Origin of the sequence: Kitasatospora aureofaciens, assembly GCF_001188955.3 — a bacterium.
Taxonomy (GTDB): Bacteria; Actinomycetota; Actinomycetes; order Streptomycetales; family Streptomycetaceae; genus Kitasatospora; species Kitasatospora aureofaciens.
The window spans coordinates 1-56201 of sequence record NZ_JPRF03000039.1 but is presented as its reverse complement, the minus strand read 5'-3'; the positions used below and the strand labels follow the sequence as shown (position 1 = coordinate 56201).

Genomic DNA, 56201 nt, shown 5'->3' with positions numbered 1-56201 from the left:
GCTCGGCCTCATCGGCAAGGAGATGCGCGACTGCGCCGACGCCATGACGCTGGCCCAGGACAGGCTCACCAACGCGCTGTCCGAGGCGCAGAGCAAGGGCTTCAGGGTCAGCGACACCGGCGCCGTGAGCTGGCCCGCGTCGACCAACCCGTACCAGGCTCCCGACTGGGAGACCAAGCAGAAGGCGGCCGCCGACGAGATCAGCAAGCAGATCGCCAAGGCACTGTCCGACGCGGCCGAGGCCGACGGCGCCCTGACCGACACGCTCAACAAGTTCGCGGGGCATGCCAAGGACAAGTCGGGCCTGGACGAGAAGACGGCCGGTGCCGACGCGTACATGGACCAGTTCGGCAATGCGTCCAACCCGGCGTGGCGGTGGAGCATGCCCCTCAAGGACGCGCCCCCCACCGAAGTCAACTCCTGGTGGAAGGGGCTCGGCCCGCAGGGCCAGCAGTGGTACATCAGTCACCACCCGGAGGCGATCGGCAACCTCGACGGCATCCCGGCGGAGGTCCGGGACCAGGTGAACCGCAAGCACCTGGAGGACGTGATGGGGCCCATCAGGGCCAAGCAGAAGCTGGGCCAGCCGCTGGACTCCAGCGACAAGGCGAACCTCGTCCTCTACGGGCCGATCGACGCCCGCCTCGCCGACAGCAAGGGCGACCCGCCGGTCTACCTGTTGGGCCTCGGCGACGAGGGCCAGGGCCGGGCGGTCCTCTCGTTCGGGAACCCGGACACCGCGACCGACATCTCCGCCTACGTGCCGGGGATCACCACCACCATGGACAGCCTCGGGCCGGGGGCGAACGACGGTACCAACGAGGCGGAGAACGCGCTGAACCTCTACCGTGCCGCGAGCGGCAAGGCCCCGGCCGGCCACTCCGTCGCCTCGGTCGTGTGGCTCGGGTACGACTCGCCGGGGGCGGACCTCGGGGCCGCGTCGACGAAGGCGGGCAAGGACGGCGCCCCGGCGTACGCCCAGTTCCTGAGCGGGGTACGGGCGAGCCACGAGGGCACTCAGCCGCCGCACGTCACCTCGGTCGGGCACAGCTACGGTTCGTACCTGGTCGGCCAGGCCACCAAGCTCGCCACCCAGCCGGGCTCGCACTACGTGGCCCCGGACGACGTGGTCTTCATCGGCAGCCCGGGCGTCGGCGTGGACAAGGCCTCCGACCTCAGGATGCCCCCCGGTCACGTCTGGGTCGGTGCCGCCGACAACGATGTCGTGACGCACGCCCCGTCGAAGCTCAGCCTCGATCCGGACGAACGCTGGTACGGACGGGATCCGTCGAGCAAGCACTTCGGAGCGAACCGCTTCACCGTCGACGACTGGAGCCGCGGCAACCCCATCGACGCGCACACCAAGTACCTGAACGGGCGGGGCGGCCCCTCGCTGGACAACATCGCGGCCGTCGTCACGGGCAGCGGGGACGTCAAGCTGCAGGGGCGACGCGGGTGAAGCGGCCACGACGTGCGCTGGGCTGTTCCGTGGCGGCGGCGGCCGTGCTGGCCGCCGGGTGCGGGCTGTTCTACAACGGGTACGGCCCGATGGCACTGATGGACCGGGGCTCCATCCGGAGTGCGGGTGAGGCGAAGGGACAGCTCGACGACACCCTTCAGACCGCCATGGGCGCGGTCAGCCCCTCGCTGAGCTACTTCGGGGGTGTTTACGTCGTCGAACGCGCTCCGGAGCACGCCGACGGCGAGCCGAGCCTGCGGTCCAGCGTTACGGCCTCGGTCTCCGTCCGGACGAAGGTGGCTCCGGCGAAGGTGCCGGTGCTGCTGGACCGGATGAAGCAGGTCTGGGGCGGAGAGTGCCGACCCGAAGTCACCACGGAGGCCGGGGCGAAGCGCTACACGGACCTGAACTGTTCCGGACGCGGAGACACCCTGTTCACGTTGTCGGTGGTCAGTTCCCCGACCGTCCCGACCGAGCAGGTGCTCATGAGTGCAGAGGCGTTCGTGGTGCGCTACCAGCCCGCAGGGGACTACGGGGCCTCCCCCGTCGGCCCACAGCTGACCGGGCACGAGCCCGGCCCTGACCTCGACGACCCCTACTGGTCGCACTGACAGCCCCCTCACTCCCAGTCCCAGCGGATCCCCAGGATGCAGGGCCGTACCGCCGTTGCCACCAGGTGGACGCAGCGGTGGCCGTCGAGGGTCAGCTCCTCTGTCTCGTAGGGGGCTCCGCCGGGGGAGTGGAGGGCGAAGCGGTGGCAGCGGACGGGGAGGGCGGTGGGGTGGAAGGTGATCTGGAGGACGTACTGGCCGGCGCCGGAGTTGAAGCCGCGGACGTATTCGCAGCTCGGGTCGGGGGAGGGGGCGTCGTCGAAGCCGTAGCCGAGGAGGTGGGTGTCGCCGGCGCGGAGGCGGCGGTCGAGGAGGAGTTCGGCGGCGAGCAGGTGGTGGGCGTGGTCGCGGCGGATGCGACCGGGGCGGCAGTTCTCCTCGGCGCGGACGCCGACCAGGGAGATGTCGCTGCCCGGGTCGCCCTGGTAGAGGGCGAGGTATCGGTCGATGCCGTCGCGGTGGGCGCGCAGGGCGTGTTGGGAGTCGCGGCGGGTGACTTGGCGGTCGGGGCCGATCCGGACGCGTTCGATGTGGGTGATGGTGTGCAGGCCGGTGTCGCGGGGGCTGGCCAGGGTGGCGAGCAGGTGGTCGACGGCGGTGGCCGGGGAGATCAGGTCGCGGTACGGGCGTACGGGCGGCCCGACGGTGGTGGTGGCGCGGCGGGGGCCGAGGAGCCGGGTGAGGGAGTGTTCGGGCAGGTCGAGGACGTCTTCGAGGGCGGCGACGGCGCGCAGTGACTCGGGGCGTTCCGGGCGGCGTCGACCCTGCTGCCAGTAACTGAGGCTGGTGAGACCGATGTTGACGCCGCGCAGCGCGAGGTGGCGGCGGATGCGGTGCAGGGCGAGGCCGCGGGCGGTGATGGCGGTGCGCAGGGCGAGGTGGAAGGGGCCGGTGCGCAGGGCGGCGGCGAGGTCGGGGGGTTCGCTTCGGTGGATGGCGGCCTCCTGGCTGGTTCCGAGCGTGCGCGGACCTGCGCGGACCTGCGCGGGCCGGCGCAGACCGGGTTTTGACCGTGAATATTCACATCCGCGCGGCGGTTTGTCACCGGTCCGGGCGTCTCGCGCTGCGGTTTCCCGGGCGCCGTTCACATCCGGGCCGCTCCGTTCACACCGTGATCGGGCCCCGCCCAGGGCCGTTGACCAGCCACCGACAACGGCGCGATGCTCAGGGCGCGATCCGGACCGCGCCCCCACGCAGCACCTCGCTCCATTCGCGCAAGGAGGCATCCCCACATGCCAGTTCCACGGATACGGCTGCGCCGCGCGGTCGCCCTGCTCGCCCTGGGCGTGCTGGGTCCGGCGCTCACCGCCGCGGCGACCACCCCCGCGGTCGCAGCCACCGCCGCCCCCACCACCGCTCACGACCGGGCCGGCCAGCACCAGGTCCGTCCGGCGGCAGCGCCCGGCAGTACGGCCGATCTGGCCGGCACGTACAAGAAGCTCAACATCACCATGCAGCAGCAACAGCAGACCAACTGGTGCTGGGCGGCGAGCGGCAACACCATCGCCACCTGGTTCGGCTACAGCTACAGCCAGAACCAGTTCTGCAACGCCGCGTTCGGCCGCTCGATCGACTCCAGCTGCCCCAACAGCCAGGCCTCGCTGGCGGACGTGCAGAACGGGCTGGACTGGATCGGCATCAACCCGGGCTCGTACGTCACCGGGTACCTGCGCTACAGCACCGTGCAGTCCGAGGTGGACGCAAACCGGCCGGTCGAGACGCGCATCCAGTGGAGCTCGGGCGGCGGGCACATGCACGTCCTGTACGGCTACGACACCGGCAACAACTGGGTCTACTGGGGCGACCCGTGGCCGTCCAACTACCGCTACAACTGGGCGGACTACTGGTACTACGTGAACAACGACACGTTCTCGTGGACCCACTCCCTGTACCGGATCGGCGCGTGAGGACGACCATGACCGAGCTCAGCAAGGCCCGTCGGGCCGCCGTCACCGCCCTGCTCGCCGCCGGCCTCGCGCTGGTGACCGCCCAGGCCGCGCACGCCGACCTCGCCGCCCACGCCGACACCTCCGGCCATGCCGACACCTCCGCCCAGGGCGCCGCCCCCGCCCAGGGTGACCCCGAACCGGTGCCCGCCGCCGACCTGGCCCGCGCCCACAGCGCGGTCCAGGACCCGACGGTGCTCGACAAGGTGGGCCACTTCTTCGCCCGCAAGGGCGTGCCACCGACCCGGCAGCTGACGATCGGCGCCGCCGAGGAGGCGAAGGCCGCGCAGGACGAGGCTCCCCGCCTGGCCGGGGACACCGTGCCGGTCTACACCCTGGACGCCGGGTTCGTGGCCGGCACCCCGGGTGCCCCGGTGGCGAAGGTCGAGTTCACGGCGAGCAAGGTGGTCGCGGCGGACGGACAGACCGCCTCGGTCTGGACGGTCCGCCAGGGCGATGCCTGGCGGGTCGTCAACATCGCCTCCGGCGGCGACGAGAGCGACTACGCGGCGAAGGCGGCGGACGGCGGCGGTACGGCCTTCCGGGAACCGCAGGTCAACGCCTGGTACGTGCTGCGCGACGGCCGGGTGCTGCCACTGGACGACGAGGCCCGGCGCTCGGTGGGCGCGGGCGGGGTGTCGCTGGCCGCGTACCAGAAGCTGGTGCACCAGCGGTACGGGGACAAGCTGCCCGGCTCGACGTACGACCGGGAGGGCAGGGGCGGCGGCTACCGGCTGGACGCCGCGGCGGAAGCCGGACCCGGAGCCGCCGCGCAGGCCGCCCCGCAGGCCGCCGCGGACCACGACTCGGCGATCCCGGCCGTGACGGCGGCCGCGGCGCTGGGCGCCACCGCGCTGGCGGCCGCCGGCGTGGGTGCGGGCGCGGTGCTGCGGCGGAAGCGGGCGATCCGCTGATCCGGCGGACACCCACCGGGGCCCGGCTCGCTGAGCCGGGCCCCGGACCGCGATCGCTCCGCGCAGAGCGAGCAGTCCGACCAGAACCCGCTCACACCCCGGCGAACCCGCTCTCCAGCAGCGCGAAGGTGCGGTCGACCAGGTCGGCGATGTCCTCCCGGCCGTCGCCCGCGGCCCACTGGAGCACGGCCTCGGTGGTGGCGGCGCCGATGGCGGCGGCGGTGACCCGCATGTCGTACGTGGGTTCGTCGAGGCCGGCCCGTCGGGTGAGGACGTCGAGATAGAGCTCGTGCGGGCTGTTGCCGATGCGGAACAGTCCGGCGCGCAGCGCGGGGACCTGGGTGACCAGCCGCATCCGGGTCAGCAGTTCCTGGCGTTCGTGCTGGAGCAGGGTGCGGATCAGGCCGATGAGGGTCTCCCGGCAGGACCGCAGAAAGGGTTCGCCGGCCGGGCGGGCCATCAGGGAGGCGATCATCGCCGGGTCGTACTCGTCGGTGAGGACGAGGTCCTCCTTGGTGGCGAAGTACCGGAAGAACGTGGAGGGGGAGACCTCCGCGGCGGCCGCGATCTGCTCCACCGTGGTGTTCTCGTAGCCCTGTTCCACGAACAGCCGGTACGCCTCGCGGCGCACGGTCTGCCGGGTCTTGAGCTTCTTGCGCTCGCGCAGTGACAGCGGCGCCTCCAGCAGCGCCTGGACCGGGTTGGTCGGGGCATCCGGGAGGATCGCGTTCGGCTGCTCGGGCGTCATGTCCCCGATTATCGGGGATCTCCGGCGTCGGCTGCCCGGGCGGCGGGTCCGGCCTCGGCCGCGCCCGCGGGCTCGGCGGCGGGCATCCGGGCCGCGACCAGTACCGCCGAGCCGACCGCGACCAGCCCGGCGACCAGCAGCACGACCGTCATGCCGTGCACGTACGCCGTGTGCGCTGCCGCGCCGAGCGCCGGCCGTCCGGTCTCCCGGGCGATGGCGTCGGCGGCGACCACCGACTTCCCGGCCCGGTGGGCGGCCCCGGCCGACAGTCCGCCGGTGTCGAGCGCGCCCCGGTAGGCCCCGGCGAGCAGGCTGCCGAAGGCGGCGATCCCGACGGCGCCGCCGACCTGCCGCAGGGTCTGGAGCAGTCCGGAGCCGACCCCGGCCCGGGCGGGCGGCAGGGTGATCAGGGCGGAGGACTGGGCGGTGATCAGCGACAGGCCCATGCCGACGCCGAGGACGGTGAGCCAGACCGCGGCCCGCCCGTACCCGTCGGAGCCGTCGGTGCGGCTGCCGAACAGCAGCGCGGCGCCGAGCAGGGCCAGACCGAGCGTGATCACCGCGCGGGCGCCGATCCGGGTGACCAGCGGTTCGGTGAACCTGGCGGCGGCCAGCAGTCCGAGCATCATCGGCATCAGCCGCAGCCCGGAGCCGAGGGCGTCGGTGCCCAGGACGCTCTGGAAGTAGAGCGGTAGGACGAAGAAGGCGCCGAACAGGACGAGTGAGATCAGCGTGGCGGCGACCGAGGACCAGCGGAAGGTCGGGTCGGCGAGCAGGGTGAGGTCGAGCATCGGGTCGCTCTGGCGGCGGCTGCGCAGCACCAGTGCGGTGAGCAGGAGCACCGAGCCGATCAGGGTGGCGAGCACCAGCGGGTCGTTCCAGCCGCGGTCGGCGCCCTCGATGATGCCGTAGGTGAGCGCGCCGAGCCCGGTGGCGGCGAGGACGGTGCCGGGCAGGTCCATCCGGGGCGCGGCGGGGTTGCGGCTCTCGGGCAGCAGCAGGACGCAGGCGACGATGCCGATCGCGGTCAGCGGGACGTTGACCGCGAAGACCGAGCCCCACCAGAAGTGCTGGAGCAACAGGCCTCCGATCAGCGGTCCGAGCGGGGCGCCGCCGGCGATGGCGGCGGTGAGGATCGCGGTGGCCCGGCGCTGTTCGGCGGCCGGGAAGATCGCGGGTATCACCGCGAGCGACATGGGCATCACGAGCGCCCCGGCCAGACCCATCGCGGCGCGGGCGGCGATCAGGGTGCCGGGGGAGTCGGTGAGCATCCCGACGGCGGAGGCGAGTCCGAACAGGGCGAGGCCGGCGGTGAGGGTGCGGCGGCGGCCGTAGCGGTCGCCGAGCAGGCCGGCCGGGAGCATCGCGGCGGCGAAGACCAGCGTGTAGGCGTCGACGATCCACTGCTGCTGCCCGGTGCCGGCCTGCAGCTGTGCGGCCAGGGTGGGCAGGGCGACGTTGAGGATCGTCATGTCGAAGCTGATCACCAGGACGCTCAGGGCGACGGCGACCAGGGCGAGCCACCGGCGCGGGTCGGCGGCCGTGCCGGGGGCGGCGGGAGCGGTGGTGGTGGGTGTGGGCGGAGCGGTGGACATGCGGCCTCCAACGGGCTTGTGTGATAGTTGCTGTCAAATGACAGTAACTATCAAAAGGAGGTGGCCGTCAACGCGGATCATCGTGACCATCTGATGACTCTTCGTGACGTGTCCTGGAAGTGCTGCTTCCGCACGAGGAATTGACGCAACGTTGATCTGTCGTTCGCCGCCTCGGGGCGGCGCCGGGTGACTGTCGGTAGATACCATGTGGCAATCGGTCAGTGCTGACCGGACGCGTGCCGAGAGCGGAGAAGGGGTGGGGCGGCAGGAGCCGACCACGAGCCCGGCGCCGGGAAAGGGGAGCCGAAGTGGCCGACAGTGACGACAGGCAGGCGAGTACCCAGGTGTGGGGTGCGGCCGTGGTGGTGGGTTCCGCGCTGGCCGTGGTCGCGGCCTATCTGATCAACGGCGCCCCGCTGGTGCTGGTGGTCGCCGGGATCGAGACGGTGTTGGTCATGGTTTACGTCGGCCGCCGTTGGCGCGCGCTGCACCGGGAGGCGGTCCCGGCCGGGCACCGGCTGCGGCGCGGCATCCCCGACGCCGCCCACTGCGATCGCTGCCGCCGGGCCCGGGAGGCGCTGGACGCCCGCCAGGAGCACGGGGCTGCGGGGAGTGCCGGGTCGGCCGTCCGCGCGGTGCGCGCCGTGCGCCCGGAGGCCGCCCCGGAACTGACGGAGCTGCCGTCCGCGCCGGAGTCCGGCACCGCCGACCACCCGTCCTCCCCGCGCCGCCCGCAGGGCCGGGCCCCGTACGAGCGGCCCTGGACGGCCGAACGGGCGGCCACCCGGTCCGTGGACCGGTCGACCGCCCGTCGAAGTGCGCCGGGTTCAGCCGGCCGCGCTGTACGCCACCAGTGAGACGCCGACGTACTGGACGATGAAGGCGCCGAGGGTGAAGGCATGGAACACCTCGTGGAAGCCGAACCAGCGCGGTGACGGGTTGGGCCGCTTGAGCCCGTACACCACGCCGCCGATGCTGTAGAGCACGCCGCCGACGATCATCAGCACCAGGACGGCGACCCCGCCGGTGCGCAGGAAGTCCGGCAGGAAGAACGCGGCGGCCCAGCCCAGCGCGATGTACACGGGTGTGTACAGCCAGCGCGGCGCGCCGACCCAGAACACCCGGAACGCTATTCCGGCGAGCGCCCCGCCCCAGGCGACCCAGAGCAGCAGCTGCTGGGCGGCGCCCTTGAGCAGCAGGATCGTGAACGGCGTGTAGGTGCCCGCGATGATCAGGAAGATGTTCGCGTGGTCCAGCCGCCGCAGCACGGCGTCCCCGCGCGGGCCCCAGTCGAAGCGGTGGTACACCGCGCTGACCCCGAACAGCAGCCAGGCGCTGACCGAGTAGATCGCGCAGGCGATCTTGGCCGGAGTGGAGTCGGCCAGGCAGATCAGCACGATCCCGGCGGCGACGGTGGCGGGGAACATCCCGGCGTGCAGCCAGCCGCGCCACTTCGGCTTGCTCTCCCGGTGCTCGACCGGGTCCTCCCCAATGCTCTCCGCGAGCACAGCAGCAGTCATGGGCAGCATGCTACCGGCGACCTACGGAACCGTAGGTTACTGGCGCGTATGGAAGTGGCGATCATCACTCTTGGACGTTTTGGAGTATTTGAAGTGTGGCCCCGCGCACTCCGGCCCGGACGTGAGCGAGCTTCTACTGGCCGGTAATCGTACTTTCCGTAGTAAAAGATGCGTCAATTTCGCCTCGACGCCGCATTCCGGCCTCGGGTCCGGAGCTACGCTGCAAGCACCCTCAGACCCCCGCAACGCCGTCTCCTCGACGAGACGGCGTGAAACGGAGCGATCGTGTCGTACGAGATCTCTGCTCTCAGCGCATCCGCGCCCACCCGCCACAAGCAGCTGCTCGCTTGGGTGAGCGAGATCGCCGAGCTCACCCAGCCGGACCGCATCGAGTGGTGCGACGGTTCCGACGAGGAGTACCAGCGCCTCGCGGACCTGCTGGTGGCTCAGGGCACCTTCAAGAAGCTGAACGAGGAGAAGCGCCCCAACTCCTACTACGCCGCCTCGGACCCTTCGGACGTGGCGCGCGTCGAGGACCGCACGTTCATCTGTTCCGAGCAGGAGAAGGACGCCGGCCCGACCAACAACTGGAAGGCGCCCGCCGAGATGCGGGAGCTCTTCCAGGGCGAGCAGGGCCTGTTCCGCGGCGCGATGAAGGGCCGCACGATGTACGTCGTGCCCTTCTCGATGGGCCCCGTGGGCTCCCCGCTGGCCGCGTACGGCGTCGAGATCACCGACTCCGCCTACGTCGCCGTGTCGATGCGCGTGATGACCCGCATGGGCCAGGCCGTGCTCGACCAGCTCGGCGAGGACGGGGAGTTCGTCAAGGCCGTGCACACCGTCGGCGCCCCGCTGGCCGAGGGCCAGGCGGACGTGCCGTGGCCGTGCAACAGCACCAAGTACATCTCGCACTTCCCGGAGACCAAGGAGATCTGGTCCTTCGGCTCCGGCTACGGCGGCAACGCCCTGCTCGGCAAGAAGTGCTACGCGCTGCGCATCGCCTCGACCATGGCCCGCGACGAGGGCTGGCTGGCCGAGCACATGCTGATCCTGAAGCTCACCCCGCCGTCCGGCGAGGTCAAGTACGTCGCGGCCGCCTTCCCGTCGGCCTGCGGCAAGACCAACCTGGCCATGCTCCAGCCGACCATCCCGGGCTGGAAGGTCGAGACCATCGGCGACGACATCGCCTGGATGCGCTTCGGCGAGGACGGCCGCCTGTACGCCATCAACCCCGAGGCCGGCTTCTTCGGCGTCGCTCCCGGTACCGGCGTGGACACCAACGCCAACGCCATCGACACCCTCTGGGGCAACACCGTCTTCACCAACGTCGCCCTCACCGACGACGGCGACGTGTGGTGGGAGGGTCTCACCGAGGAGCCCCCGGCGCACCTCACCGACTGGCGCGGCAACGACTGGACCCCGGAGTCCGGCACCCCGGCCGCCCACCCGAACGCCCGCTTCGCCGTCCCGGCCGCGCAGTGCCCGACCATCGCCCCGGAGTGGGAGGACCCGGCGGGCGTGCCGATCTCGGCGATCCTGTTCGGCGGCCGCCGCGCCACCGCCGTCCCGCTGGTGACCGAGTCCTTCGACTGGCAGCACGGCGTCTTCCTGGGCGCCAACATCGCCTCGGAGAAGACCGCCGCCGCCGAGGGCACCGTCGGCGAGCTGCGCCGCGACCCGTTCGCGATGCTGCCGTTCTGCGGCTACAACATGGGCGACTACTTCGCCCACTGGCTGAAGGTCGGCGCCCAGGCGGACGCCGCCAAGCTGCCGAAGATCTACTACGTCAACTGGTTCCGCAAGAACGCCGAGGGCAAGTTCGTCTGGCCCGGCTACGGCGAGAACAGCCGCGTGCTCAAGTGGATCGTCGAGCGCCTGGAGGGCACCGCCGAGGGCGTCGAGACCCCGATCGGAGTGCTGCCGAAGGTCGACGGCTTCGACCTGGGTGACCTGAAGCTGTCCGAGGAGGACCTCGCCCTGCTCTTCACCGTGGACGCCGACATCTGGCGCCAGGAGGCCGCGCTCGTGCCGGCCCACCTGGAGCTGTTCGGCGACCACACCCCGAAGGAGCTGTGGGACGAGTACCGGAGCCTGGTCGCGCGACTCGGCTGAGCCTGAGCCTCAGTCGAGCGAGAGGTCGGCGCGCGGCACGAACCGCGCGCCGACCGAGTGACGGGACGGCCGGAGTTCCGCCGGGTGGTCTTTCCCCGACCAAGGAGACCACCCGGGCCGGGACTCCGGCCGTAGTGTTCTCCCCGCCGTGGAGCGGGATCAGGGCTGGGTGTAGCCGCTGAGGAAGTCGCCGATCCGGGTCACCGCTTCGGTGATCTCCTCCGGCCGGGGCAGCGTGACCAGCCGGAAGTGGTCCGGTTCGGGCCAGTTGAAGCCGGTGCCCTGGACCAGCAGGATGCGCTGGGAGCGCAGCAGGTCCAGCACCATCTGGGCGTCGTCCCTGATCTTGTAGACCTTCGGGTCCAGCCGGGGGAAGGCGTACAGCGCGCCCTTCGGCTTGACGCAGCTCACCCCCGGGATCTGGTTCAGCAGCTCGTGCGCGGCGTCGCGCGAGGCGAGCAGCCGGCCGCCGGGCAGCACCAGGTCCTTGATCGACTGCCGTCCGCCGAGCGCGGCGGCCACCGCGTGCTGGGCGGGCATGTTGGCGCACAGCCGCATCGAGGCGAGCACGGTCAGGCCCTCGATGTAGCTGCGGGCGGGCTGGCGGTCGCCCGAGAGCACCATCCAGCCGGAGCGGAAGCCCGCGACCCGGTACGACTTGGACAATCCGTTGAAGGTGACGCAGAAGAGGTCCGGGGCCAGGGTGGCCAGCGGGACGTGCTCGGCGTCGTCGTAGAGGATCTTGTCGTAGATCTCGTCCGCGTAGACCACCAGCTTGTGCCGGCGGGCGATCTCGACGATGCCCTCCAGCACCTCACGCGGGTATACCGCGCCGGTCGGGTTGTTCGGGTTGATCACCACGATGGCCCTGGTCCGGTCGGTGATCCTGGCCTCGATGTCGGCGAGGTCCGGGTACCACTCGGCCTGCTCGTCGCAGCGGTAGTGCACCGCCGTGCCGCCGGCCAGCGAGACCGAGGCCGTCCACAGCGGGTAGTCCGGCGCCGGGACGAGCACCTCGTCGCCGTCGTCCAGCAGTGCGGTCATGGCCAGCTGGATCAGCTCGGAGACGCCGTTGCCGAGGAAGACGTCGTCGACGGAGAGCCCGTGCAGCCCGCGGTCCTCGTAGTGCATGACGACCGCGCGGCGGGCCGAGAGCAGCCCCTTGGAGTCGCCGTACCCGTGCGCGTTCGCCAGGTTGCGCAGGATGTCCTGGAGGATCTCCGGGGGCGCCTCGAAGCCGAAGGTGGCCGGGTTGCCGGTGTTGAGCTTGAGGATGCGGTGGCCCTGTTCCTCCAGCCGCATCGCCTCGTCGAGAACCGGACCGCGGATGTCGTAGCAGACATTGGCGAGCTTGCTGGACTGGATGACCTGCATGCCTGCCTACTTTAGGGGCAGGCCGGGGCCCGCGTCGGCCATCCGGGGACCCGGCTCGCGGGCCCCGGGAGCGGCCCTTGGATCCGCAGGCGCCGACTTCGAACGGCCTTCCGAACCAGTGGCCCGATGTTCGGAATGCTCGCGTACGCGAGGAACGCGGCCGGTTTCCCGGACGGAAGGAGACGGACAGCACACCGCCCGGCCGCCGCGGACGGGAAGATGGGCCCCGGTGCGTCGACGACGAGGGGGTGGACCGGTGGTGGCGGTCGTGTCCGGGGCGGTACTGGTCGGTCTCCTGCTGGCTCCGCTGCTGCGCGGACTGATCGCCCGCTTCGCCGTGCCCGAGGGCGAACCCTGGTGCGAGGCCTGCCCGTTGTGCGGCCGCACGATCGGGCGGCTGCTGCCGCCGACCGGGCGCTGCCCGGGCTGCCGGGGGCGCCTCGGAGCCGGGGCCGGGACGGTGGAGGCGGTGGCGGCGGCGGTCGCGGTCGCGGTGGCGTACGCGGCGGAGGGGCCGCAGACGGCGGCGCTCGTCTGGGCGGGCGCGCTCGGCGTGGCGCTCGGCTTCACGGACGGGCGGGTGCGCCGGCTGCCCTACCGGCTGACCGTGCCGCTGCTGGCCGGGGTGGCCGCGCTGCTGGCGGTGGCGGCGCTGGCCGAGGGGCGCCCGGGGGTGCTGCTGCGCTGTCTGCTGGTCGCGCTGGCCGTCGGGGCGCTGCTCGAAGTCGCCGTCCAGATCGGCGCGTTGGGCCCCGGCGACTCCCCCCTCGGGCTCGCCCTGGGCGGGCTGCTCGGCTGGTACGGCTGGTGGGTCGCGATCGGCGGGCTGTTCGCCGCGGTGGTGCTCGCCGGTCTCTGGGGCACCCTGCGGGCCGCGGCCCTGCTGGTCCGCCGGCGTTCCTGGCGCGGACTCGAGGTCCCGGTGGGCCCGTTCCTGCTGCTCGGCGCGCTCACCGCGCTGCTCACCCGGTGAGCCGGTGACGGAACGGGGCCCGCCGTACCGGAACCGGTACGGCGGGCCCCGCCGTCGGCGCGCGGGCCCCACCCTCGAGGAGCGGCGCGCCGAAGGGAGGCCGTTTACGGCATCTTGTGGACGAACGGGCCGACCGCGTTCGAGAACGCGTTGCCGTTGTTGGCGTCCCAGTTGGTGGACCAGGTCATCGCGCCCCGGATGGTGGGCCACTTGGCCGGCGGCACGAAGCTGCCGCAGTTGTTGCCGGTGGCCAGGCAGTTGAGCGCGTTGGTCACCACCGACGGGTCGACGTAGCCGCCGCCGGCCGCCCGGCTGGAGGCGGGGACGCCGATGCCGACCTGGTCGGGCCGCAGGCCGCCCTGGATGTGGGTGCAGACCTGCGAGGTGATGAAGTCGATCGTGCCCTGGTTGTAGACCTTGCCGTCGCAGCCGTTCATGCCGCCCGAGTTGTAGAACTGGGTGTTGACGACGGTCAGGATGTCCTTGGTGTTCAGCGCCAGCTGGAAGTAGGCGCCGGAGGTGTTGTACATCCCGATGGTCTCGGGCGCCATGGTCAGCACGAAGCCGGGGCCGGCCTTGGCCTGCAGGGCGTGCAGCGCGTTGCCGAGCGGCCCGGGCTGGACGCCGTTCTCCAGGTCGACGTCGATGCCGTCGAAGCCGTAGTCCTTGATGATCGCGTAGGCGCTGTTGGCGAAGTTCGCCCCGGCGGTGGCGTCGCCGACGCTGATCGCGCCGTTCTGGCCGCCGATGGAGAGGACGACCTTCTTGCCGGCCGCCTGCTTGGCCTTGATGTCGGCGCGGAACTGGGCGTCGGTGTAGCCGCCGAGCGCCTTGGACAGGCCCGGGTCCAGGGTGAAGCTGATCGCGCCGGTCTGGGTCGCCACGGCGTCGGCGAAGGAGACCGCGATGATGTCGTACGCGTTCTGCACGTCGCTCAGGCGCTGCGGGGTCGAGCCGTTGTCGAAGTTCTGCCAGTAGCCGGTGACCACGTGGGCGGGCAGGCCGGTGGCCGGCGGGGTGGTCGGGGTCGTGGTCGGTGTGGCGGTGGCCGTCGGCGTCTGGGTGGGCGTCGCGGTGGCGGTGGCGGTGGCGGTGGCTGTCGGCGTCGGGGTGGGGGTCGGCGTCTGGGTGGGCGTGGCCGTCGGCGACGGGGTGGAGGTGCCGCCCGGGCCGATCAGCGCGACGTCGTCGGCGAGGTAGGCGCCCTGCCCGTACCAGCCGTGCAGGTAGACGGTGACGCTGGTGGCGTTCGCCCCGGTGGTGAAGCCGGTGGACAGCTGGTTCCAGCCGGTCTGGTTCGACCAGGTGGACGGGTCGGTGCCGCCGGTGCCGCGTGCGCCGAGGTAGACGTACGGGCCCTGCACCCAGGCGTTGAGCGTGTAGCTGGTGTTGGGCAGCACGCTGATCGTCTGGGAGCACTCGGCGGTGTCGCCCGCACCCGGGGTGGCCTGCAGCGCGCCGTTGCCGGAGTGGACCGGTGAGGACACCGCGGTCGCGCCGCCGGTGCAGGACCAGCCGCCCAGTCCGCTCTCGAAGCCGCCGTTGGCGACCAGGTTGCCGACCGCCGCGCCGGCGCCGCCGGCGAAGAGGGCGAGGCCGCCGCCGGCCAGGGCGAGGGCGGTGGCGCCGGCCGCGAGGGCCGGGAGGGGGCTGCGCCGGCGCTTGTGCGCGGGCTCGTTCAGCGTACGGGCCATGGGTGACGCTCCTGGGGAAGGAGCGGCCGCCGCGGTGGGGGGCGCGGCGGCCGCGTGTGGGGGAGGGGTCCGCAGGTGACTCGAAGGGGACGGACCGGTTTCGTGCCGCCCCGGGTCAAAAGCTGGACTAGACCATTACCGGCCGTCAAGCGTCGGGCGACCGGCTTACGGCTCCCTTAAGGATTCGGAGACCGTTCCGTGTCCACGCCGGGCCCGCCGCCCGGCAGGCCGCGACACGCCCGTCGCGACAGACTTCGTACAGGACCGTGACCAGACCGCTACCTGGGGCTTTACCGTGCGCCTGCGCGCCGGAGTAGGCTGCGCCGGGGCGGTGACGCACCAGCCTGAACGAGCACGGAGGGGCCGGGAAAACCATGGGTCTGCGCGATGTCGCCGAACGGACGCCCGGGCTGCGCACCCTGTTGGGCGGGATGTACGGACTCTACGGCCGCCGGGTCGAGGTCCACCTCGCGCGCACCCCGCACCACATCGGCGTGATCCTGGACGGCAACCGCCGCTGGGCCAAGGCCACCGGCGGCTCCACCGCGTACGGCCACCAGCGCGGCGCCGACAAGATCAGCGAGTTCCTCGGCTGGTGCGACGAGACCCACGTCAAGGTCGTCACCCTGTGGATGCTCTCCACCGACAACCTGGACCGCCCGGCCGACGAGCTGGTCCCGCTGCTCGGCATCATCGAGGACGCCGTCACCGGCCTGGCCGCCGCCCGTCGCTGGAAGGTCAACCCGGTCGGCGCGCTGGACCTGCTCCCGCAGCACACCGCCGACGTGCTCAAGCGCGCCGCCGAGGAGACCGCCGGGATCGACGGGATCACCGTCAACGTCGCGGTCGGCTACGGCGGCCGGCACGAGATCGCCGACGCCGTCCGCTCGCTGCTCCAGGAGCACGCCGGGCGCGGCACCCCGATCGAGGAACTCGCCGAGATCCTGACCGTCGAGCACATCTCCGAGCACCTCTACACCGCCAACCAGCCCGACCCGGACCTGATCATCCGCACCTCGGGCGAGCAGCGGCTGTCCGGATTCCTGCTCTGGCAGAGCGCCCACAGCGAGTTCTACTTCTGCGAGGCGTACTGGCCGGCCTTCCGCAAGGTCGACTTCCTGCGCGCGCTGCGCGCCTTCGAGCAGCGGCACCGGCGGATGGGCCTCTGACCCCTTGTCGGGCGCTCCTCCCGGGCGGCCCGGTGCGGCTCCGGTGCGGCTCCGGGGGTGCATCCGGTGGAATGACCGCCGTAGGCCTGGCCTACCCGGGCCGCGCGCGAGGCCAAACGTTCACCGGCAATGATCCGTCAGTTCGCCGGGGGTGCGAATGCACCGCTCCCCGCCTGGGAATACTCCAGTCAGTCCGGCCCCGAGGCCACCGGGGCAGCGGGGGCCGGCTTGCCGCGGATGACGCAGGGTCATCCGCTCTGGAGGCCTAGTGGTCAGTTCCAAGAGCCGCCGGACACCAGACCGGCGCACGTACGTTCTCGACACCAGCGTGCTCCTGGCGGACCCGCTCGCCATGACCCGCTTCGAGGAGCACGAGGTCGTCCTTCCGGTGGTGGTCGTCACCGAGTTGGAGGCCAAGCGGCACCACCCGGAGCTGGGCTACTTCGCCCGCCAGGCGCTGCGCCTGCTCGACGACTACCGCATCCGCCACGGCCGGCTCGACGAGCCGATCCCGGTCGGCGAGCTGGGCGGGACGATCCGGGTCGAGCTCAACCACTCGGACGTCTCGATACTGCCGGTCGGTTACCGGGCCGGTGGGGGCGAGGCGGACACCCGGATCCTGGCGGTCGCCCGCAACCTCCAGGCCGAGGGATACGACGTCACCGTCGTCTCCAAGGACCTCCCGCTGCGGATCAAGGCCAGCTCGGTGGGCCTGCTCGCCGAGGAGTACCGGGCCGAGCTGGCGATCACCTCCGGCTGGACGGGCATGTCCGAGCTGCACGTCGCGGCCGACCAGGTGGACGCGCTGTTCGCGGCCGGCCACGACGCCGCGGTGGACGTCGACGGGACGGACGAGCTGCCGGTGCACACCGGACTGGTGCTCACCTCGGAGCGGGGCAGGGCGCTCGGCCGGGTGACCGGTGACGGGCGGGTCCGGCTGGTGCGCGGCGAGCGCGAGGCGTTCGGGCTGCGCGGGCGCAGCGCCGAACAGCGGGTGGCGCTGGACCTGCTGCTCGACCCGGACATCGGCATCGTGTCGATGGGCGGCCGGGCGGGCACCGGGAAGTCGGCGCTGGCGCTGTGTGCGGGGCTGGAGGCGGTGCTGGAGCGGAGGCAGCACCGCAAGGTGATGGTCTTCCGGCCGCTGTACGCGGTCGGCGGCCAGGAACTCGGCTACCTGCCGGGCTCCGAGGCGGAGAAGATGGGCCCCTGGGCGCAGGCGGTCTTCGACACCCTCTCGGCGGTCACCACCCCGGACGTGATCGAGGAGGTCATCTCCCGCGGGATGCTGGAGGTGCTGCCGCTGACCCACATCCGGGGGCGCTCGCTGCACGACGCCTTCGTGATCGTGGACGAGGCCCAGTCCCTGGAGCGCAACGTCCTGCTGACGGTGCTGTCCCGGATCGGCCAGGGCTCGCGGGTGGTGCTCACCCACGACGTGGCGCAGCGGGACAACCTCCGGGTCGGCCGGTACGACGGCGTGGTGGCGGTGGTGGAGAAGCTGAAGGGGCATCCACTCTTCGCCCACATCACGCTCACCCGGTCGGAGCGGTCGCCGATCGCGGCGCTGGTCACGGAGATGCTGGAGGACATCCACCCGTGAACAGCCCCTGATCGGGTCATAGTAGGACAATAGGGTCAACTTGTGGCGCGGGGCCCGTTCCTGGCGGAGCGGGCCCCGTCCCTTTCATCACATCGAGTGCTTTCTGTCCGGAGAACTCCCGCGCGGTGAATGTGACATGCGCCACGCGGGCGGGAATTGCGTCGACAGTGCCCGGTGCGGCATGGTGAGGGTTCTGTCAGGCCCCGCGTACGGCGCGGCAGGGCTTCCGGACCCCGGAAGTCAGGCCCCGGAAGGTCCGCCAACTCCCGTCGGTGGACGCACAATTGAAGACCGATGAGCCGTACGCCGCCCGATTCCAACGCCCGGTCGCCTCACCTCGGCCGGACGCCGGGCCAGCACCTCCCGTGACCAGAGCACCGTGCGGAGGTCCGTGCCAAGGGGCATGTTGCGTCCGCACGGTCACGCGTGGGCGATGCTGGAAGGAATGCATGTGACTCGGATCTCGGTCCGGGGAGTTGCTGTGGCCTCCGCCACCGCCGTCACCGCTGTCGGTGCCGTCGTGGGTATGGCCTCGGGCAGCGAGGGCAAGACGACGCAGACGGTCGACGTCGCCGGCGCGACCCTGCTTGCCGAAGTCCCCTCTGGCGCCCAGGCGCAGACCGTCAGTGACAACATCGGCCAGCAGGCGTCCGCCCAGCAGGCCTCCGCCGACGCCGCCGCCAAGGCCGCCGCCGAGCAGAAGGCCGCCGAGGAGGCCGCGCGCCAGAAGGCCGCCGCGGACGCCCAGGCGAAGGCCGACGCCCAGGCCAAGGCCGACGCGGACAAGGCCGCCAAGGCCGCCGCCGACCAGCGCGCCGCCGATGCCGCCGCCGCCAACCGCTCCAAGTCGCGTTCGGCGATGGCCGCGGTGGACGACAGCGCTCCGGCCGTCTCGGTCAGCCCGGGTTCCGTCCAGGACATGGCCCGGCAGATCGTCGGCAACGACACCCAGTTCCAGTGCTTCAGCCAGATCGTGAAGCGTGAGAGCGGCTGGGACTACACCGCGACCAACAGCGGCTCCGGCGCCTACGGCCTGGTCCAGGCGCTGCCCGGCTCCAAGATGGCCTCGGCCGGTGCCGACTGGCGCACCAACCCGGCCACCCAGATCAAGTGGGGCCTCAGCTACATGAACAGCCGCTACGGAAGCCCCTGCGGTGCCTGGTCGTTCTGGCAGGCCCACAGCTGGTACTAAGGAACGTCCGAGGGTGCGGCGCCCCCGTGGGGCGCCGCACTCCGTACGGCCCCCGGCCACTCGTCCCGTTCGGCGAGCGGCCGGGGGCCGCGGCGTTTCCGGCCCGTCGCTCGGCCTGCCGGCAAAGGGCGGGCCGCGCCGCCCGGGCTGCGCTGACCAATGCGCCCACGGGCGGTGCGGTCCTGGGTGCGGACGCGGGGCGCGGGAAGGGGTCCTGGTTGCTTCCCGCACCGGCCGGTCCGCCGGCGGTTGGCTTGTTCGTCGCCGGATCGGCGTGAGTGGGACGACCGGGACGGCTGGGACGACCCGGTGGTCACGTTCGGACTCCTCCCCAGCAGTGCTTGGACGAAACCACCTGAAACCTGCCGTTTTGTCCCGGTTGGCGGAGGAAGTGATCGCGTCGAACCTCCCCGGCGGGCGGCCCGGCCCGACTGACGCCGGGTAGCGTCATCCCTGACGGCCGTGGCGGGACCCACGGCGTTACCGCCGGACCCGGCGGGTCCGGCGGGGAAGCGGTGGTAGCGAGGATGGCGCGGGGCGGAAAGGCCTTCAAGGCCGTGGCCAAGGGCATGGCCGTGGTGGCGAGCGCGGCCGCCGTGATCGAACGGCGCCGGCGTGCCGCGATGGCGGCCGACCCGCACGAGCTCCCCACCGAGGCACCCGGGCCGGTCCCGGTCCCGCGCACCGATCCCGCGCCCGCCCCCGCGCCGGTTGTCGCGTCGGTCGCCGCGTCGGCGGGCGAGGCGATGGCCGCCGGGGCGGTGGCCGAGCCCTCGGCACCCGTGCCCGCGGCGACGGCCCCGACGGCCCCGGCCGCCGCGCCGCCCGCCCCCGCCGCACACACCGCACACGCCGGACTCGGCCGGGAGTACCACCCCGGCCGGCCCGCCACCCCGGCCGAGGCGGTGCCGTGGGGCCTGCGGGTGGCCGCCGAGTCGACCTGGCGGCTGCTGCTGCTCGGTGCCGCCCTCTACGTCATCTTCTACGTCGTCGACATGCTGCGGCTGGTCGCCTTCTCGGTGCTGGCCTCACTGCTGATCAGCGCGCTGCTGGAGCCCTCGGTCTCCTGGCTGCGCCGGCGCGGGGTGCCGCGCTCGCTCGCGGCGGGCGGGGTGTTCCTCAGCGGTCTGGCCGGGATCGGGCTGGTCGGCTGGTTCGTGGTCTGGCAGGTGTCCACCAATCTGCCGGACGTCACCGCCCAGGTGAAGGACGGTGTCAACCAGCTGCGGGACTGGCTGATCACCGGGCCGCTGCACCTGACCCAGCAGCAGATCAAGGACTTCGCCGACCAGATCACCAAGGCGATCACCACCAACACCGATCAGCTCACCTCGGCCTCGATCACCGGCGCGCAGATCGCCGTCGAGATCCTGACGTCGCTGCTGATGACCTTCTTCACCACCTTCTTCCTCCTCTACGACGGGGAGCGGATCTGGAACTGGGCGCTGCGCGGCCTGCCCCGGCACTCCCGCTTCGCGATGGCCGGCGCCGGCCCGAAGGCCTGGGCGACGCTCACCGCGTACGTGCGCGGCACCGTCTGCGTGGCCTTCATCGACGCGGTCTGCATCGGCATCGGCATCGACCTGCTGGGCGTGCCGCTGGCCATGCCGCTGGCCGTGATCATCTTCCTCGGCGCCTTCGTCCCGCTGGTCGGTGCGCTGGTCACCGGAACGGTCGCGGTCCTGATCGCCCTGGTCACCCAGGGGCCGTGGACGGCCCTGATGGTGCTGGTCGTGCTGATCGCGGTGATGCAGGTGGAGAGCCACATCCTCCAGCCGCTCATCCTCGGCCGGGCCGTCCGGGTCCACCCGCTCGGCGTGGTCCTCGGCGTCGCGGCCGGCGGCATCATCGGCGGCATCGGCGGCGCGGTGGTCGCCGTCCCGCTGATCGCCGTCACCAACACCGTGGTCGGCCACCTGCGCCGCCGCAACGAGGCCGGCCAGGCTGTCTTCACCGCCCTCGAAGCCGCCCGCGAAACCGCCGAACGCACGGCGGCCGCCCAGCCGGCGGCAGCGGACTAGCGAAGCGCGGACGGCTCCCGCCGCCCGACGACCGCCCCGGCGTACGGCGGGGTGCCGGGGCGGATGTCAGTCGTGACGTCCGGCCGCTGTGGTGATCCGGCCGCCGTGGCCGCTGACGATCCGTCCGATGTTGTCGACCGAGGTGCGGTGTTCACCGGGGCCGTCGTCCCAGTAGGACGAGTGCGCCGTGAAGTCCGGGGACCCGCCGTCCACGGCGAAGCGATGGGCGCCGAAGCCGGAGCCGGCCGGATCGCGGGCGTACCAGCCGAGGTGCGAGATGTGGTCCCAGGAGGCGGCGCCGACGTAGGTGTGATCGGCCCCCACCGAGAGCTCGGAGGCGTGGAACGCACCGGTGCCGGGGCTGCCGACGAGGATGACGTCGTCGGCCGCGATGCCGGTCGGCCTCTTCGCGGCGAGGCCGACCAGGAGCGAACCGAAGCTGTGGCCCTCGGCCGTGACATGGGCCGGTGCGCCCTGGTGCGTGACGCGTTGTCCTTCGAGGAACCTGCGGTAGGCGTCGACGCCGCCCCGGGCGCGGCTCGCGTCGCAGGCTTCCGGGAAGCTGAGCGGCGCGTCGTACCCCAGCCAGGCGATGGATGCGGTGCTGCGGGTCGGGTCGGCGCGCCGGGCCGCGTCGTACACGGCCCTCGCCCGGTCCGCGTCACCGCCGCCGATGCGTTGAAGTGTGGTGCCCAGGCCGCCGACCAGGGACGTGACGTCCTGGGCGGTGTCGGGGTTCCCGAAGGAGATGATGCCGCGCCCCTGCCCTTCCCCACCGATGCCGAGCAGGAGGACCGGGGGCTCGGTTCCGTCGGTCCGGCGCAGCCGCTCGGCGATCCTGCGGTACCCGTTCAGCTTCAGGCTGTGGTGCGGGTCGGACGACGGCCAGCCCTTCTCGCACGCGGCGATGAGTTCCGGCAGGAGGATCCGGTTGGCCTGGTTCCGGACGACGGCGGGGACGCCGTCGCGGTTGCCGAGCAGGTCCGGATGCTCGTGGACGAGCCACTGCTGCCGGTCGGCGGGCAGTGCGTTCCACCAGGCGTTGACCTCGGCGGGCGGTGCGTCGGCCTTCGGGACGCTGCCGAGCAGCAGGTCGTCCGGGGTGAGGGCGGGGTCGAGCCGGTCCCTGACGGCGGAGGCGGAGTCGAGGCCCGTGCCGTCCTGGGCACGCCTGACGTAGTGCCGGAGCCGGGCGGCGAGGGCCTGGTCGACGGTTCCGGCCTCGGTCAGTGCGGTCGAGATGCGGATGGCGAGCGCTCCGGCGGTGCGCTCGCAGCTCTTCCGGTACTCGGGGTCGTGCTGGTCGGCGTAGCTGCCGGGCGGCCAGGAGACGGCGCCGTGAGCGTCGACCGACATACCGGCGGTCTGCGCGTCGGTCAGTGCCGTGCGCAGTGCGGACTGGGCGAGGGCCAGCGCGTCGGCTCCGGAGCGGATGCTCCTGCCGATCTGCCCGATCTCGCTGTGGGCGGCCCTCAGCTCGCCGGTGCTGCGGCGCAGTGCCGGGCGGGCCGCGTCGGCGCACGGCCCGGACCAGTCGGCTGCCGCGATGCGGCCGTCGACGCCGTCGCGCCACTCGTCCATGTGCTGTCCGAAGGAGCCGTGCAGCCTGTCGTAGGCGTCGGCAGCGGCGTACAGATGGCTGAGGTCGGTGTCGCGCAGTGTGGCGAGGTCCACGCGGTCGCTCCCTAGCCGAAGTGCAGGACGAAGTTCTGCTTCTGCTGTGCGGTCGGGCCCGCCGGAACGGTCCGGGTGTCCGGGCCGAACGCCGTGCTGATCCGCTGGTCGGTGCTCCCGTAGCCGAGGCCCGCGTCGATCAGGCCCTGGCCCTGCCGGCCCAGCGTGGTGTGCAGGTCCGTCAGCAGGGTGTTCCAGACGTCGGTGCAGGTGCCGAGTGCGGTGCCGCACTGGAGTCCGGCCAGTCCGGCGGCGGACTGGTGGGAGACCTCGAGCAGTGCCTTGAGTTCGCCGGGGATCCGGCCGGCCGTCTCGACGGCGGTGCCGCCGGTCTGCCGGAGTTCGTCCGGGTCGGCACGGAAGCCCGCGCCGTTCTGCGGGTGGTCGGACACCGCGGGCCCCCTCGGACCGAATGTCGTGCACGGATCGCCACGCACTGTAGCGGAGTCGGCCACGCCCGGGTGCGGAAACGCCGACGGGCCCCTCCGCCCAGCGGAGGGGCCCGTCAGGGCGTGCGGGTGCGTCAGGCGTTGCCGGCGGCGAGGGCGGCCTCGGAGTCGAGGACGCCGGCCACGGCCTGCAGCACGGCGGCGATCTTCAGCGAGGCCTGGATGACCTCGCGCTCGACGCCGGCCTTGCGCAGGACGGCCTCGTGCGAGTCGAGGCACTGGCCGCAGCCGTTGATGGCCGAGACCGCGAAGCACCAGAGCTCGAAGTCGACCTTCTCGACGCCCGGGGTGCCGATGATGTTCATCCGCAGACCGGCCCGCATCGTGCTGTACTCCTTGTCGGAGAGCAGGTGCAGCGTCCGGTAGTAGACGTTGTTCATCCCCATGATCGCGGCCGCGCCCTTGGCGGCGGTGTACGCCTCCGGGGAGAGGTTGGCCTTGGCCTCGGGCTCCAGCTCGCGCAGCAGGCCGGGGCTGCGGGTGGCCATCGCGCAGGACAGCACGGTGCCCCAGAGCTGCTGGGCGGGGAGGTCGGAGTTGCCGATGACCGAGCCCAGGTTGAGCTTGAGGTCCTTGGCGTAGTCCGGGAGGGCGGCCTTCAGGTCGTCGAGAGCCATGGGTCAGCCCGCCAGCAGGGCCTGGGCGTCGAGGGTGTCCTCGCCCTTGTTCCAGTTGCACGGGCACAGCTCGTCGGTCTGCAGGGCGTCCAGCACCCGCAGGACCTCCTTGGGGTTACGGCCGACGGAGCCGGCGGTCACCATGACGAACTGGATCTCGTTGTTCGGGTCGACGATGAACACGGCGCGCTGGGCGGTGCCGTCCTCGCCCTCGACGCCGCAGGCGCGCATCAGGTCGTGCTTGATGTCGGCCAGCATCGGGAAGGGCAGGTCGCGCAGGTCCTTGTGGTCCTTGCGCCAGGCGTGGTGCACGAACTCGGAGTCGCCGGAGACGCCGAGGATCTGGGCGTCACGGTCGGCGAACTCGTCGTTCAGCTTGCCGAACGCGGCGATCTCGGTGGGGCAGACGAAGGTGAAGTCCATCGGCCAGAAGAAGACGATCTTCCACTTGCCCTCGTAGGTCTTGTGGTCGATGTCGGCGAAGGCGCCCGCGGCGTCCAGGTCGACACAGGCCTTGAGGTCGAACTCGGGGAACTTGTCACCGATCGTGAGCACGTTCGCTACTCCAGAACATGAGACTGCGGGCAGTTTTGTCCGGATTCCGGACACGCCCAACAGTTCCACATCGTGGACTGATCAGGGAAATAGCTACACTTGATGTGTCTGATCGGAGATTGCTATCAGTATCGAACCGCCCACGTCCCGGCCCGGTCCCCGCAGGGGTGGCGCCGCCAAACCCGATCCCGCTGTGGGGAGCGCCACATCCCGCAGCCCGCGCACCCCGACCGTCGCCCAGCTCAGGGCCTTCGTCGCGGTGGCCGAGCACCGGCACTTCCGGGAGGCCGCCGCCGCGACCGGGACCAGCCAGCCCGCGCTGTCCGGGGCGGTCGCGGCTCTGGAGGAGTCGCTGGGCGCGCAGTTGGTCGAGCGTACGACGCGCAAGGTGATTGTCACTCCCCTGGGGGAGCGCGTGCACGAGCACGCGCGCCGGGTGCTCGCCTCGCTGCAGGCCCTCACCGAGGAGGTGGAGGCCGCCCGCCGCCCGTTCACCGGGCCGCTGCACCTCGGAGTGATCCCGACCGTCGCGCCGTACCTGCTGCCCACCGTGCTGCGGCTGGTCCGCGACCGCTTCCCCGCGCTGGAGCTGCACGTCCACGAGGAGCGCACCCCCTCGCTGCTCGAGGGCCTGGCCGCCGGCCGCCTGGACGTCCTGCTGCTGGCGCTCCCGGCCGGCGGGGCCTCGCCGACCCGCGACATCCCGCTGTTCGACGAGGACTTCGTCCTGGTCACCCCGCCCGGGCACCCGCTCGCCGGGCGGATCGACGTCCCGCGCGACGTGCTGCTCGACCTGGACGTGCTGCTGCTGGAGGAGGGTCACTGCCTGCGCGACCAGGCCCTCGACATCTGCCGCGAGGTCGGCGCCGACCCGGCCGGCTCCACCACCCGGGCGGCCGGCCTGTCCACCCTGGTCCAGCTCGTCGCCGGGGGCCTCGGGGTGACCCTGCTGCCCGCCACCGCGCTCGACGTGGAGGCCGGGCGCACCGACCGGCTGGCGGCCGTCCGCTTCGCCGCACCCGCGCCCGGCCGGCGGATCGGGCTGGCCACCCGCCCGGGGTCGGCCCGCAGCGCCGAGTACGAGCGCTTCGCGGCGGCGCTGCGCGAGGTGCTGGCAGAGCTGCCGGTCCGGATCGTCGACGGGGAGGGCGAGGGCCAGTAGGGCCGGGGGCCGCGGGGGCGGGGTGGCCGGGGCCGGGCCTACTGGCCTGCGGCCTCGCCGAGGCAGAGCCCGACCGTGGTCGCCACCAGGACGTCCAGTGCCGCCAGGGTCTCCGGGTCGGGTTGCTCGCCCGGATGGCGCCTGATGAGGTGGCGGGCCGTCAGGCCGTCGAAGCCGCTGAGGAAGTGAACGGCGATCCGGCCCGCGGGGGCGGCCAGGGTCAGCCCGTGGGCGGCCGCGAGGGCGCCGATCATCTCGCCGGCGGTGCCCTCGATCGCGCGCTGGAGCCCGAGCATGATCTCCCGCACGTCCGGATCGCGCATCGCCAGCGTCTCGAACTCGCTCAGCAGTACGCAGCGTCCGTCCTCGCCGGTGGCGGCCTCCCAGAGCGCGTGCACCAGGGTGCGGACCTGTTCGCCGAACGGGCCGTCGCCGGGGGAGGCGGCGCGCACCTGGCCGATGAACTGGGCGGCGACCTCCTCGACCACGGCGCGGTAGAGGTCCTTCTTGGTGCCGAAGGTGTAGTGCACCGTCGCCTGTGCCACGCCCAGCTCGGCCGCGATCGCGCGGGTGCTGGCGGCGGCGACCCCTTCCCGGGTCATCAGGTCGATCGCGGCCCGGACCAGCTGCGGTCGGCGTTCGGAGGCGGGGACATGAGCCATCCAGCCAGGGTAGCGCCATGGTCGGGCAACTGCGTCGACTGATTTTGTCGCCCAACTTTGTCACTTGACAAAGTTGGGTCTACCGTGGGAGGGGTTCGCTCAGGCACCCGCCTGTCCGCCGACCGCACGCGAGGGGTCAGACCTTGGCCACGTACCTGTACCGACTGGGCCGCCACTGCTTCCGGAGAAGGCGCGCCGTGCTGGCCGTCTGGATCGCCCTGCTGATCGCGATCGGCGGGGCCGCCGGCGCCTTCGCGGGCAGGACCAGCGACGAGTTCAAGGTCCCGGGCACCGAGGCGCAGGCCACCCTGGACCGGATCAAGGACACCTTCCCCGAGCAGGGCCACGGCTCCGCGCAGGTGGTCTTCGCCGCCCCGGCCCCCGGCGGCATCGCCTCGCCGGGGGCGACCCGGGCGATCGGGGAGGCCGTCGGCCGGATCGCCCACGTCCCCGGCGTGGCCGCGGTGCCCGACCCGTACGCCACCGGCGCAGTGTCCCCGGACGGCAAGGTCGCCATCGCGCTGGTCTCCTTCGACCACAAGCTCGCCGACGTCACCGACCAGCAGCGCGACGCCGTCAGGGCCGCCGCCGAACCGGCCCGCGCGGCCGGACTGGACGTGGCCTTCGGTGGCGACGCGTACAACCGGTTCGCGCAGATCGAGGGCGGCTCCGAGGCGATCGGCCTGATGGTGGCCGGGGTGGTGCTGGTGATCACCCTCGGCACCCTGGTGGCCGCCGGACTGCCGCTGCTGACCGCGCTGGTCGGCGTCGCGGCGGCGATGGCCGGACTGCTGGTGCTGACCGGCTCGTTCGAGATCATCACCACCGCGCCGGTGCTGGCGCTGATGGTCGGCCTCGCGGTCGGCATCGACTACGCGCTGTTCATCCTGTTCCGCTACCGCCGCCACCTGGACGAGGGCCTGGAGCCGGAGGAGTCCGCCACCCGCGCCACCGCGACCGCCGGCAGCGCCGTCGTCTTCGCCGGCCTGACCGTGGTGGTGGCGCTCGCCGGGCTCGCCGTCGCCGGCGTCCCGTTCCTCACCGTGATGGGCCTGGCCGCCTCCGGCGCCGTCGTGGTGGCCGTCCTGGTCGCGATCACCCTGCTGCCCGCGGTGCTCGGCTTCACCGGCCGGGCGATCGACCGGCTGCCGATCTGGAAGCGGGCGCTGGCCACCCACGGCAAGGTCACCGCGGGCGAGCGCTGGGCCCGCTTCGTGGTCCGCCGCCCGCTGCCCGTCCTGCTGGTCGGCCTGGCCGGGCTCGGCGCCATGGCGGTGCCCGCCGCGAGCCTGGACCTCGGCCTGCCGGGCGGCGGCTCACAGGCCGTCGGCACCGACGGCCGCAAGGCGTACGACCTGGTCAGCGACAGTTTCGGCCCGGGCTTCAACGCGCCGCTGGTGGTCGTCGTGGACGCCCACGGCGCCCCGCGGCCGGAGCAGGCGGTGCAGGGCGTGGCGGGCAAGCTCCAGGGACTGGACGGCGTCCGGACCCTGCTCCCGCCGAAGGTCGACCGGGCCGGCGGCACCGCCCTGGTGCCGGTCATCCCGAAGACCGGCCCGGACGACGAGGCCACCAGGGCGCTGGTCGACGAGATCCGCGACCAGCGCGCCGGGATCGAGTCCGCGACCGGCGCGAGCATCGCCGTCACCGGCACCACCGCCGCCAACATCGACGTCTCCACCAAGCTCGGCCAGGCCCTGCCGCCGTTCGTCGCGGTGATCGTCGGCATCGCGCTGGTGCTGCTCGCGCTGGCCTTCCGCTCGGTGCTGGTGCCGCTCAAGGCAGTGCTGGGCTTCCTGCTCAGCATCCTGGCCTCGCTCGGCGCGGTGGTCGCGGTCTACCAGTGGGGCTGGCTGGACGGCCTGATCGACGTGCCCAAGGTCGGCCCGGTGGTCAGCTTCGTGCCGATCCTGCTGATCGGCGTGCTGTTCGGGCTGGCGATGGACTATGAGCTGTTCCTGGTCTCCGGGATGAAGGAGCAGTACGTCCACGGGGAGGCGCCGCGCGAGGCGGTCGTCGGCGGGGTGAAGGGCGGCGCCCGGGTGGTCACGGCGGCCGCGCTGATCATGATCTCGGTGTTCGGCGCCTTCGTGCTCGGCCACGACCCGATCGTCCAGCCGATCGGCTTCGCCCTCGCGGTGGGCGTGCTGGTGGACGCCTTCGTGGTGCGGATGGCCCTGGTGCCGGCCGCGATGGCGCTGTTCGGCAGGGCGGCCTGGTGGTTCCCCGGGCCGCTGGAGAAGGTCGTGCCGAAGGTCGACATGGAGGGCGAGCAGCTGATCGCCCGGCTGGAGGAGGAGCGGCGGGAGGCGAGGCAGCCCGCCGGGGTCTGAGGACCGGTCACCCACGCGCCCGGCGGGAGCACCTCCTGCCGGGCGCACGGCTGTCTCCCGGCCGGGGTGCCGGGTGTGCGGCTGCTTCCCGGCCGGAGGCCTACGTCACGGGCCGGACGGCGGCCGGGGGCAGTCGCTGCTCGAACCAGACCACCTTGCCGGTGCCCAGCCGGGTCGCGCCCCAGCGGTCCGCGCACCGGGCCACTATCTGCAGTCCGCGTCCGCGCTCGTCCTCCGGACCGGTACGGCGCGGGCGCGGCAGCAGCGGGCTGTCGTCACCGACCTCGCAGCGCAGCCGGGTGGTGCGCACCAGGCTGAGGGTGACCGGCCGGGTCGCGTGCTGGACGGCGTTGGTCACCAGCTCGCTGACCATCAGCTCGGTCGCCTCGCTCAGCTCGTCCAGGCCCCAGCGCCGCAGGGTGTGCGCGGCCAGCCGGCGCGCCCGGCCGGGCGTCTCGTTGCGCGGCTGCAGGTACCAGTGGGCGACGTCCCCGGCCGGGATGCCGTCGAAGCAGGCGCCCAGCAGGGCGATGTCGTCGCCGCGGTCCCCGGGCGGCAGGATCCGCAGCGCCTCCTGGCACAGCTGCTCGGGGGACTGCCGGCGGGCCGCCTCGATCCGCGCGCGGAGCACCTCCAGTCCGTCGCTGAGCGGGCGGGTGCGGGTCTCCACCAGGCCGTCGGTGAACAGCAGCAGGGCGGATCCGGGTGGCGCGGGCAGCTCGACGGAGGTGAAGTCCACGCCGCCGACCCCGATCGGCGCCCCGGAGTCCAGTTCCACCAACTCGGCCGTGCCGTCCGGGCGGACCAGCACCGGCGGGACGTGCCCGGCGTTGGCCAGCACCACCCGGTTGGCGATCGGGTCGTACACCGCGTACACGCAGGTGGCCAGGTGCTGTTCGCGGCCGAGCCGCTGGGCCTGCTCGTCCAGGTGGTACAGCACCTCGTGCGGCGGCAGGTCGAGCGCGGCCAGGGTCTGGGCGCTGGTGCGCAGTTGGCCCATGATGGCGGCCGAGGTGAGCGAGTGGCCCATCACGTCGCCGACGATCAGGGCGACCCGGTTGCCGGGCAGCGGCACCGCGTCGTACCAGTCGCCGCCGACCTGCGCGCCGCGCTCGCCGGGCAGGTAGCGCTGGGCGAGCCGGACGCCGTGCGACTGCGGCAAGCGCAACGGCAGCATGCTGCGCTGGAGTTCGTTGGCTATCTCCCACTCGCGGGCGTAGCGCAGCGCGGTGTCCACGGCCAGCCCGGCCTGGGTCGCCAGGTGCGCGGCGGTCGCGGTGTCGGCCGCGTCGAAGGCCGGGCGGCCGGTGCGTTCAGGGGGCCGGCGGATCAGCACCAGCAGACCGAGGACGGCCTTGCGGCCGCGCAGCGGCAGGGCCACGACCGAGGTGCCGGGGGCCAGCCGGGCCAGCCCGCGGGTGCCGTACAGCTCGCGCAGCAGCGCCTCGGTGCGCTCGGCGGCGGGCGTGCCGAGGACGGCCGACTCGGCGGGGCGGCGGCTGAGCAGGATGTGCGCCAGCGCGCCGCCGCGGGTGACCGGGACGGCCGGGCCGGTGTCGGCGGTCGAGCGGGAGCCGTACCGGGAACGGTGCCGGTCGTCCGCGCCGCTCTTGCGGCCGCTGCGGCCGATCCGGGTGCCGGTGCTGTGATGGATCCGCAGCTCCTCCGGGAAGCCGGGTTCGCGCTCGACGTTGGGCAGCGGGTCGCGCAGGTGGACGACGGCGGCGTCGGCGAGGGTCGGGACCAGCACCCGGCCGATGTTGCGCAGGGTCGCGGACAGGTCGAGGGCGCTGTTGATTCGCCGGGTCGCCGCGTCGAGGTAGGCGAGCCGGTCCGCCACCCCGTCCGACGCCCTGTCCGACGTCCCGTCCGCTGCTCCCGCGCGGTCCGGCCGTGCCGTCGGCGGCTTCGCCGGGGCCGCGGCCCGGGCCGGGAGCTGGCGGCGCTGGCCCGGGACGGCGGACGGCGGCTCCGCCTCGGTCTTGAGCTGGTCGCGCACGGCTGCCTGTCCTGGATTCGGTGTGGGCGGGAGGTGGGCTCGGGGTGAGCTCGGGGGGTGGGCTCGCTGAACTGGTCTGGTCCTCCGGTCGATCAGCCGACGCGTCGACAGCACAGGAACAGCTGTTCCTCCGGCGGCAGCGTGGTACTGGCCGGCGCGTACGGATGCCCCGAGCACTCCTCGACGGCGAAACCCGCGGCGACCAGAACCCGCTCCAGATCCTCCCTCAGATACCCACTGATCCGCAGCTCTGTGCCAAGGAACGGAAGCGGAACGTGATCCAGATCGGCCTCGACCATACCGAGGGCCAGCAGTCCGCCGGGGCGCAGGAGTTCGCGCAGCCGCCCGAGCACGGTCGGGATCTCGTCCTGCGGCAGCAGGATCAGGGAGAAGAACGCCGTGACGGCGGCGAAGGAGCCGTGGCCCGCAGGGCCCAGCGAGGGCGCGCCCCAGACCCGGTCCGCGCGCTCGGTGGCCAGATCGTACAGGTCGATCCGGTGGAACTCGGCCGGAATCGGGCCGGTGCTCCGGGACTGACGGGCCAGTGTGAGCATCACGTCCGAGAGGTCCACCGCGGTCACCCGCAGCCCGCCGGCGATCAGCTGGGGGAGGGTCGGCTCGCCGGTGCCGCAGCCCACGTCCAGCACCCGGGCACCCGGTTCGAGTGCGGCGAGCAGCCGCCGCCCGCACTCCAGCTGCCCGTCCTTGGCGGGAAACGCCTCACCGTAACCGGCCCCGATGGTGTCGAAGGCGACCGCCTGCAGGGCCCGTGCCGCCCGGCGTCGTCGCACGTCGGGCCCGTCGTCGCCGGCGTCCTCGCCGACCGGGAACGGGTCGGATATCTGTCCGGTCGTCACGTTGAGAGGCACCCTTCCACCCGTGGCCTCCGGTGGGCTCCTCCGCAGCCTCCTGGGCCGCTGCCGGTGGCGGTACGTCACGCTCCCCGCATCGCACGGACGGCCTGCACCCCGACACGTTGCCGGCGGGGCACTCGCGTGCGTACTGGCATCTGAGAATATGCGTGATCACTGCGCCATGGGGTCCCTTTCCAGCCAACTCGTCATACTTGGGCCGAAGTGGGCCGGGTAGGCGGAAGCACTCCGGTGCGGGCGGGGTGGTGCGCGCGGCGCCGCACGCCGCCCGGCGCGCCCAGGACAGTGGCGCTGACCTGCGGCTATACCGGTCCGCAAGCTGACAATCGGACGTTTATCGAACGTCAATCGGCTGGGTGCACAGTGGGGACCAGCGCCGGGGAAGCGTTGAGGGCGCTCCCGCAGCCGGGGGGCTGCGGGGGCGCCGACGCGCGGATCGGGGGAGGTGCTCCGCAGGGGAGCGGAGGCCTCACGGCGCGGGGGGAGAGGAGAAGGGCTCGGTGTGCTGTCGGGAGATGAGGTCCGCCACGGGGGAGGCCTCCGGCACACCGAGCCGCGTGAAGATCGCGTGCGCCTCCTGCAGACAGGCCAGCCCACGGGCCGGCTGGGCCAGGGCGAGGAGCGCCTCGCCCAGGGCGGCGTTGGCCAGGCCCTGGCAGTAGGCGGAGTCCAACTCCTGGGCGATCGCCAGCGACTCACCGGCCGCCTCGGCCGCCTCGGTGGGCTGCCCGGCGACGAGCAGGGCGGAGGCGAGACGGGCCAGCGTGTAGCCCTCCCAGAGTGAGTTGCGCTGGGACTGGTAGAGCTGGTGAGCCTCCCGTAGGTGCGGGACGGCCTCGGCACCGGGGAGTACGACGCCCAGTTGGTAGAGGGTCTGAGCCAGCAGCGGGTCGTTCTTGGACTCCCGTGCGGCGGCAACACCCTCATCGGCGGACCGGATCGCCGTCTCGGTCATGCCGAGGCGGTGCTGCACCCGGGCCATGTTGCTGACGATCCGCGCTTCGAGGACAGGTGCGTCGACGGCCTGGCTGGTGGCCCGGGCCTGTTCGAGGAACAGAAGGGCCTCGGCCGGACGGTTGCCCACGTTCAGCATCACGCCCAGCATGTTGGCCGTGGCCAGGAGCAGGACAGTCGGGTTGTCCGGTGCCTGGTGGCCCAGACTCCGGCGGAACGACTGCTCGGCCCCCTGGAAGTCGCTGGTGACGGACTGCAGGGTGCCGCGGGCGAAGTACACCCCGGCGAGCGCGGCCGCATCGTCACGGTTCTGCGCGTCCTGGCCGATGGCCTCCAGGATCCGCAGCGCTCGGGGGCCGCGGGTCGGGTCCGGGTCGATGCTGATCAGGTAGTTCAGCAGGTCGACGGCAGCACGCTGAAGGGCGCCGGGACCGCTGGCGGCGGCCTCCACGGCGCTGAGCAGGAGGCCGCCCTCGGTGCGCAACCAGTCCTGGGCGATGTGGCTCGTGGGCAGGTCGAGCCCGGGGGAGGAGAGGGTGGTCAGCCGCTCGGGCAGTGGGTCGTCCGGCTCGATGATCTGGGCCGCGTTGCGGACGGTCGGGATCAGCAGGTCGAGCAGCCGCATCACCGCCCTTTCCTGCTCCCCGGTGTCGCCGATCCGCTCGTTCTGACGCTGGGCGTAGAGCCGGAGCAGGTCGTGGTAGCGGTAGCGCCCCGGGGTGAAGCACTCCAGCATGTTCGCCTCGACCAGCGCCTCGGCGAGGTCCTCGGCCGTGTGCTCGTCCACGCCGAGCAGGGCCGCGGCGGCGGCGAGTGGAATGTCGGGGGAGTCGATCAGGGCGAGCAGCCGAAAGGCGCGGGCCTCGTCCACGGACAGCTGTCCGTAGCCGAGCCCGATGGTGGTCTCCACGGCGAGGTTGCCGAGTTGGAGTTCGTCCAGGCGCCGCCGCTGGTCGGCTAACCGACTGGCCAGGTCGGAGACGCTCCAGCGGGGGCGGCTGGCCAGTCGGGCGGCGGCGATGCGGACGGCCAGCGGCAGGAAGCCACAGGCGGTGACGACCTTCATGGCCGCCTCCGGCTCGTTCGCGACGCGGTGATCGCCGACGATGGCCGAGAACAGCGCCAGTGCCTCGTCCGGGGTCAGTTCCTCGACGTCGAACAACTGGGCACCGGGGATGCCCGCCAGCCGGGAGCGGCTGGTGGCGAGCACCGCGCAGCCGGAGACCCCGGGGATCAGGGGCCGGATCTGGTCGGCGTCCCGTGCGTTGTCGAGCAGGATCAGCATCCGGCGGCTGGCCAGCAGGGACCGGTAGAGGGCGGCACGCTGTTCGAGCGAGTCGGGGTTCTCGGTGACGCCGAGCGCGTGCAGGAAGTCGCCCAGGACGACTGCCGGGTCGGCCGGGGAGGCGCCGGCTCCGCGCAGGTCGACGTACAACTGTCCGTCCGGGAATTCCGCGCGGACGCGATGGGCGACGTGCACCGCGAGCGTGGTCTTCCCGACCCCGCCGATGCCGGCCAGCGAGGTCACCACCACGGCCTGGCCGGTGGCGTTCATCAGGACGGCCGAGAGGTCGCCCACCAGCTCCGAGCGTCCGCTGAAGTCTGATACGTCAGCCGGGAGTTGGGCCGGAGCCGGGGATGTGGCCAGGCCGTCGTCGCGGATGACGTGAACCGGCGCCGCCGGGACGGCGAGCGTCGGGTCGGCCGCCAGGATGCGGTTGTGCATCGAGGACAGGCCGACGCCCGGCTCGACTCCGAGTTCCTCGATGAGCAGCTTGCGGGTGTCGGTGTAGACGCCGAGCGCCTCGGCCTGACGACCGCAGCGGTACAGCGCCAGCATCAGCAGCTCGCGCAGGCGTTCTCTCAGCGGGTGCTCGGCGGTCAGGGTGTTGAGCTCGCCGACGATCTCGGCGTGCAGCCCGACGTCGAGGGCGGCCGCGCACAGCTCCTCGGAGGCGGCGACCTGGCGCTCGGCCAGCCGCAGCCGCTGGGCCTCGGCGTACGGGCCGGGGATGCCGGTGAGCGGACGGCCGCTGAACAGGTCCAGCGCCTGTGCCAGCAGCCGGTGCGCCTCGTTCTTGTCGCCCGAGGCGCGGGCCGCCGCGGCTTCGGCGGAAAGCCGCTCGAAGACCGACAGGTCGAGGGCCTCGCCCGGGATGCGCAGGGCGTAGCCGTCGGCGACCGAGACCAGGAGCTCGGCAGGACGTCGGACCTCGCGCCGAGGCTCGATGACGGAGCGCAGCCGGGAGACGTAGGTGCGGAGTGCGGCCACCGCCTGGGCGGGGGGTCGATCGCCCCAGAGCGCGTCGACGAGGTCCTGCGTGGTGACCGGGCGCCCGGAATGCAGCAGAAGGGTGGTCAGAACGGCCTGCTGCTGGGGGGAACCGAGGGAGAGCGGCTCGCCGTCGAGCCAGGCCTGGACCGGACCGAGGACTTGGAAGCGCAGCGCAGGGGCCTGCGGCGTCTCCCGAAACTCCATGAAGTCCCCCGATGGCCTGTGGTGTCGATTCCGTGAAAGGGCGCTCGGCGGTCCGCCGCGGTGCTTCAGCTTAGGCGGACGCCCGACTCTGCCGGACGGCACCGCAAGCCGCACGGTGTTTATCGGACATTTAATCAACCCTACGATACTGTCCGCGCGCCCGCGCCACGGAGGTCGGGCTGAACACATTTGATGACCGAAAGGCGGCCGCCCAATGGCCAATGACCAGAGCGAGACCCCGGTTCCGTCGACGCCCGGGAACGCGGCGCAGACCGGTGCCCCGGCCGCCGCTGTGGAGGCGGGCAAGGCTGTCGAGGGCGCGGTCACCGCGTCCTCGAACCCGGCCGGATACACCGCGCCGACCGACGCCGACAAGACCGCGTTCGAGAACGGCTCGTTCGGTGACGAGGGTGAGTACATAAACGAGCCGGCCGGTGAGCCGGGCGGTCCGCTCAAGCCGGAGAGCGTCGTCGGCGGCCACCCGTAAGCAGCCCTTCGCCCAGTGCCCCCTGCCCCCGTCCGGGCACGGGGGCACTGTCGTGATGTGCGCGCCAATTCGTGTGCGGGTCCCTCGGTGGCCGATTCCCGCCCTCGCTGCACGCATGGTGACCGGGGCGGTCCGTAACGTGCGCGGCGGCGCCTCCGAAGCGTTCCGGAATTCCGGATTCACCGGGGGGATTACGGGCGCCCGAATGCCATGGTTTGCGTGGGTTTCGCCGCAATTACCGGGGCTGAAGGCATTCAGTCGAATCGCGGGGCTCGGGGGCCGGTGAGACGTGATGGGGTTCGGCGGTCCACTCGCGGCCGCCGTGCTCGGGGCGCAGGTAGTGCTCGCCGCCGATGGTGTCCATGTAGATGCCGGTGCGTCCGGTCCTGCGGTCGAGGACGAGTTCACCCGCGTGGGGCCGGTAGGCCGGGGCGTTGCGCTGTCGGATGGTCACCGCACTGCTCCTTCGCTCCGTCAGCGACTGGCAGACATCTCTAGAGAAGCTAATATCTCTAGAGATGTCAACGGTCGTATCTCCTTACCGGCGACCGCGGGCGCGCCTACGATTGTCCGAGGGAGAGGGAGCGGCGATGACCGGCAGCAGTGGCGACAAGCAGCCCAAGTACCAGCGGATCGCCGACTCCCTGAAGGCGGCCATCGACACCGGCCGCTACCGCGCGGGCGACCGGCTCCCCGGCGAGAACGACCTCATGGACGAGTACGGCGTGGCCCGGATGACGGCCCGCCAGGCGCTGGGCGTGCTGCAGAGCGAGGGCATCGCGGAGGCGCGCAGGGGCGCCGGGGTGTTCGTCCGGGACTTCCGTCCGCTGCGCCGGCGCGGCATCCAGCGGCTGGCGCAGGGGCAGTGGGGCTCCGGCCGGTCGATATGGTCGGCGGACATCGACAACCGCAGCCTGGTGGTCGACCAGGTGTCCGTCACTGAACAAGGCGCGCCCGATCACGTGGCCGGGGTGCTCGGCGTGGAACCGGGCGTCCCGATGTGCGTGCGGCACCGCCGCTTCGTCCTGGACGGCAAGCCGGTGCTGCTCTCCACCTCCTACCTGCCGGCCGTCCTGGTCGCCGGCACCGCGATCACCCGCGAGGACACCGGCCCCGGCGGCACCTACGCCCGGCTGGCCGAGATCGGCGCCAAGCCCGTCCACTTCCGCGAGGAGGTCCGCTCCCGGATGCCCGCCGCCGAGGAGGCCGCCCGCCTCGAACTCTCCGCCGGCACCCCGGTCATCCTGATCTGCCGCACCGCCTTCGCCGACGAGGGCCAGGTCGTCGAACTCAACGAGATGATCCTCGACGCCGCCTCCTACGTCCTGGAGTACGGCTTCGACGCCTGAGCGTCGCGGTGCTCGTCAGGCAGCGGTCGGTCGACGAACGTCCTGCTCGCGCAGCTCATTGACGACCCGGCGACGGTGGCGAAGTCGTCTAGATGCAGGACCGCCATGTCGTGGTGGACGGCGGCGCCGGCCAGCGGTAGGCCTGCCGGACCGGCCGCCTCGGCCATCAACGGTCCCCACTTCTGAGCTGCAGCGAGCAGACGGAACCGCCCCGGCCGCAGGGCGGCCGGGGCGGTTCGGGGGCGCACAGGGGCGTTCCTCCCGACTACTCCTTGGAGCGGATCCGCAGGTTGGTGATCAGCGGGCCCTCGGTCGTCTCGCGGAAGAAGTCGTTGCCCTTGTCGTCGACGACGATGAAGGCCGGGAAGTCCTCGACCTCGATGCGCCAGACGGCCTCCATGCCGAGCTCGGCGTACTCCAGCACCTCGACCTTCTTGATGCAGTCCTGGGCGAGGCGGGCCGCGGGGCCGCCGATGGAGCCGAGGTAGAAGCCGCCGTGCGCGGCGCAGGCGTCGGTGACCTGCTTGCTGCGGTTGCCCTTGGCGAGCATGACCATGGAGCCGCCGGCGGCCTGGAACTGGTCGACGTAGGAGTCCATCCGGCCGGCCGTGGTGGGGCCGAAGGAGCCGGAGGCGTAGCCCTCGGGGGTCTTGGCCGGGCCGGCGTAGTAGACCGGGTGGTCCTGGAGGTACTTGGGCATGCCCTCGCCGGCGTCCAGACGCTCCTTGATCTTGGCGTGGGCGATGTCGCGGGCGACGACGAGGGTGCCGGTGAGCGAGAGCCGGGTCTTGACCGGGTACTTGGACAGCTCGGCGCGGATCGCGGACATCGGCTGGTTGAGGTCGACGCGCACCACGTCGTCGTCGAGGTGCTCATCGGTTGTGTCCGGCAGGTACTTCGCCGGGTCGGTCTCCAGCTGCTCCAGGAACACGCCCTCGGCGGTGATCTTGCCGAGCGCCTGGCGGTCGGCGGAGCAGGAGACGGCCATCGCGACCGGCAGCGAGGCGCCGTGGCGGGGCAGTCGGACCACGCGCACGTCGTGGCAGAAGTACTTGCCGCCGAACTGGGCGCCGATGCCGATCTTCTGGGTCAGCTCGGTGACCTTGGCCTCCAGCTCCAGGTCCCGGAAGCCGTGGCCGGTCTTGGCGTTGCCGGAGGTCGGCAGGTTGTCCAGGTAGTGCGCCGAGGCGTACTTGGCGGTCTTGAGCGCGAACTCGGCGCTGGTGCCGCCGATCACGATGGCCAGGTGGTACGGCGGGCAGGCGGCGGTGCCGAGCGAGCGGATCTTCTGCTCCAGGAACGAGAGCATGCTCGCCTCGTTCAGGATGGCCTTGGTCTCCTGGTACAGGTACGACTTGTTGGCGGAGCCGCCGCCCTTGGCCATGAACAGGAACTTGTACGCGTCGCCGTCGGTGGCGTACAGCTCGATCTGGGCGGGCAGGTTGTTGCCGGTGTTCTTCTCGTCCCACATGGTGACCGGGGCCATCTGCGAGTAGCGCAGGTTGAGCTTGGTGTACGCGTCGTACACGCCGCGCGCGATGGCGGACTCGTCCGCGCCGGAGGTCAGCACGTTCTGGCCGCGCTTGCCCATGACGATCGCGGTGCCGGTGTCCTGGCACATCGGCAGGATGCCGCCGGCCGAGATGTTGACGTTCTTCAGCAGGTCGAGCGCGACGAAGCGGTCGTTCGGGCTGGCCTCCGGGTCGTCCAGGATGCGGCGCAGCTGGGCGAGGTGCGCGGGGCGCAGGTAGTGCGAGATGTCGTGCATCGCCTCGGCCGTGAGCAGGCGCAGCGCCTCGGGCTCGACCTGGAGGAAGGTGCGGCCGCCGGCCTCGAAGGTGGAGACACCCTCGGACGTGAGCTTGCGGTACGGGGTCGGGTCAGCGCCCAGGGGGAGCAGGTCGCTGTACTCGAAGTCTGGCGTGGGAGCCATCGGGGCGGTCCTTAGGTGTCCAGTGGTCCGGCTGCGTCGGCGAAGCACCATCCAGGGTAAGACCCGGTCGTGGCGGGCATGCGGACAGGTCAGCCTTGCTTGAGTGCTCCCCCAGTCGAAGGCGGGGGTCCGCCTTCGACTGGGGGATTCGTGGCTCGTGCTGCGTGGTCGCCCTGCGGGTGACCACGTCCTACGCACTCAACGCCAGCCGGGTTCAGACCTGCCCGGTGGAGCATTACGTGGGCGGAGCTCTTGTCCCTCGGGGAGGAGACTCCGCCCGCGGTGCAGTTGTAGGTGCGCATCCCCAGCGGCAGTGCGTGCCTGGCTCTCGCTCCGCAGTGCGCGCAGTCCATCGTGGTGTGCGCGGGGTGGACCAGGTGCACGGCCCTGCCGTGCTTGCGGCCCATTTCGATCAGGGCCGTCTTCGTTGCGCCGATGGCAGCGGCAGCGGCCTTCCTGGCCATGGAGGTCTTGGCGAGGAACTTCGGTCGGAAGTCCTCTACTGCTATGTGGTCGTGGTCCCGGACGACGGTCTTGGCCCACTTACGGGCGGTGTCCTGGCGCTGTCGGGCGACCTTCTTGTGCAGTTTCGCGGCCCGCCGTCGCGCCTTGCGGTAGCCCTTGGACTGGGCCCTTCCCTTCGGCCGTTCGCGGCGTTTCATCTGCCGCTGGTACTTCGCGAGCCGTTGCGCGGCCTTCTTGCCGTGCTCGGAATGCGGGAGGTCATGTGCGTCGGACGTGGTGGTTGCGATCTCCCTGACGCCCCAGTCGATGCCGATCACCACTCCAGTAGCGGGCAGCGGTTCGACGGTCGACGGGACGACGAACGAGGCGCACCAATGGCCCAGGGCGTCCTGGTATACACGTACCGAGGACGGCTCGGCGGGCAGTTCCCGCGACCACACCACCGTCAGGACGATCCCGCCCGCGAGGTGCAGGCGGCCGTCCTTGAGGCGGAAGCCGCGCCGGGTGTAGTTCAAGCTCGGCAGGGCCTCACGCTTCTTCTTCGGCTTCGGCACGCCCGCCCGGCGGTGCACCGGCAGCCGGTCCCTGGTGTCCTTCTGCGCCTTCGCACGTACTTTGCGAAGTCCCGGATGATCTGCTGCTGCGGTACCGAAGCGCCCTCGCGCATCCACCCCCATGGCGGCGCGGGCCTCGGTCAGCATCTTGTCCAGCTCCGCCGGCCCACAAGTCACCTTCGGCGCGCCATCGGGCCGGGTGCGGTTGGCGATGTGCTGCTGCCGGGACTTGGCCACACACTCGTTCCACACCCACCGACACCTGCCCCACTCTGCTTCGAGCGCGGCGCGGGCGGTGGCGGACACGCGCAGGCGGTGGGTGTACCGGGCATGCCCGGTATCCTCCATGGTCTCCTGCCGCGTTTCCATCATGTCCTCACAGCCGCGTGATCCGCTTTGCTCTCGGGCTTCCCTAAGGCTTGCACACGGGACTGACACATCTTCCGGTTGTCAGGTGACGGGGCTCACTCGGGCTGGAATGCGAACGACTAGGCTTGGCCCGTGGAGAACTCGCCGTCGCAGGACGACCCGGGGCAGCCGCCGGTGCCGGTGCCCGTGCCCCTGAGCAAGCCCGAACTCGAGCCCCGCTCCGGGCCCGTGGCCGCACCGCGGCCGTCGACCGCCCCGGTGGCGGACGCGGAGATGCGGGTCTCCGACGCCGACCGCGAGCGGATCGCGGAACTGCTGCGGGACGCCTACGCGGAGGGGCGTCTGGACGCGGAGGAGCACGCGGAGCGGATCGAGGCCGCGTACGCCGCCAAGACCTTCGGCGACCTGGTCCCGTTGACCAGGGATCTGCCCGCCCACCGCTCGGTGTCCTTCGACAAGCCGCCGCTGGGCGCCCAGGAGCCCGCCCCGGCGCCGGCCAGGCCGCTGCCGCCCGCGCGGCAGGAGGCACCGTCCGTGGTGGCGATCTTCGGCGGCGCGGCCCGCAAGGGCCGTTGGCGGGTCGGCTCGCACCTGTCCGCCTTCACGGCGTTCGGCGGGGTGGACATCGACCTCACGGACGCCGTGTTCGAGTCCCCCGAGGTGGAGATCACGGTGACCGCGATCTTCGGCGGGGTGGAGATCCGGGTGCCGGAGAACGTGAGCCTGATCGGCTCGGGGGTCGGCATCTTCGGCGGCTTCGACGTCCGCGAGCAGACCGTGGCGGACCCGTACGCTCCGGTCGTGCGGGTCAAGGGCGTTGCCCTGTTCGGAGGTTGCAACGCCAAGCCGCGCCGGGGCAAGAAGCTCAGGGAGTGGGTGCGCAAGCAACTCGGTACGGAATAGTCCGAATTGACCTGTCGAGTGCCCGGCCGTGGATCAACTCCCGGTCGGGCACTCGGCGTTGTGTCCGGTGCACTCCGTAGTCGATTGCGTGCAGTGTGCATGAATCGCGGCCGGGCGGGGTAGTTCCTTCCGCACATCGCTTCTCGTACGGCTGTGCACCGGAGGCGGCCAGCGGCCGCCCCGGGCGTTGGACAGCGGGGGCTCGCAGCCGGGCGGGGGAGCGGGGTCCCCCGTGTCCGAGAGCCTCGTCAGGAGTACGGCCGTGCTGCATCCGATCGAGTCCCGCACCAACTCGCCAGTCGCCGCCGCCCAGTTGCTGGAGCGCCGTCCGGCCGTCCGCCCCCAGCCGCAGCCCCCGGGCGGCACGGCGGGTGGGGCCGCGGGTGAGGACAATCCGTGGCACACCGGTGCGGCCTGTCGGAGGGACGAGGCGGGACTGTTCTTCGCGCCCTCGAAGGAGCCGACGGCGGCCCGGCTGTCGCGCGAGGAGCAGGCCAAGCAGGTGTGCGCCCGCTGCCCGGTGCTGCTGGAGTGTCGTGAGCACGCGCTGGCCCAGCCGGAGCCGTACGGGGTCTGGGGCGGGCTGACGGCCGCCGAGCGGCGGGTGGTCCTGGCGCGGCGGCGCCGCCGGGACGCGGAGCTGCGCGAGGCGGCCGGGGTGGCCACGGCGGGGCGCCGGATAGCCGGCTGACCGCGGGCCGGAGGACCGGCCGGGAGGAACGGCCCCGCGAGCCGGAGAAGCGAACCCGGAGAAGCGGGCCGGAGAGCAGGCCGACGCGGCCCCGGCGGAGGGGGATTCCGCCGGGGCCGCGTCGTGAGCCGTTCGCGCCCGGGTCAGTTGGCGCGGTCGAAGTCGATCGCGCTGTAGGCCCGCAGCTTCGACAGCTTGTGGACGGAGTTGATCTCGCGGATCGTGCCGCTCTTGGAGCGCATCACCAGCGAGCTGGTGGTGGCGGTCTCCGAGCGGTAGTGCACACCGCGCAGCAGCTCGCCGTCGGTGATGCCGGTGGCGACGAAGAACACGTTCTCGCCGCTGACCAGGTCGTTGGTGGTGAGCACCCGGTCCAGGTCGTGCCCGGCGTCGAGGGCCTTCTGCCGCTCGGCGTCGTCCTTGGGCCACAGCCGGCCCTGGATCACGCCGCCCATGCACTTCATCGCGCAGGCCGCGATGATGCCCTCGGGGGTGCCGCCGATGCCCATCAGCAGGTCGACGCCGGTGCCCTCGCGGGCGGCCATGATGGCGCCGGCCACGTCACCGTCGGAGATGAACTTGATCCGGGCGCCCGCCTCGCGGATCTCCCGGACCAGGCCGTCGTGGCGGGGACGGTCGAGCACGACCACGGTGACGTCCTCGACCGCGCTGCCCTTGGCCTTGGCGACCCGGCGGATGTTGACGGCCGCCGGGGCGGTGATGTCGACGAACTCGGCGGCCTCCGGGCCGGCCACCAGCTTGTCCATGTAGAACACGGCGCTGGGGTCGAACATGGTGCCGCGGTCGGCCACGGCCAGCACGGCCACCGCGTTGTTCATGCCCTTGGCGGTCAGCGTGGTGCCGTCCACCGGGTCGACCGCGACGTCGCACTCGGCGCCGGTGCCGTCGCCGACCCGCTCGCCGTTGTAGAGCATCGGGGCCTCGTCCTTCTCGCCCTCGCCGATGACGACCACGCCGTTCATCGAGACGGTCGAGACGAGGGTGCGCATCGCCTTGACGGCGGCACCGTCGGCGCCGTTCTTGTCGCCCCGGCCGACCCACCGGCCGGCTGCCATCGCGGCCGCCTCGGTGACCCGGACGAGTTCGAGCGCGAGGTTCCGGTCCGGAGCCTCGGGCGCGACCTCCAGGGCACTGGGAAGGTGGTGCGGGTACTGCGTGGTCATCGTCGTTACCTCTCTGTACGCGACGGCCAGTGAGCGCCCGACTACTGCCTGGTCGAACGCCGTGGTGAGGGTGATGCGATCGTATCTGCCCACGAGATGACTGTCTGTGGCGCGGGTCGCCACCCCGGGGCGAAAAGTGGCCTTTCGCCCGCCTTCACCCGTACGTGCACACCCCGGGTGGCCCTGCCGGGATGTGGATGAGTCACCATGTGGGGGTGGCTGCAGAGAGCAAGGGCATGAGGGGTCGGCAGACCGTACGGGACATGGTCCTGTCGATGCTGGCGGTCGGTTTCGTCGTCTGGATCGGTTACCTGTTCCTCCCGCACGACGCGAACAGCGACCCGGTGCACGTGGTCGAGTACAAGGTGGCGGCGGCCTCCGCGAAGCGCGCCGCGCCCTACCCGCTGCTGGCCCCGGACGGGCTGTCCGACAAGTGGCGGGCGACCTCGGTCAGCTACACGCCGGCCGACCTCAGCGGCGGCAAGGGCAACGCCTGGCACCTGGGCTTCGTGACGCCCTCCGGCCAGTACGCCGCGGTCGAGCAGGCCGACGTCCCGCGCGACAAGCTGCTCGCCGACAAGGTCGCGGGCGCCCAGCCGGACGGCACCTCGGACGCCGCCGGGCGCACCTGGGACCGGGAGCAGGGCGACAAGGCCCGTGCGCTGGCCGCCCGGAACGGCTCGGCGACCACCCTGGTCACCGGCACCGCCTCCTACGAGGAACTGGCCGAGCTGGCCCAGGCGCTCAAGTAGCCCCCTCCGCGCACGGAAGGGCCCGCACCGGACGAACCGGTGCGGGCCCTTTCCCGTCGCGGGGTGCGATCAGACCGTGGTGACGACCTGGTCGTACTCCAGGCGCGGGGAGCGCGGGAACCAGGCGTCCTCGCCCGGCTTGCCGATGTTGACCACGGCCAGCACCGAGTGCTCGCCGTCGCCGAAGAACTCCTTGTTGATGCCCTCGGCGTCGTAGCCGGTCATCGGGCCGGCGGCCAGGCCGGCGGCGCGCACGCCGATGATGAAGTAGGCGGCCTGGAGGGCGCCGTTCAGCTTGGCGGACTGCTCACGGACGGCGCGCTCCGCGAAGAACACGTCCTTGGCCTGCGGGAAGTGCGGGAACTGGGTCGGCAGCTCCTCGTGGAACTCGTTGTCCGCGGCCAGGATGGCGACGAGCGGGGCGGCGGCGGTCTTGGCCTTGTTGCCGTCCGCCAGGTGCTGGACGAGGCGCTCGCGGCCCTCGGCGGAGCGGACCAGGACGACGCGCAGCGGCTGCTGGTTGAAGGCGGTCGGGCCGTACTTGACCAGGTCGTAGATGGCCTGGACCTGCTCCTCGGTGACCGGCTCGTCGGTGAAGGTGTTCGCGGTGCGGGCCTCGCGGAACAGCAGGTCCTGGGCGGCGGCGTCGAGTACCAGGGCGTCGGTGGTCATGCTTCTGCACCTCATGCGGGAGGAGGGGGTTCGTCGGTGTGACCGGCGCGGCCGATCAGTCCCTCCAACATAGGTGAAGATTCAACGATTCCCCAAGGGGGTGTGACCCGCCTCACTCCCCGGCCGGGCCCGCGCCCTCCTCGGCGGCGAGTGCGGCATCCAGCCGGGCCCGGGCGCCGTCCAGCCACCGCTGGCAGACCTTCGCCAGCTGCTCGCCGCGCTCCCACAGCGCCAGCGACTCCTCGAGGGAGATTCCGCCGTTCTCCAACTGCCGGACCACCTCCAGCAGCGCGTCCCGGGCGTGCTCGTAGCCCAGCGCGTCGTCCGGGGTGGGTGCCGTCGCGGCCTGCGGTTCCTGCTGTCCCTGCTGCTCTGCCATGCGAGCCAGCGTAGGGGCTGGCGCCGACAGGAAGGGTCCGGTACGGCCCGAAATCCGGGTGCACCCGGCCGGCGGCGCTAGCCTCCGCCGCATGACCGAGGTCCGACCCGCCGTCCCCGCCGACGCGCCCGAACTCGTCCGGCTGCGCAACGTGATGCTCGAGGAGATGCCCAGCATGGCCGCCCTGGTCGGCCCCGGGCCCTGGCAGGCCACCGCCGAGCGGATCCTGCGCGAGCGCCTGGCCGTCCCGTCGGAGGAGCTGACCATGCCCTCCTTCGTGGTCGACGACCCGGAGCGGCCCGGCCGACTCGCCGCCTGCGCCGTCGGCACCCTGGAGGAACGGCTGCCCTCACCGGGCAACCCGGACGGCCTGTTCGGCTTCTCTTCGGTATCTGCACCGACCCCGACCACCGGCTGCGCGGTTACGCGACGGCCACGTCGAAGCCGCCGCCCGCCACCCGGGCGTGCAGCCCCTCCCCGGCCGTGACCTGCGCCGGGTCCGTCACCACCGTGCCGTCGGCCCGCTGCAGCACCGCGTAGCCGCGCTCCAGGGTCGCCGCCGGGGAGAGGGCGACCACCCGGGCCAGGGTGTGTCCGAGGTCGCTCTGGGCGTGGTCCAGCCGGTGCCGCAGGGTGCGCCGGGCCCGCTCCAGCAGCCCCTCCACCTCCTGGCCGCGCCCGTCCAGCATCCGGTGCGGGGCGGCCAGGGCCGGGCGGCTGCGCAGCCCGTCCAGCCCGTGCTGCTCGCGCTCGACCCGGGACTGCACGTGTCGGCGTGCGCGGTCGCGCAGCTGGCGGACCTTGGCGAGCTCCTCGCCGACGTCCGGAACCACCCGTTTGGCGGCATCGGTCGGGGTGGAGGCACGCAGGTCGGCGACGAAGTCCAGCAACGGCTGGTCCGGCTCGTGCCCGATCGCGCTGACCACCGGCGTACGGGCGGCCGCGACCAGCCGCACCAGGCCCTCGTCCGAGAACGGCAGCAGGTCCTCCACGCTGCCGCCGCCGCGGGCCACGATGATCACGTCCACCTCGGGGTGCTCGTCCAGCTCCCGGACGGCCGCGCCCACCCGCTCCACCGCGCTGATCCCCTGCACCGGGACGTTGCGCACCTCGAAGCGCACGGCCGGCCAGCGCCGCCGGGCGTTCTCCAGCACGTCCCGCTCGGCCGCCGAGCCGCGACCGGTGACCAGCCCGACGCACTGCGGCAGGAACGGCAGCCGCCGCTTGCGCTCGGCCGCGAACAGGCCCTCGCCGGCGAGCCGGCGCTTCAGCTGCTCCAGCCGGGCCAGCAGCTCGCCCAGGCCCACCGGCCGGATCTCCGAGGCCCGCATCGACAGCTGCCCGCGGGCCGCGTACCACTCCGGCTTGGCGTGCACGACGACCCGCGAGCCCTCCTGCACCACGTCCGCGACCTGGTCGAACACCGACCGGAAGCAGGTCACCGTGAGCGACACGTCGGCCTGCGGGTCGCGCAGGGTCAGGAACACCACGCCCGCGCCGGGGCGGCGGCTCAGCTGGGTGATCTGTCCCTCGACCCACACCGCGCCGAGCCGGTCGATCCAGCCGCCGATCAGCGCGGAGACCTTGCCGACCGGGAGCGGGGCTTCGGGGGAGCTGGTGTTGGCCATGCGTACGAGGCTAGCGGCGCCCGCCGACACCGTCCGCCGTACCGCCCTCAGCGGCGCCCGCCGACGCGTCCAGCACCCCGAAGACGCCGACCGGCGCCATCGGGGCGATGAACAGCAGCCCGTAGACCATCAGATCGCGGACACCCAGGGTGCGGCGCAGACCGCTCGGTGTCGGCTGATCGATCGCAGCGCTCATAGGCAGCACATTTGGGCATTGGTGATCCATGACGACCGGAAAGTCGCCCACCGTCGGCGCGGCTCCCCGCCGCGGCAGGCGGGCCTCCCGGGCGCCCGTACGATGGAGCCATGTCCAACACCGCGCAGCGCCGTGTCCTGCTCGCCGCCCCCCGGGGCTACTGCGCGGGTGTCGACCGCGCCGTGATCGCCGTGGAGAAGGCCCTGGAGCAGTACGGGGCGCCCATCTACGTCCGCAAGCAGATCGTCCACAACAAGTACGTGGTGCAGACCCTGGAGAAGAAGGGCGCGATCTTCGTCGACGAGACGGAGGAGGTGCCCGAGGGCTCGATCGTCGTGTTCTCCGCGCACGGTGTCGCCCCGTCGGTCCACGACGAGGCCCGGGCCGGCAAGCTCGCCACCGTCGACGCCACCTGCCCGCTGGTCACCAAGGTGCACAAGGAGGCCGTGCGCTTCGCCGACGAGGGCTACGACATCCTGCTGGTGGGCCACGAGGGCCACGAGGAGGTCATCGGCACCATGGGCGAGGCCCCGGACCGGATCCACCTGGTGGACGGGGCCGAGGACGTCGCCAACGTGCAGGTACGGGACGAGTCCAAGATCGTCTGGCTGTCCCAGACCACGCTCTCGGTGGACGAGACCATGGCCACCGTCGGCGAGCTGAAGAAGCGCTTCCCGGCGCTGGTCAGCCCGCCCAGCGACGACATCTGCTACGCGACCCAGAACCGCCAGGTCGCCGTCAAGCAGCTGGCCCCGGAGACCGACCTGCTGATCGTGGTCGGCTCCAAGAACTCCTCCAACTCGGTCCGCCTGGTCGAGGTCGGCCTGGAGTACGGCGCCAAGGCGGCCCACCTGGTCGACTTCGCCGAGGAGATCCAGGAGTCCTGGCTGGAGGGCGTCACCACGGTCGGCCTGACCAGCGGCGCCTCGGTGCCGGAGATCCTGGTCGACGGCGTGCTGGAGTTCCTGGCCAGCCGCGGTTACGACACGGTCGAGACGGTCAAGACCGCCGAGGAGCACCTGACCTTCTCGCTGCCCAAGGAGCTGCGCCGCGACCTGCGCGCCGAGGCGGCCGGCAAGCTCTAGACCCGTCGTGGAGGACCCGGTGCCCGGTGCGGGCGCCGGGTCCTCTGCTGTGCGCCCCCGCCCGGGTTCTCGTAGTTTTGTGCCCGGGCTGCTTTCATGCACAGGCTGTGGACGATCCGGTCCACGGCCGGACGGCGGAGGGTGGAGGGTCGAGCGATGACGGCGGTATTCGGCGTGGACATCGGCGGTTCGGGCATCAAGGGCGCCCCGGTGGACCTCGCCCGGGGCGCGCTCACCCAGGAGCGGTACAAGGTGCTCACCCCGCAGCCGTCCGAGCCCGAGGCCGTGGTCGCCGCCGTACGCGAGGTGGTCCGGCACTTCGACCACCGGGGCCCGGTCGGGCTGACCTTCCCCGGAGTGGTGGTCGGCGGGCACACCAGGACCGCGGCCAACGTGGACAGGGGCTGGATCGGCCTGGACGCCGCGCGCCTGTTCCGCGAGGCGCTGGACCTGCCGGCGACCGTCCTCAACGACGCGGACGCGGCCGGCCTCGCCGAGACCGTGCACGGCGCCGGGCGGGGCGAGCCCGGCGTGGTCCTGGTGCTCACCTTCGGCACCGGCATCGGCAGCGCGCTGTTCGTGGACGGCACCCTCGTGCCCAACACCGAGCTGGGCCACCTGGAACTGCGCGGCAAGGACGCCGAGCGCCGGGCCTCCTCGGCCGCCAAGGAGCGGCACGACCTCAGCTGGGAGCAGTGGGCCGAGCGGGTCGACGAGTACCTGGACCTGGTGGAGATGCTGTTCTCGCCGCAGCTGGTGGTGATCGGCGGCGGGGTGAGCCGCAAGCACGAGAAGTTCCTGCCGCTGCTCAGGGACCGCGAGGCGAGGGTGGTGCCGGCGGCGCTGCGCAACGATGCGGGGATCGTCGGGGCCGCCATGGCGGCGGCCCGGGCGGCGCGCTGACGGCCCCGGGCCGGTGACGTCGCGCCCGTGCTCCGCGCCGGTGACCCTGCGCCCGTGGTCCCGCGCCCGGGCCGCTCAGCGGGAGCGGTGGATCCGGCGCTGGGCGACGAAGCGGGCGAGCACGATCACCGCAGCCAGCCCGGTGCCGGAGAACAGCCACCCGGCCCGCAGCGCCAGCCCCGTCGCCAGCGCCACCAGCTGGGCGGTGATGCCCGGGGAGCTGACCGGCGCGAGCAGCACCAGGGCCAGCGCGAAGCCGATCGGCCCGCTGATCGGGGCGGCCAGCAGGTCGGCGTAGCGGACCCGGACGGCCAGCTGGAAGCAGACCACCAGGTAGCCGACGCCGAACAGCCAGCCGAGGTCACCGAAGAGCCCCCGGTCCAGGCCGGCCACCGCGAGCGTGGCCAGCACCGCGGCCACGCCGGTGCCGATCGCGGTCAGCCGGGTCGGCCGGCCGGTCCGGCGCCGCCCGTAGACCCGCAGCCGGCGCTGGGTGGACGGGCGCGCCGCGGCGGCCCGGTCGGCCACCGAGCGCAGCCGGGCGGGGGGAGTGGCGGGGTCCCGGGGGCCGTCGGGAGCCCGGCCGGGCCCGGGGACGGCGGCGGGGGCCGCGCCGTTCGGCGGACGGCGTCTGGGCCCTGGCGGCTGGGTACGGATGCTCTGCTCCATCCGTCCAACGTACGGTCCGATCATCGCCACACTGTGTAATGGACCGTTCAGGTCTTGTCCCGTGTCTTCGAATGGCGTACTCCTGTGATCGTCACTCAAAGCCCTGGCCTGCGGGACTGAGTCGAGGCAACGATCATCAGATGACCGCACGGGGGACTGGCGTGAGTGCCGACTTCACCTTCGAACGCATCGACCACTTCCAGCTCGACATCCCGGCGGGCGCCGAGGACGAGTGCCGGGCCTTCTGGTCCGGCGTGCTCGGCATGACCGAACTCCGGAAGCCGCCGGTGCTGGCGGCGCGCGGCGGCTGCTGGTTCCGCGGCGGCGGTGTCGAGGTGCACCTCGGGGTGACCCCGGACTTCCGCCCGGCCCGCAAGGGGCACCCGGGCATCCTGGTGCGCTCGCTGGACGCCCTGGCCGAGCGGCTCACCGCACACGGCCACGAGGTGACCTGGGACGACAACCACCCCGGCCACCGCCGCTTCTACTCCGCCGACAGGTTGGGCAACCGGCTGGAGTTCCTGGAGCCCCTGCCGGCCCCGACCGAGGCGTGAGGCGTATGGAGCGCTGCCCGTAGACTTGGGGGTCGGCCCGTACGGTGCCGACCCAACTCCTCCAAGCCCACGGGACTGCGCTTCATGTCGCTCACGATCGGAATCGTCGGCCTGCCGAACGTCGGCAAGTCGACCCTGTTCAACGCCCTGACCAAGAACGACGTGCTGGCGGCCAACTACCCGTTCGCCACCATCGAGCCGAACGTCGGCGTCGTCGGCGTCCCGGACGAGCGGCTGGCCAAGCTCGCCGAGATCTTCGGCTCGCAGCGCATCCTCCCGGCCACCGTCGACTTCGTGGACATCGCCGGCATCGTGCGCGGCGCCAGCGAGGGCGAGGGCCTGGGCAACAAGTTCCTCGCCAACATCCGCGAGTCGGACGCGATCTGCCAGGTCGTGCGCGCCTTCACCGACCCGGACGTGGTGCACGTGGACGGCAAGGTGTCGCCCAAGGACGACATCGAGACCATCCACACCGAGCTGATCCTGGCCGACCTCCAGACCATCGAGAAGGTCCTGCCGCGGCTCCAGAAGGAGGCGCGCCTGAAGAAGGAGACCGCCTCCGTGCTGGCCGCCGCCGAGGCCGCGCAGGCGATCCTGGAGACCGGCAAGACCCTCTTCGAGGCGGGCTTCGACACCACCCCGATCCGCGAGCTGCACCTGCTGACCGCCAAGCCCTTCCTCTACGTCTTCAACGTGGACGAGGACGAGCTGGCCGACGAGGAGTTCAAGGACGCCCAGCGCGCGCTGGTCGCCCCGGCCGAGGCGATCTTCCTCAACGCCAAGATCGAGTCCGAGCTGATCGAGCTCGACGACGACGAGGCCCTCGAACTCCTCCAGTCCATGGGCCAGGAGGAGCCCGGCCTCGCCACCCTCGCCCGCGTCGGCTTCGACACCCTGGGCCTGCAGACCTACCTCACGGCAGGCCCCAAGGAGACCCGCGCCTGGACCATCAAGAAGGGCGCCACCGCCCCCGAGGCCGCCGGAGTCATCCACACCGACTTCCAGAAGGGCTTCATCAAGGCCGAGGTGATCGCCTTCGCCGACCTGGTCGAGGCCGGCTCCACCGCCGAGGCCCGCGCCAAGGGCAAGGCCCGCATCGAGGGCAAGGAGTACGTCATGCAGGACGGCGACGTGGTGGAGTTCCGCTTCAACGTCTGACCGGACCGCCCAACTCCCTCCGCAGGGGCCGGACTTCCTTTCGGAGTCCGGCCCCTGCGGCGCTGCCGGGTCAGGCCCGGACGGTGAGGGTGAGGGTGCCGTCGGGGGCGGTGGTGACGGTGACGGCTTCGAGGGTGGGGGCGAGGGCGTCGGGGTGGTGGGCGGCGGCCCGGGGGCCGATGCCGATGACGCGCATGCCGGCCGCGCGGGCGGCGGCGATGCCGGCGCCGGAGTCCTCGAAGGCGAGGCAGTCGGCGGGGGCGAAGCCGAGGGCGGCGGCGCCCTTGAGGAAGCCCTCGGGATCGGGCTTGCTGGCGCCGACGGACTCGGCGGTGACCAGGACGGGCGGCATCGGGAGGCCGGCGGCGTCCATCCGGATCCGGGCGAGCGGCAGGTCGGCGGAGGTGACCAGGGCGTGCGGCAGGCCGGTCAGCGAGGCGAGGAAGGCGTCGGCGCCGGGGACCTCGACCACGCCCTCGGTGTCGGCGCGCTCCTCGGCGAGCATCTGCTGGTTCTCGGCGAGGTTGACCTCGACCGGGCGGTTCGGCAGCAGTTCGGCCATGGTCGCGTGGCCCTGGCGGCCGTGGACGACGGCGAGCGCCGCGACGGGGTCGAGGCCGTGGCGCTCGGCCCAGCGGCTCCAGCAGCGCTCGACCACGGCGTCGGAGTTGACCAGGGTGCCGTCCATGTCGAGGAGGAGGGCGCTGGCGGTGAACCGGACGGGGGTGGCGGGCACGGGGCGGCTCCGGGGGGCGAGAATGGCGGCGGACGTCGGTGAAGACGAGCCCTTTGTTTCTAAATGATACAAAAGATCATCCGAACAGATGGGCGTTGACCTCCCGGGCCTCCTCAGCGAGCTCCGCCAGCTCCACCACCTCGATCCCGGCCGCCTCCAGCAGTGCCGTGCCCTGGCAGTCCGTGACGAACAGGTCCGGCTCGCGCCAGGCGACCACCACCCGCGGCACGCCCGCCGCGATGAGCAGCCGGGCGCACGGCACCGGCCGCGAGGCGCGCCGGCCGCACGGCTCCAGGCTGCTGTAGACGGTCGCCCCGCGCAGGCGGGGGTCGCCCGCCGGGAGCTTGGCCAGGGCCGCCTCCTCGGCATGGTCGTGCGCGTCCGTCTCCCGGCTGAAGCCCTCGGCCAGCACCCGGCCGTCGGCGCCGACGATGACCGCGCCGACCGAGAAGGCCGTACCGGAGGGCGGGCAGCGACGGGACAGCTCGACGGCCCGGCGCAGGTGGTCGAGGTCGGTGGTCGTGGGGCGGTTCACGGCGCGGGCTCCTTCGGGGCGTACCTGAGCAGGACGACGTCGCCCACCGTACGTGCCTCCAGCAGCCGCATCCGCCGGCCCGGCCCGCCCGGGAAAGCGGCCGGGCGGACGAACCGCGGCGCCTCGGCCTGGCCGACCAGCAGCGGGGCGACCGCCAGCTGTAGTTCGTCCGCCAGGCCGCGGGCGAGGAACTGGGTGTGCACCCCGCCGCCGCCCTCGACCATCAGCCGGCGCACCCCGCGCGCGCCCAGGTCGTCCAGCACCGCGCCGAGGTCCACCGAGCCGCTGAGCGCGACCACCTCGGACAGCCCGTCGAGCCGGGGCCGCAGCACGGCCGCCCCGGCCTCCGTGGTGTAGGCGAGCTTCGCGCCGCCGGTGTGCCAGAACCGCAGCCCGGCGTCGAGCGCGCCGCTCGCGCTGAGGGTCACCTTCAGCGGGTACTCGGGCCGCCCGGCCGCCAGCCGGGCGGCCCGGCGTGCGGGGTCGTTGACCAGCAGCCGCGGGTTGTCCGCGCGCAGGGTGTTGCCGCCGACCAGGACCGCGTCGGCCGCCGCCCGCTCCTCGTCGACCCGGTCGAAGTCGGCGGCGTTGGAGAGCAGCAGGCGGTCGGGGGAGGCGTCGTCGAGGTGGCCGTCGAGCGACACGGCGGCGCTCAGCAGGACGAAAGGGCGCTGGCCGGGGCCGGGCATGGGCGGGACCGTTCTGTCGGGGCCGTTCGGTCGGGCGCCTCCACGGTACGGCGGGCGGGCCCGAACGGGCCGACCGGTGGCCGCCATGTGAGATGGTTCTTCTCGCCATACGGGACGGGGCGTAGCGTCGAGGGCGTCGCGGAAACGGAAGACCGACCACGCCTCTTGGGGGAGACCCATGTCCGGATCGCAGCCCGCCGCCTACACCCACGGCCACCAGGAGGCGGTGCTGCGCTCGCACCGCTCCCGTACCGCGGCCGACTCCGCCGCCTATCTGCTGGGTCAACTGCGGCCCGGGCAGGCGCTGTTGGACGTCGGCTGCGGCCCCGGCACGATCACCGCCGACCTGGCCGAGCTGGTCGGCCCCGGCGGCCGGGTGGTGGCCGTCGACGCCTCCGCCGAGGTGCTGGAACAGGCCGCCGGGTACGTCGCCGGGCGCGGCCTGTCCAACGTGGTGTTCGAACTCGCGGACGTGCACCGACTGCCTTACCGGGACGGCGAGTTCGACGTGGTGCACGCCCACCAGGTGCTGCAGCACCTGGCCGATCCGGTGGCCGCGCTGCGCGAGATGCGCCGGGTGACGACGCCCGGCGGGGTGGTCGCGGCCCGGGACGTCGACTACGCCTCGATGACCTGGTACCCGGAGGCGCCCGCGCTGGACCGCTGGCTGGAGCTGTACCGGCGGACCGCCCGCGCCAACGGCGGCGAGCCGGACGCCGGGCGTCGGCTGCTGTCCTGGGCCCGCGCGGCCGGTCTCACCGAGGTGACCGTGACCACCGGCACCTGGACCTTCGCGACGCCCGAGCGGCGCGAGTGGTGGGGCGGGATGTGGGCGGACCGGGTGACCGGTACGGCCTTCGGCCGGACGGCCGTGGAACGGGGCTTCGCGGACCGGGCCGAGCTGGAGCGGATCGCGGACGGCTGGCGGGAGTGGAGCGCCGCCGAGGACGGGTGGTTCTCGATGATCCACGGCGAGGTCCTGGCCCGGGTCTGAGCGGGCGGTCGGGGAGGCCGACGCGCGGGCGGGCGTTCGGAAAGATCGGGTAAAGTCGCGCGACCGTTCGCATCGGGCCCGTCCGGCCCGAGCGGCGGCGCCGAAGCCGAAACGCCGAGTCGAGGCCCGCCCCGGCGGGCAGGGGGAGTCCACGTGTCCAAGCCTGAGTCCGAGCTGCCCGCCGCTCCGGGGCCGGACCCGCGGGTGGACTTCCGCAAGGACCCGGACACCGCGGAGCCGAAGGCCGGGGAGCCGAAGGCCGGGATCCCGGACACCGCGGAGCCGGAGGCCGCGACCCCGGACGCCGAGGAGCCGCAGGACCCCGCCGACCCCTGGGCTCCACCGGCCGACCGGCCCGCCCAGGCCGCCCCGGCCCCCTCGCAGGCCCCGCCCCAGCCGCCGCCCCCGCCGCTGCCCGCCGGCGGCTGGGCCTCGGTGCCGCCCTCCGCCGAGTCCGGCTTCCGGCCCGGTGACCCCTACCCGAACCCCGACCCGCGCTCGAACCAGCACCCGTACCCGCCGTACGCCCACCACCCCTACAACCCCCAGCCGGAGCCGCGCACCAACGGCTTCGCCGTCGGCTCCCTGGCGACCGGCCTGAGCCTGCTCTCGCCGGTGGCCCTGGTCTTCGGGATCGTCGCGCTGGTCCAGATCAACCGCCGCGGGCAGCGCGGCCGCGGCATGGCGGTGACCGGACTGGTGCTCGGCGTGGCGGGCACGCTGCTGCTGTCGCTCGCCCTGGGCGCGGGGGACTTCGGCCCCGCGCGGGGCGGGCCCGGCGGCGGATACGCCCAGAAACCGCCGGCCGGGTCCGTCCGCTGGTCCGCCCTGAAGGCCGGGGACTGCTACAACTCGCCCGATGTGACCGGGAAGACGGACGAGAACGGCGACGAGACGGTCTACTGGGTGCGCCGGGTGGTCTGCTCCGACCCGCACCACGGCGAGGTGGCCGGCACCGCCAGGATCCCGGACAGCAGCGGCCCGTACCCGGGAGCGACCGTCGTCCGCGAGCGCGCCACCACGCTGTGCCGCACAGTGCTCGACGACTACGCGCTGGACCAGTGGGCCGTCCCGGACGGCATGGACGACGTCTACCTCTACCCGAGCGCGGGCAACTGGGCGGCCGGCGAACGGTACGTCACCTGCGCCTTCGAGGACCGCGACGACCAGCACCTGGGGACGGTCCGCACCGACCGCCGCACCCTGACCTCCGTTCAGCTGGCCTACCTGGACGCCGTCCGGGGCTTCGGCGCGGTGTACGCGGACGAGCCGAAGAAGGACGTGGCCGTCGCCGAGGCCGAGTACCGCTCCTGGGCCCGGCGGATGGCCGCCGCCTCCCGGGCCGAGGCCGCCGCCCTGCGCAAGCCGACCGCGGAGTGGCCGACCGACATCCAGCCGAAGGTCGACAAGCTGGCCGCGACCCAGACCCAGGCGGCCACCGCCTGGGACGCCGCGGCCTCCGGCGACGACGTGCCGGGCGATCTGCGCCGGGCCCGGGCGCTGACTGCCAAGACGGTGCCGGTCAGCGTGGAGATCCGGCGCGCGCTCGGTCTGTCCACCGGCGAGCAGGTGCCCGACCTCCGGGCCTGAGCCGCTCCGCCGGTTACCCAGCGTTAACACCGCCCATACCTGCCGGTAGCGCGCGCCCCGTAGGGTGACCGGCGTGTCCCCGGCCCGACCCCCACGCCGGCCGGGGACACCGCGGGGACTCCGGCCGAGGTCGCCCGGCGGGCCGGTACGCTCCCCCGCATGGGCACCTTTCGGGTGATGCGGCAGGACGACAACGGCAACCGCTTCCTGGTCGCCAGGGGCCTGGCCGAGGCCGAGGCGCGACGCCTGGCGGCCGAGTTCGAGGCGCGCGGCCACAAGCAGCTGTACTGGGTCGAGTCCGAGCCGACGGACCCCGCCCCGTAGGGTCGCGGCATGGAACAGACCGGCCGGACCCCCGACGCCACCCCGCTGCGGATCGTCGTCGGCGGCGCGCTGATCCGCGACGGCCGGGTGCTCGCCGCCCGGCGCAGCGCGCCCGCCCCGGTCGCCGGGCGCTGGGAGTTCCCCGGCGGCAAGGCCGAGCCGGGGGAGACCGAGGCGCAGACGCTGGAGCGCGAACTGCTGGAGGAGCTGGGCGTACGGGCGCGGGCGCTGCGGCGGCTGCCCGGCGCGTGGACCGTGCGCCCGGGGCTGGAGCTGCGGTTCTGGGCCGCCGAGCTGCTGGCCGGTGAGCCGAGCCCGCTGGCGGACCACGACGAGCTGCGCTGGCTGGGCGCGGCCGAGCTGGACTCCGTGGACTGGATCGAGCACGACCGCGAGGTGCTGCCGCACGTCGCCGAACTGCTCGCGCCGGCGGATGACGCGCAAGCCGCCGGATAGGTCAATCGAACAAGACGACCCGGCGGCCGGGATAGCCTGGGTCCTGCTGGGTATGTCACTTTTCGGCACTATTCGTCACCATCGGTGAGCCGCCCCAGCCGGCCCTCCAAGTGAGCGCGCTGCTCGGGGAGAGGGGCGCCGGGCGGCGGCCTCGGCGGCCCCGACCTCCAGGACCTGCCGGTAGGTCAGCGCGTCCTCCAGGGCGCCGCCGAGGTCGCGGGCGGCGCGGCGCAGGTCGGCCACGTCCGGTTCGGGCATC

The 56201-nt window shown here is 72.6% G+C and carries 51 protein-coding genes and 2 pseudogenes (1 of these 53 running past the window's edge); 27 read left to right on the top strand and 26 right to left on the bottom strand.

What is annotated here, in order from left to right; translation table 11 throughout:
- Positions 1 to 1459, top strand: partial view of an alpha/beta hydrolase gene (locus HS99_RS25320; protein ID WP_030554287.1) — the 3' portion only. The gene continues 218 nt to the left of window position 1, outside the view; the window shows 1459 of its 1677 coding nt (coding positions 219-1677); its start codon lies off the left edge, out of view; the stop codon is at positions 1457 to 1459.
- Positions 1456 to 2070, top strand: coding sequence for a hypothetical protein (locus HS99_RS25315; RefSeq protein ID WP_141763807.1), 615 nt, complete (start codon positions 1456 to 1458; stop codon positions 2068 to 2070). The genes HS99_RS25320 and HS99_RS25315 overlap by 4 nt, the downstream gene beginning before the upstream one ends.
- A gap of 8 nt (positions 2071 to 2078) precedes the next feature.
- Here the strand turns inward: HS99_RS25315 and HS99_RS25310 are convergent, their stop codons facing one another.
- A complete protein-coding gene (locus HS99_RS25310; protein ID WP_030286618.1) occupies positions 2079 to 3005 on the bottom strand; it encodes a hypothetical protein in 927 nt (308 codons plus the stop codon).
- 297 nt (positions 3006 to 3302) lie between these two features.
- Between HS99_RS25310 and HS99_RS25305 the strand changes: the two genes are divergently transcribed.
- Both HS99_RS25305 and HS99_RS25300 read left to right on the top strand, forming a co-directional pair.
- Complete coding sequence (locus HS99_RS25305; RefSeq protein WP_030286620.1) at positions 3303 to 3977, top strand: papain-like cysteine protease family protein; 675 nt, start codon at positions 3303 to 3305, stop codon at positions 3975 to 3977.
- Between the two features lie 8 nt (positions 3978 to 3985).
- On the top strand, positions 3986 to 4930 hold the full coding sequence (locus HS99_RS25300) for a hypothetical protein (protein WP_046386361.1): 945 nt from the start codon (positions 3986 to 3988) through the stop codon (positions 4928 to 4930).
- A 91-nt stretch (positions 4931 to 5021) separates the two neighbouring features.
- Here HS99_RS25300 and HS99_RS25295 read toward each other — a convergent pair whose 3' ends face one another.
- Both HS99_RS25295 and HS99_RS25290 read right to left on the bottom strand, forming a co-directional pair.
- Positions 5022 to 5678, bottom strand: a complete 657-nt coding sequence (locus HS99_RS25295) for a TetR family transcriptional regulator (protein ID WP_046386360.1) — start codon at positions 5676 to 5678, stop codon at positions 5022 to 5024.
- Between the two features lie 8 nt (positions 5679 to 5686).
- Positions 5687 to 7273, bottom strand: coding sequence for an MFS transporter (locus tag HS99_RS25290; RefSeq protein WP_030554295.1), 1587 nt, complete (start codon positions 7271 to 7273; stop codon positions 5687 to 5689).
- A gap of 308 nt (positions 7274 to 7581) precedes the next feature.
- Between HS99_RS25290 and HS99_RS25285 the strand changes: the two genes are divergently transcribed.
- A complete protein-coding gene (locus HS99_RS25285; protein ID WP_030554297.1) occupies positions 7582 to 8130 on the top strand; it encodes a hypothetical protein in 549 nt (182 codons plus the stop codon).
- Here HS99_RS25285 and trhA read toward each other — a convergent pair.
- Positions 8101 to 8793 (bottom strand): PAQR family membrane homeostasis protein TrhA, encoded by a 693-nt coding sequence (trhA, locus tag HS99_RS25280; protein ID WP_030554299.1) that lies wholly within the window; start codon positions 8791 to 8793, stop codon positions 8101 to 8103. The two genes, HS99_RS25285 and trhA, sit on opposite strands and share 30 nt — an antisense overlap.
- A gap of 285 nt (positions 8794 to 9078) precedes the next feature.
- Here trhA and HS99_RS25275 point away from each other — a divergent pair, with 285 nt between their 5' ends.
- Positions 9079 to 10905, top strand: a complete 1827-nt coding sequence (locus HS99_RS25275; protein WP_030286627.1) for a phosphoenolpyruvate carboxykinase (GTP) — start codon at positions 9079 to 9081, stop codon at positions 10903 to 10905.
- 159 nt (positions 10906 to 11064) lie between these two features.
- On the opposite strand, the gene HS99_RS25270 is transcribed toward HS99_RS25275, so the two are convergent.
- Complete coding sequence (locus HS99_RS25270; RefSeq protein ID WP_030554302.1) at positions 11065 to 12279, bottom strand: pyridoxal phosphate-dependent aminotransferase; 1215 nt, start codon at positions 12277 to 12279, stop codon at positions 11065 to 11067.
- A gap of 268 nt (positions 12280 to 12547) precedes the next feature.
- Between HS99_RS25270 and HS99_RS25265 the strand changes: the two genes are divergently transcribed.
- Entirely contained in the window at positions 12548 to 13252 is a 705-nt protein-coding gene (locus HS99_RS25265) for a prepilin peptidase (protein ID WP_141763806.1), read from the top strand.
- 104 nt (positions 13253 to 13356) lie between these two features.
- On the opposite strand, the gene HS99_RS25260 is transcribed toward HS99_RS25265, so the two are convergent.
- Entirely contained in the window at positions 13357 to 14946 is a 1590-nt protein-coding gene (locus tag HS99_RS25260) for a chitinase (protein WP_050366601.1), read from the bottom strand.
- A 374-nt stretch (positions 14947 to 15320) separates the two neighbouring features.
- Here HS99_RS25260 and HS99_RS25255 point away from each other — a divergent pair, with 374 nt between their 5' ends.
- From HS99_RS25255 to HS99_RS25240, 4 genes are all read left to right on the top strand, one after another.
- The gene (locus HS99_RS25255; protein ID WP_191898844.1) at positions 15321 to 16115 is read left to right on the top strand and encodes an isoprenyl transferase; all 795 of its coding nucleotides are present in this window, start codon (positions 15321 to 15323) and stop codon (positions 16113 to 16115) included.
- A 268-nt stretch (positions 16116 to 16383) separates the two neighbouring features.
- Entirely contained in the window at positions 16384 to 17718 is a 1335-nt protein-coding gene (gene phoH2 / locus HS99_RS25250; protein WP_030286633.1) for an RNA 5'-3' helicase PhoH2, read from the top strand.
- A gap of 451 nt (positions 17719 to 18169) precedes the next feature.
- Complete coding sequence (locus HS99_RS25245; RefSeq protein WP_030286635.1) at positions 18170 to 18910, top strand: aggregation-promoting factor C-terminal-like domain-containing protein; 741 nt, start codon at positions 18170 to 18172, stop codon at positions 18908 to 18910.
- 527 nt (positions 18911 to 19437) lie between these two features.
- Complete coding sequence (locus HS99_RS25240) at positions 19438 to 20931, top strand: AI-2E family transporter (protein WP_051747033.1); 1494 nt, start codon at positions 19438 to 19440, stop codon at positions 20929 to 20931.
- Between the two features lie 66 nt (positions 20932 to 20997).
- Here the strand turns inward: HS99_RS25240 and HS99_RS25235 are convergent, their stop codons facing one another.
- The 4 genes from HS99_RS25235 to HS99_RS25220 form a co-directional block, all read right to left on the bottom strand.
- The gene (locus HS99_RS25235) at positions 20998 to 22605 is read right to left on the bottom strand and encodes an alpha/beta hydrolase (protein WP_050366600.1); all 1608 of its coding nucleotides are present in this window, start codon (positions 22603 to 22605) and stop codon (positions 20998 to 21000) included.
- 11 nt (positions 22606 to 22616) lie between these two features.
- On the bottom strand, positions 22617 to 22997 hold the full coding sequence (locus tag HS99_RS25230; protein WP_030286641.1) for a hypothetical protein: 381 nt from the start codon (positions 22995 to 22997) through the stop codon (positions 22617 to 22619).
- 131 nt (positions 22998 to 23128) lie between these two features.
- Complete coding sequence (locus tag HS99_RS25225; RefSeq protein ID WP_030286643.1) at positions 23129 to 23671, bottom strand: alkyl hydroperoxide reductase; 543 nt, start codon at positions 23669 to 23671, stop codon at positions 23129 to 23131.
- 3 nt (positions 23672 to 23674) lie between these two features.
- A complete protein-coding gene (locus HS99_RS25220) occupies positions 23675 to 24226 on the bottom strand; it encodes a peroxiredoxin (protein ID WP_030554318.1) in 552 nt (183 codons plus the stop codon).
- Between the two features lie 193 nt (positions 24227 to 24419).
- On the opposite strand from HS99_RS25220, the gene HS99_RS25215 reads away from it, so the two are divergent.
- On the top strand, positions 24420 to 25388 hold the full coding sequence (locus HS99_RS25215) for a LysR substrate-binding domain-containing protein (protein WP_033347639.1): 969 nt from the start codon (positions 24420 to 24422) through the stop codon (positions 25386 to 25388).
- Between the two features lie 38 nt (positions 25389 to 25426).
- Here HS99_RS25215 and HS99_RS25210 read toward each other — a convergent pair whose 3' ends face one another.
- On the bottom strand, positions 25427 to 26050 hold the full coding sequence (locus tag HS99_RS25210) for a TetR/AcrR family transcriptional regulator (protein ID WP_030286649.1): 624 nt from the start codon (positions 26048 to 26050) through the stop codon (positions 25427 to 25429).
- Positions 26051 to 26193: 143 nt separating this feature from the next.
- Between HS99_RS25210 and HS99_RS25205 the strand changes: the two genes are divergently transcribed.
- Positions 26194 to 28383 (top strand): MMPL family transporter, encoded by a 2190-nt coding sequence (locus tag HS99_RS25205; protein ID WP_030554320.1) that lies wholly within the window; start codon positions 26194 to 26196, stop codon positions 28381 to 28383.
- A gap of 100 nt (positions 28384 to 28483) precedes the next feature.
- Here the strand turns inward: HS99_RS25205 and HS99_RS25200 are convergent, their stop codons facing one another.
- The 3 genes from HS99_RS25200 to HS99_RS25190 all read right to left on the bottom strand — a co-directional run bounded on the left by HS99_RS25200 (position 28484) and on the right by HS99_RS25190 (position 34687).
- Complete coding sequence (locus tag HS99_RS25200; RefSeq protein ID WP_050366599.1) at positions 28484 to 30382, bottom strand: ATP-binding SpoIIE family protein phosphatase; 1899 nt, start codon at positions 30380 to 30382, stop codon at positions 28484 to 28486.
- A 92-nt stretch (positions 30383 to 30474) separates the two neighbouring features.
- Positions 30475 to 31239, bottom strand: coding sequence for a class I SAM-dependent methyltransferase (locus HS99_RS25195; protein ID WP_223885988.1), 765 nt, complete (start codon positions 31237 to 31239; stop codon positions 30475 to 30477).
- A gap of 484 nt (positions 31240 to 31723) precedes the next feature.
- Positions 31724 to 34687: an AfsR/SARP family transcriptional regulator gene (locus HS99_RS25190; protein ID WP_046385587.1), complete on the bottom strand. Its 2964-nt coding sequence runs from the start codon at positions 34685 to 34687 to the stop codon at positions 31724 to 31726.
- 214 nt (positions 34688 to 34901) lie between these two features.
- Between HS99_RS25190 and HS99_RS42720 the strand changes: the two genes are divergently transcribed.
- Positions 34902 to 35174: a hypothetical protein gene (locus HS99_RS42720; RefSeq protein ID WP_030286659.1), complete on the top strand. Its 273-nt coding sequence runs from the start codon at positions 34902 to 34904 to the stop codon at positions 35172 to 35174.
- Positions 35175 to 35409: 235 nt separating this feature from the next.
- Here the strand turns inward: HS99_RS42720 and HS99_RS25180 are convergent, their stop codons facing one another.
- A complete protein-coding gene (locus tag HS99_RS25180; protein ID WP_046385588.1) occupies positions 35410 to 35628 on the bottom strand; it encodes a hypothetical protein in 219 nt (72 codons plus the stop codon).
- Positions 35629 to 35764: 136 nt separating this feature from the next.
- Between HS99_RS25180 and HS99_RS25175 the strand changes: the two genes are divergently transcribed.
- Positions 35765 to 36523, top strand: coding sequence for a GntR family transcriptional regulator (locus HS99_RS25175; RefSeq protein WP_030554326.1), 759 nt, complete (start codon positions 35765 to 35767; stop codon positions 36521 to 36523).
- A gap of 265 nt (positions 36524 to 36788) precedes the next feature.
- On the opposite strand, the gene HS99_RS25165 is transcribed toward HS99_RS25175, so the two are convergent.
- Together HS99_RS25165 and HS99_RS25160 are read right to left on the bottom strand one after the other, a co-directional pair.
- Positions 36789 to 38456, bottom strand: a complete 1668-nt coding sequence (locus HS99_RS25165) for a fumarate hydratase (RefSeq protein WP_030286668.1) — start codon at positions 38454 to 38456, stop codon at positions 36789 to 36791.
- 89 nt (positions 38457 to 38545) lie between these two features.
- Complete coding sequence (locus HS99_RS25160) at positions 38546 to 39847, bottom strand: RNA-guided endonuclease InsQ/TnpB family protein (RefSeq protein ID WP_240520888.1); 1302 nt, start codon at positions 39845 to 39847, stop codon at positions 38546 to 38548.
- A 129-nt stretch (positions 39848 to 39976) separates the two neighbouring features.
- Here HS99_RS25160 and HS99_RS25155 point away from each other — a divergent pair, with 129 nt between their 5' ends.
- Both HS99_RS25155 and HS99_RS25150 read left to right on the top strand, forming a co-directional pair.
- Positions 39977 to 40747, top strand: coding sequence for a DUF1707 SHOCT-like domain-containing protein (locus HS99_RS25155; RefSeq protein WP_223885987.1), 771 nt, complete (start codon positions 39977 to 39979; stop codon positions 40745 to 40747).
- A 316-nt stretch (positions 40748 to 41063) separates the two neighbouring features.
- Positions 41064 to 41438, top strand: coding sequence for a WhiB family transcriptional regulator (locus tag HS99_RS25150; protein WP_370863296.1), 375 nt, complete (start codon positions 41064 to 41066; stop codon positions 41436 to 41438).
- Between the two features lie 143 nt (positions 41439 to 41581).
- Here HS99_RS25150 and glpX read toward each other — a convergent pair whose 3' ends face one another.
- A complete protein-coding gene (gene glpX, locus HS99_RS25145; protein WP_030286673.1) occupies positions 41582 to 42622 on the bottom strand; it encodes a class II fructose-bisphosphatase in 1041 nt (346 codons plus the stop codon).
- Between the two features lie 215 nt (positions 42623 to 42837).
- Here glpX and HS99_RS25140 point away from each other — a divergent pair, with 215 nt between their 5' ends.
- Entirely contained in the window at positions 42838 to 43374 is a 537-nt protein-coding gene (locus tag HS99_RS25140) for a DUF4245 domain-containing protein (RefSeq protein WP_223885986.1), read from the top strand.
- Positions 43375 to 43443: 69 nt separating this feature from the next.
- Here the strand turns inward: HS99_RS25140 and HS99_RS25135 are convergent, their stop codons facing one another.
- Complete coding sequence (locus HS99_RS25135) at positions 43444 to 44046, bottom strand: malonic semialdehyde reductase (protein WP_030286677.1); 603 nt, start codon at positions 44044 to 44046, stop codon at positions 43444 to 43446.
- Between the two features lie 112 nt (positions 44047 to 44158).
- Positions 44159 to 44425 carry an exodeoxyribonuclease VII small subunit gene (locus HS99_RS25130; protein WP_030286679.1) on the bottom strand — a complete coding sequence of 89 codons (267 nt, stop codon included), beginning with the start codon at positions 44423 to 44425 and terminating at the stop codon, positions 44159 to 44161.
- Positions 44426 to 44516: 91 nt separating this feature from the next.
- Here HS99_RS25130 and HS99_RS25125 point away from each other — a divergent pair, with 91 nt between their 5' ends.
- On the top strand, positions 44517 to 44912 hold the full coding sequence (locus HS99_RS25125) for a hypothetical protein (protein ID WP_050366597.1): 396 nt from the start codon (positions 44517 to 44519) through the stop codon (positions 44910 to 44912).
- On the opposite strand, the gene xseA is transcribed toward HS99_RS25125, so the two are convergent.
- The gene (xseA, locus tag HS99_RS25120; protein ID WP_030554334.1) at positions 44848 to 46053 is read right to left on the bottom strand and encodes an exodeoxyribonuclease VII large subunit; all 1206 of its coding nucleotides are present in this window, start codon (positions 46051 to 46053) and stop codon (positions 44848 to 44850) included. The genes HS99_RS25125 and xseA overlap by 65 nt on opposite strands.
- Before the next feature lie 49 nt (positions 46054 to 46102).
- Positions 46103 to 46249, bottom strand: a pseudogene (locus HS99_RS25115) (amino acid permease); the annotation flags it as partial.
- A 110-nt stretch (positions 46250 to 46359) separates the two neighbouring features.
- On the opposite strand from HS99_RS25115, the gene HS99_RS25110 reads away from it, so the two are divergent.
- Positions 46360 to 47334 carry a 4-hydroxy-3-methylbut-2-enyl diphosphate reductase gene (locus HS99_RS25110; RefSeq protein WP_030286688.1) on the top strand — a complete coding sequence of 325 codons (975 nt, stop codon included), beginning with the start codon at positions 46360 to 46362 and terminating at the stop codon, positions 47332 to 47334.
- A gap of 156 nt (positions 47335 to 47490) precedes the next feature.
- Positions 47491 to 48237 carry a polyphosphate--glucose phosphotransferase gene (ppgK, locus tag HS99_RS25105; RefSeq protein ID WP_030286690.1) on the top strand — a complete coding sequence of 249 codons (747 nt, stop codon included), beginning with the start codon at positions 47491 to 47493 and terminating at the stop codon, positions 48235 to 48237.
- A gap of 75 nt (positions 48238 to 48312) precedes the next feature.
- Here ppgK and HS99_RS25100 read toward each other — a convergent pair whose 3' ends face one another.
- Positions 48313 to 48906, bottom strand: coding sequence for a DUF6542 domain-containing protein (locus HS99_RS25100; protein ID WP_141763805.1), 594 nt, complete (start codon positions 48904 to 48906; stop codon positions 48313 to 48315).
- 161 nt (positions 48907 to 49067) lie between these two features.
- On the opposite strand from HS99_RS25100, the gene HS99_RS25095 reads away from it, so the two are divergent.
- Both HS99_RS25095 and ychF read left to right on the top strand, forming a co-directional pair.
- Positions 49068 to 49460: a VOC family protein gene (locus tag HS99_RS25095; RefSeq protein WP_030286695.1), complete on the top strand. Its 393-nt coding sequence runs from the start codon at positions 49068 to 49070 to the stop codon at positions 49458 to 49460.
- 84 nt (positions 49461 to 49544) lie between these two features.
- Positions 49545 to 50618 (top strand): redox-regulated ATPase YchF, encoded by a 1074-nt coding sequence (gene ychF / locus HS99_RS25090; RefSeq protein ID WP_030286697.1) that lies wholly within the window; start codon positions 49545 to 49547, stop codon positions 50616 to 50618.
- Between the two features lie 70 nt (positions 50619 to 50688).
- Here ychF and HS99_RS25085 read toward each other — a convergent pair whose 3' ends face one another.
- Positions 50689 to 51354, bottom strand: coding sequence for an HAD-IA family hydrolase (locus HS99_RS25085; RefSeq protein ID WP_030286725.1), 666 nt, complete (start codon positions 51352 to 51354; stop codon positions 50689 to 50691).
- Positions 51355 to 51430: 76 nt separating this feature from the next.
- Positions 51431 to 52578 (bottom strand): annotated as a pseudogene (locus HS99_RS46935) (dihydrofolate reductase family protein).
- Positions 52579 to 52756: 178 nt separating this feature from the next.
- Between HS99_RS46935 and HS99_RS25070 the strand changes: the two are divergent.
- The 4 genes from HS99_RS25070 (at position 52757) to HS99_RS25060 (ending at position 55942) form a co-directional block, all read left to right on the top strand.
- Positions 52757 to 53572, top strand: a complete 816-nt coding sequence (locus tag HS99_RS25070; protein ID WP_030286732.1) for a methyltransferase domain-containing protein — start codon at positions 52757 to 52759, stop codon at positions 53570 to 53572.
- 153 nt (positions 53573 to 53725) lie between these two features.
- On the top strand, positions 53726 to 55162 hold the full coding sequence (locus HS99_RS25065; protein WP_050366595.1) for a DUF4190 domain-containing protein: 1437 nt from the start codon (positions 53726 to 53728) through the stop codon (positions 55160 to 55162).
- A 159-nt stretch (positions 55163 to 55321) separates the two neighbouring features.
- Positions 55322 to 55486 carry a hypothetical protein gene (locus tag HS99_RS45195; RefSeq protein WP_167344908.1) on the top strand — a complete coding sequence of 55 codons (165 nt, stop codon included), beginning with the start codon at positions 55322 to 55324 and terminating at the stop codon, positions 55484 to 55486.
- 9 nt (positions 55487 to 55495) lie between these two features.
- Complete coding sequence (locus tag HS99_RS25060) at positions 55496 to 55942, top strand: NUDIX domain-containing protein (protein ID WP_046386552.1); 447 nt, start codon at positions 55496 to 55498, stop codon at positions 55940 to 55942.
- Positions 55943 to 56017: 75 nt separating this feature from the next.
- On the opposite strand, the gene HS99_RS45190 is transcribed toward HS99_RS25060, so the two are convergent.
- On the bottom strand, positions 56018 to 56201 hold a 184-nt coding region (locus HS99_RS45190; RefSeq protein ID WP_211295901.1), incomplete at its 5' end, for a hypothetical protein.

Coding starts and splice junctions, on each gene's coding strand:
- HS99_RS25225 (WP_030286643.1), bottom strand. CDS start 23,671: ATGGCTCTCGACGACCTGAAGGCCGCCCTCCCGGACTACGCCAAGGAC.
- HS99_RS25260 (WP_050366601.1), bottom strand. CDS start 14,946: ATGGCCCGTACGCTGAACGAGCCCGCGCACAAGCGCCGGCGCAGCCCC.
- HS99_RS25295 (WP_046386360.1), bottom strand. CDS start 5,678: ATGACGCCCGAGCAGCCGAACGCGATCCTCCCGGATGCCCCGACCAAC.
- HS99_RS25255 (WP_191898844.1), top strand. CDS start 15,321: ATGGGTCTGCGCGATGTCGCCGAACGGACGCCCGGGCTGCGCACCCTG.
- HS99_RS25290 (WP_030554295.1), bottom strand. CDS start 7,273: ATGTCCACCGCTCCGCCCACACCCACCACCACCGCTCCCGCCGCCCCC.
- HS99_RS25305 (WP_030286620.1), top strand. CDS start 3,303: ATGCCAGTTCCACGGATACGGCTGCGCCGCGCGGTCGCCCTGCTCGCC.
- HS99_RS25135 (WP_030286677.1), bottom strand. CDS start 44,046: ATGACCACCGACGCCCTGGTACTCGACGCCGCCGCCCAGGACCTGCTG.
- HS99_RS25110 (WP_030286688.1), top strand. CDS start 46,360: ATGTCCAACACCGCGCAGCGCCGTGTCCTGCTCGCCGCCCCCCGGGGC.
- HS99_RS45195 (WP_167344908.1), top strand. CDS start 55,322: ATGGGCACCTTTCGGGTGATGCGGCAGGACGACAACGGCAACCGCTTC.
- HS99_RS25210 (WP_030286649.1), bottom strand. CDS start 26,050: ATGGCTCATGTCCCCGCCTCCGAACGCCGACCGCAGCTGGTCCGGGCC.
- HS99_RS25270 (WP_030554302.1), bottom strand. CDS start 12,279: ATGCAGGTCATCCAGTCCAGCAAGCTCGCCAATGTCTGCTACGACATC.
- HS99_RS25070 (WP_030286732.1), top strand. CDS start 52,757: ATGTCCGGATCGCAGCCCGCCGCCTACACCCACGGCCACCAGGAGGCG.
- HS99_RS42720 (WP_030286659.1), top strand. CDS start 34,902: ATGGCCAATGACCAGAGCGAGACCCCGGTTCCGTCGACGCCCGGGAAC.
- ychF (WP_030286697.1), top strand. CDS start 49,545: ATGTCGCTCACGATCGGAATCGTCGGCCTGCCGAACGTCGGCAAGTCG.
- HS99_RS25240 (WP_051747033.1), top strand. CDS start 19,438: ATGGCGCGGGGCGGAAAGGCCTTCAAGGCCGTGGCCAAGGGCATGGCC.
- xseA (WP_030554334.1), bottom strand. CDS start 46,053: ATGGCCAACACCAGCTCCCCCGAAGCCCCGCTCCCGGTCGGCAAGGTC.
- HS99_RS25190 (WP_046385587.1), bottom strand. CDS start 34,687: ATGGAGTTTCGGGAGACGCCGCAGGCCCCTGCGCTGCGCTTCCAAGTC.
- glpX (WP_030286673.1), bottom strand. CDS start 42,622: ATGACCACGCAGTACCCGCACCACCTTCCCAGTGCCCTGGAGGTCGCG.
- trhA (WP_030554299.1), bottom strand. CDS start 8,793: ATGACTGCTGCTGTGCTCGCGGAGAGCATTGGGGAGGACCCGGTCGAG.
- HS99_RS25100 (WP_141763805.1), bottom strand. CDS start 48,906: ATGGAGCAGAGCATCCGTACCCAGCCGCCAGGGCCCAGACGCCGTCCG.
- HS99_RS25125 (WP_050366597.1), top strand. CDS start 44,517: ATGACCGAGGTCCGACCCGCCGTCCCCGCCGACGCGCCCGAACTCGTC.
- HS99_RS25165 (WP_030286668.1), bottom strand. CDS start 38,456: ATGGCTCCCACGCCAGACTTCGAGTACAGCGACCTGCTCCCCCTGGGC.
- ppgK (WP_030286690.1), top strand. CDS start 47,491: ATGACGGCGGTATTCGGCGTGGACATCGGCGGTTCGGGCATCAAGGGC.
- HS99_RS25175 (WP_030554326.1), top strand. CDS start 35,765: ATGACCGGCAGCAGTGGCGACAAGCAGCCCAAGTACCAGCGGATCGCC.
- HS99_RS25130 (WP_030286679.1), bottom strand. CDS start 44,425: ATGGCAGAGCAGCAGGGACAGCAGGAACCGCAGGCCGCGACGGCACCC.
- HS99_RS25060 (WP_046386552.1), top strand. CDS start 55,496: ATGGAACAGACCGGCCGGACCCCCGACGCCACCCCGCTGCGGATCGTC.
- HS99_RS25160 (WP_240520888.1), bottom strand. CDS start 39,847: ATGATGGAAACGCGGCAGGAGACCATGGAGGATACCGGGCATGCCCGG.
- HS99_RS25300 (WP_046386361.1), top strand. CDS start 3,986: ATGACCGAGCTCAGCAAGGCCCGTCGGGCCGCCGTCACCGCCCTGCTC.